This is a genomic window from Antarctobacter jejuensis (assembly GCF_052266595.1).
Lineage (GTDB): Bacteria > Pseudomonadota > Alphaproteobacteria > Rhodobacterales > Rhodobacteraceae > Antarctobacter > Antarctobacter jejuensis.
The window spans coordinates 1-57671 of the sequence record NZ_JBQQXJ010000019.1 but is presented as its reverse complement, the minus strand read 5'-3'; the positions used below and the strand labels follow the sequence as shown (position 1 = coordinate 57671).

At 63.9% G+C, this 57671-nt stretch carries 42 protein-coding genes (1 of these 42 running past the window's edge); 22 read left to right on the top strand and 20 right to left on the bottom strand.

Annotation, left to right across the window (positions count from 1 at the left end; translation table 11 throughout):
- Window positions 1-118, top strand: partial view of a quinoprotein relay system zinc metallohydrolase 1 gene (locus tag ACTXGA_RS20975; protein ID WP_443396662.1) — the 3' end only. It extends 824 nt beyond the left edge of the window; the window shows 118 of its 942 coding nt (coding positions 825-942); its start codon lies beyond the left edge, outside the window; its stop codon occupies window positions 116-118.
- A gap of 73 nt (window positions 119-191) precedes the next feature.
- Here the strand turns inward: ACTXGA_RS20975 and ACTXGA_RS20970 are convergent, their stop codons facing one another.
- On the bottom strand, window positions 192-806 hold the full coding sequence (locus ACTXGA_RS20970) for a PQQ-dependent catabolism-associated CXXCW motif protein (protein ID WP_443396660.1): 615 nt from the start codon (window positions 804-806) through the stop codon (window positions 192-194).
- A gap of 84 nt (window positions 807-890) precedes the next feature.
- On the opposite strand from ACTXGA_RS20970, the gene ACTXGA_RS20965 reads away from it, so the two are divergent.
- Complete coding sequence (locus ACTXGA_RS20965) at window positions 891-2288, top strand: phosphomannomutase (protein WP_443396658.1); 1398 nt, start codon at window positions 891-893, stop codon at window positions 2286-2288.
- A gap of 125 nt (window positions 2289-2413) precedes the next feature.
- Here the strand turns inward: ACTXGA_RS20965 and kdsA are convergent, their stop codons facing one another.
- From kdsA to ACTXGA_RS20950, 3 genes are read right to left on the bottom strand one after another with little or no spacing between them, the layout of a single operon-like run.
- Window positions 2414-3235, bottom strand: coding sequence for a 3-deoxy-8-phosphooctulonate synthase (gene kdsA, locus ACTXGA_RS20960; RefSeq protein WP_443396656.1), 822 nt, complete (start codon window positions 3233-3235; stop codon window positions 2414-2416).
- On the bottom strand, window positions 3232-4020 hold the full coding sequence (locus ACTXGA_RS20955; RefSeq protein WP_443396654.1) for a 3-deoxy-manno-octulosonate cytidylyltransferase: 789 nt from the start codon (window positions 4018-4020) through the stop codon (window positions 3232-3234). Before ACTXGA_RS20955 ends, kdsA begins: the two co-directional genes overlap by 4 nt.
- A complete protein-coding gene (locus ACTXGA_RS20950; protein ID WP_443396652.1) occupies window positions 4017-4967 on the bottom strand; it encodes a KpsF/GutQ family sugar-phosphate isomerase in 951 nt (316 codons plus the stop codon). The genes ACTXGA_RS20955 and ACTXGA_RS20950 overlap by 4 nt, the downstream gene beginning before the upstream one ends.
- A 272-nt stretch (window positions 4968-5239) precedes the next feature.
- Between ACTXGA_RS20950 and ACTXGA_RS20945 the strand changes: the two genes are divergently transcribed.
- Complete coding sequence (locus ACTXGA_RS20945; RefSeq protein ID WP_443396650.1) at window positions 5240-6328, top strand: Hint domain-containing protein; 1089 nt, start codon at window positions 5240-5242, stop codon at window positions 6326-6328.
- Window positions 6329-6549: 221 nt separating this feature from the next.
- Here the strand turns inward: ACTXGA_RS20945 and ACTXGA_RS20940 are convergent, their stop codons facing one another.
- Complete coding sequence (locus tag ACTXGA_RS20940; RefSeq protein WP_443396648.1) at window positions 6550-7047, bottom strand: SH3 domain-containing protein; 498 nt, start codon at window positions 7045-7047, stop codon at window positions 6550-6552.
- Window positions 7048-7155: 108 nt separating this feature from the next.
- Here ACTXGA_RS20940 and ACTXGA_RS20935 point away from each other — a divergent pair, with 108 nt between their 5' ends.
- Window positions 7156-8142, top strand: a complete 987-nt coding sequence (locus ACTXGA_RS20935) for a 2-hydroxyacid dehydrogenase (RefSeq protein WP_443396646.1) — start codon at window positions 7156-7158, stop codon at window positions 8140-8142.
- Here the strand turns inward: ACTXGA_RS20935 and ACTXGA_RS20930 are convergent.
- A complete protein-coding gene (locus ACTXGA_RS20930) occupies window positions 8118-8585 on the bottom strand; it encodes a hypothetical protein (protein WP_443396644.1) in 468 nt (155 codons plus the stop codon). The genes ACTXGA_RS20935 and ACTXGA_RS20930 overlap by 25 nt on opposite strands.
- A gap of 205 nt (window positions 8586-8790) precedes the next feature.
- Between ACTXGA_RS20930 and ggt the strand changes: the two genes are divergently transcribed.
- From ggt to ACTXGA_RS20915, 3 genes are all read left to right on the top strand, one after another.
- Entirely contained in the window at window positions 8791-10578 is a 1788-nt protein-coding gene (gene ggt, locus ACTXGA_RS20925) for a gamma-glutamyltransferase (protein ID WP_443396642.1), read from the top strand.
- 244 nt (window positions 10579-10822) lie between these two features.
- Entirely contained in the window at window positions 10823-11263 is a 441-nt protein-coding gene (locus ACTXGA_RS20920; protein WP_443396640.1) for a hypothetical protein, read from the top strand.
- A gap of 85 nt (window positions 11264-11348) precedes the next feature.
- The gene (locus tag ACTXGA_RS20915; RefSeq protein WP_443396638.1) at window positions 11349-11861 is read left to right on the top strand and encodes an alkylphosphonate utilization protein; all 513 of its coding nucleotides are present in this window, start codon (window positions 11349-11351) and stop codon (window positions 11859-11861) included.
- 38 nt (window positions 11862-11899) lie between these two features.
- Here ACTXGA_RS20915 and ACTXGA_RS20910 read toward each other — a convergent pair whose 3' ends face one another.
- On the bottom strand, window positions 11900-13510 hold the full coding sequence (locus ACTXGA_RS20910) for a 2-isopropylmalate synthase (protein WP_443396636.1): 1611 nt from the start codon (window positions 13508-13510) through the stop codon (window positions 11900-11902).
- A 423-nt stretch (window positions 13511-13933) separates the two neighbouring features.
- Here ACTXGA_RS20910 and ACTXGA_RS20905 point away from each other — a divergent pair, with 423 nt between their 5' ends.
- Window positions 13934-16873, top strand: a complete 2940-nt coding sequence (locus tag ACTXGA_RS20905) for a calcium-binding protein (RefSeq protein ID WP_443396634.1) — start codon at window positions 13934-13936, stop codon at window positions 16871-16873.
- A gap of 76 nt (window positions 16874-16949) precedes the next feature.
- Here ACTXGA_RS20905 and epsE read toward each other — a convergent pair whose 3' ends face one another.
- Complete coding sequence (gene epsE / locus ACTXGA_RS20900; protein ID WP_443396632.1) at window positions 16950-18152, bottom strand: exopolysaccharide biosynthesis GT4 family glycosyltransferase EpsE; 1203 nt, start codon at window positions 18150-18152, stop codon at window positions 16950-16952.
- Window positions 18153-18312: 160 nt separating this feature from the next.
- Between epsE and ACTXGA_RS20895 the strand changes: the two genes are divergently transcribed.
- The 6 genes from ACTXGA_RS20895 (at window position 18313) to ACTXGA_RS20870 (ending at window position 34634) form a co-directional block, all read left to right on the top strand.
- Window positions 18313-19170, top strand: coding sequence for a glycosyltransferase family 2 protein (locus ACTXGA_RS20895; RefSeq protein ID WP_443396630.1), 858 nt, complete (start codon window positions 18313-18315; stop codon window positions 19168-19170).
- Window positions 19167-20522: an oligosaccharide flippase family protein gene (locus ACTXGA_RS20890; RefSeq protein ID WP_443396628.1), complete on the top strand. Its 1356-nt coding sequence runs from the start codon at window positions 19167-19169 to the stop codon at window positions 20520-20522. The genes ACTXGA_RS20895 and ACTXGA_RS20890 overlap by 4 nt, the downstream gene beginning before the upstream one ends.
- A 238-nt stretch (window positions 20523-20760) precedes the next feature.
- A complete protein-coding gene (locus ACTXGA_RS20885; protein WP_443396626.1) occupies window positions 20761-27228 on the top strand; it encodes a type I polyketide synthase in 6468 nt (2155 codons plus the stop codon).
- Window positions 27229-27233: 5 nt separating this feature from the next.
- Window positions 27234-28250 carry a glycosyltransferase family 2 protein gene (locus tag ACTXGA_RS20880; RefSeq protein WP_443396625.1) on the top strand — a complete coding sequence of 339 codons (1017 nt, stop codon included), beginning with the start codon at window positions 27234-27236 and terminating at the stop codon, window positions 28248-28250.
- Window positions 28251-28255: 5 nt separating this feature from the next.
- Window positions 28256-32788 carry a MupA/Atu3671 family FMN-dependent luciferase-like monooxygenase gene (locus tag ACTXGA_RS20875; RefSeq protein ID WP_443396623.1) on the top strand — a complete coding sequence of 1511 codons (4533 nt, stop codon included), beginning with the start codon at window positions 28256-28258 and terminating at the stop codon, window positions 32786-32788.
- A gap of 517 nt (window positions 32789-33305) precedes the next feature.
- Entirely contained in the window at window positions 33306-34634 is a 1329-nt protein-coding gene (locus ACTXGA_RS20870; protein WP_443396621.1) for a GumC family protein, read from the top strand.
- A gap of 49 nt (window positions 34635-34683) precedes the next feature.
- Here the strand turns inward: ACTXGA_RS20870 and ACTXGA_RS20865 are convergent, their stop codons facing one another.
- The 6 genes from ACTXGA_RS20865 to ACTXGA_RS20840 all read right to left on the bottom strand — a co-directional run bounded on the left by ACTXGA_RS20865 (window position 34684) and on the right by ACTXGA_RS20840 (window position 42800).
- A complete protein-coding gene (locus ACTXGA_RS20865; RefSeq protein WP_443396619.1) occupies window positions 34684-36159 on the bottom strand; it encodes a CpsD/CapB family tyrosine-protein kinase in 1476 nt (491 codons plus the stop codon).
- A gap of 214 nt (window positions 36160-36373) precedes the next feature.
- Window positions 36374-38476: an NAD-dependent epimerase/dehydratase family protein gene (locus ACTXGA_RS20860; RefSeq protein ID WP_443396617.1), complete on the bottom strand. Its 2103-nt coding sequence runs from the start codon at window positions 38474-38476 to the stop codon at window positions 36374-36376.
- Window positions 38477-38483: 7 nt separating this feature from the next.
- Window positions 38484-39443, bottom strand: a complete 960-nt coding sequence (locus ACTXGA_RS20855) for a glycosyltransferase family 2 protein (RefSeq protein WP_443396615.1) — start codon at window positions 39441-39443, stop codon at window positions 38484-38486.
- Complete coding sequence (locus tag ACTXGA_RS20850; RefSeq protein ID WP_443396613.1) at window positions 39440-40666, bottom strand: glycosyltransferase family 4 protein; 1227 nt, start codon at window positions 40664-40666, stop codon at window positions 39440-39442. The genes ACTXGA_RS20855 and ACTXGA_RS20850 overlap by 4 nt, the downstream gene beginning before the upstream one ends.
- Window positions 40663-41649 (bottom strand): NAD-dependent epimerase/dehydratase family protein, encoded by a 987-nt coding sequence (locus ACTXGA_RS20845; protein WP_443396611.1) that lies wholly within the window; start codon window positions 41647-41649, stop codon window positions 40663-40665. The genes ACTXGA_RS20850 and ACTXGA_RS20845 overlap by 4 nt, the downstream gene beginning before the upstream one ends.
- Window positions 41637-42800, bottom strand: a complete 1164-nt coding sequence (locus ACTXGA_RS20840) for a Gfo/Idh/MocA family protein (protein ID WP_443396712.1) — start codon at window positions 42798-42800, stop codon at window positions 41637-41639. Before ACTXGA_RS20840 ends, ACTXGA_RS20845 begins: the two co-directional genes overlap by 13 nt.
- A gap of 194 nt (window positions 42801-42994) precedes the next feature.
- Between ACTXGA_RS20840 and ACTXGA_RS20835 the strand changes: the two genes are divergently transcribed.
- Complete coding sequence (locus ACTXGA_RS20835) at window positions 42995-43750, top strand: WecB/TagA/CpsF family glycosyltransferase (RefSeq protein ID WP_443396609.1); 756 nt, start codon at window positions 42995-42997, stop codon at window positions 43748-43750.
- Window positions 43751-43760: 10 nt separating this feature from the next.
- On the opposite strand, the gene ACTXGA_RS20830 is transcribed toward ACTXGA_RS20835, so the two are convergent.
- Genes ACTXGA_RS20830 through ACTXGA_RS20820 form a run of 3 tightly spaced genes read right to left on the bottom strand, consistent with a single transcriptional unit; the run spans window position 43761 to window position 48129 of the window.
- On the bottom strand, window positions 43761-44528 hold the full coding sequence (locus ACTXGA_RS20830; protein ID WP_443396607.1) for an SDR family oxidoreductase: 768 nt from the start codon (window positions 44526-44528) through the stop codon (window positions 43761-43763).
- A complete protein-coding gene (locus ACTXGA_RS20825) occupies window positions 44525-46078 on the bottom strand; it encodes a GMC oxidoreductase (protein ID WP_443396605.1) in 1554 nt (517 codons plus the stop codon). Before ACTXGA_RS20825 ends, ACTXGA_RS20830 begins: the two co-directional genes overlap by 4 nt.
- Window positions 46075-48129: an acyltransferase family protein gene (locus ACTXGA_RS20820; protein WP_443396604.1), complete on the bottom strand. Its 2055-nt coding sequence runs from the start codon at window positions 48127-48129 to the stop codon at window positions 46075-46077. The genes ACTXGA_RS20825 and ACTXGA_RS20820 overlap by 4 nt, the downstream gene beginning before the upstream one ends.
- Window positions 48130-48299: 170 nt before the next feature.
- On the opposite strand from ACTXGA_RS20820, the gene ACTXGA_RS20815 reads away from it, so the two are divergent.
- Entirely contained in the window at window positions 48300-48788 is a 489-nt protein-coding gene (locus ACTXGA_RS20815) for a serine O-acetyltransferase (protein ID WP_443396603.1), read from the top strand.
- Window positions 48789-48883: 95 nt separating this feature from the next.
- On the opposite strand, the gene ACTXGA_RS20810 is transcribed toward ACTXGA_RS20815, so the two are convergent.
- From ACTXGA_RS20810 to ACTXGA_RS20800, 3 genes are read right to left on the bottom strand one after another with little or no spacing between them, the layout of a single operon-like run.
- Complete coding sequence (locus ACTXGA_RS20810) at window positions 48884-49390, bottom strand: GNAT family N-acetyltransferase (protein WP_443396602.1); 507 nt, start codon at window positions 49388-49390, stop codon at window positions 48884-48886.
- Window positions 49387-50676, bottom strand: a complete 1290-nt coding sequence (locus tag ACTXGA_RS20805) for a glycosyltransferase (protein WP_443396601.1) — start codon at window positions 50674-50676, stop codon at window positions 49387-49389. The genes ACTXGA_RS20810 and ACTXGA_RS20805 overlap by 4 nt, the downstream gene beginning before the upstream one ends.
- An 11-nt stretch (window positions 50677-50687) precedes the next feature.
- Window positions 50688-52088, bottom strand: a complete 1401-nt coding sequence (locus tag ACTXGA_RS20800) for a hypothetical protein (RefSeq protein ID WP_443396600.1) — start codon at window positions 52086-52088, stop codon at window positions 50688-50690.
- A gap of 220 nt (window positions 52089-52308) precedes the next feature.
- On the opposite strand from ACTXGA_RS20800, the gene ACTXGA_RS20795 reads away from it, so the two are divergent.
- From ACTXGA_RS20795 to ACTXGA_RS20770, 6 genes are all read left to right on the top strand, one after another.
- On the top strand, window positions 52309-53478 hold the full coding sequence (locus tag ACTXGA_RS20795) for a glycosyltransferase family 4 protein (protein ID WP_443396598.1): 1170 nt from the start codon (window positions 52309-52311) through the stop codon (window positions 53476-53478).
- A complete protein-coding gene (locus tag ACTXGA_RS20790; protein WP_443396596.1) occupies window positions 53475-53684 on the top strand; it encodes a hypothetical protein in 210 nt (69 codons plus the stop codon). The genes ACTXGA_RS20795 and ACTXGA_RS20790 overlap by 4 nt, the downstream gene beginning before the upstream one ends.
- A 366-nt stretch (window positions 53685-54050) precedes the next feature.
- Window positions 54051-55457, top strand: a complete 1407-nt coding sequence (locus ACTXGA_RS20785; protein ID WP_443396595.1) for a selenium-binding protein SBP56-related protein — start codon at window positions 54051-54053, stop codon at window positions 55455-55457.
- Between the two features lie 150 nt (window positions 55458-55607).
- On the top strand, window positions 55608-56189 hold the full coding sequence (locus ACTXGA_RS20780; RefSeq protein WP_443396711.1) for a hypothetical protein: 582 nt from the start codon (window positions 55608-55610) through the stop codon (window positions 56187-56189).
- Window positions 56190-56270: 81 nt separating this feature from the next.
- Window positions 56271-57089 carry an SHOCT domain-containing protein gene (locus tag ACTXGA_RS20775; protein ID WP_443396594.1) on the top strand — a complete coding sequence of 273 codons (819 nt, stop codon included), beginning with the start codon at window positions 56271-56273 and terminating at the stop codon, window positions 57087-57089.
- 191 nt (window positions 57090-57280) lie between these two features.
- A partial coding sequence (locus tag ACTXGA_RS20770; RefSeq protein WP_443396593.1) for a thiamine pyrophosphate-binding protein occupies window positions 57281-57671 on the top strand: 391 nt, incomplete at its 3' end.

Sequence of the window (57671 nt, the reverse complement as noted above, 5' to 3'; positions counted from 1 at the left end):
GGACACCCCGCTGCCGGGCCGCTTTGCCGCCATGGGCGCCCAGCCAGAGGAATACATCCGCTCCATCGCCCATCTCTACCCAGAGATCGAACGCCAGGAACTCCCGCGCGGCAACTGACTCAACTCCATCTTCTTTGGGCTTCCAAATACCTCGGGGGAGTCGACCGAAGGGAGACGGGGGCAGCGCCCCCTCAATCCACCCGCACCGGCACCGGCTCTACCGGCGTCAGCGCCCACCCCATGTCCAGCCAGCCATCGGTGCCCAGCCGGTACCAATAGACCCGCGCATAGCCCAGCGATGCGATCCGCTGCGCCGCGTTCCAGCTCATCCAGCAATCCGCCACGCAAAAGACCACCACCGCGCGCCCGGGATCACCCCCCGTCACGCGCTCCAGGTTCTCGGCCAGATAGCGCGCCATCACCTCGGACAGCCGTCCGCGTCCCACCTCGGGCAGCCAGACCGCGCCGGGCAGGCTCAACCGCTGCTTTGACACCAGCCATGTGCCGTCCAACTCGTCGAACCGCGACTGCTGCGCGCCGAACACGTCCAAGGCCACACCCCCCGCCTGCAACAGTGCCCGCGCCTCTTCCGGCGATACCAGCAGCGCAGGGCCCGGAATATCCTCTGGCGTTGGCGCGCGCTGCCGCCCGATGCGATAGCCGGTTTCGGGGTCGAACAGATCCGGCCGCCGCTCCTGATGGCTGGCGAATGTCTCTGCCATGACCGCAGGGAAGGGCAGAAAAACCAGGGTAAGGGCAAGGATCAGGCGCAACATGCCGGTACGATAGGCAAGTGACGGCCGCACATCCATCCTCCCCTTGCCAACCCTCCCGCGACTGGGGAAAAGGACCGCGCGCCGAAACGGAACTTTCAGAAGGCAAGGACAGACATGGCCCCCAAATTCGGAACAAGCGGCCTGCGCGGCCTCGTGGTGGAACTGACCCGCGATCTGGTCCACGATTACGTCACCGCCTTCCTTGCGGCCTGCCCGCATGGCGGATCGGTCCATGTCGGGCGTGACCTGCGCCCCTCCTCGCCGGACATCGCGGGCTGGGTGATCGAGGCGATCCGCGCCAATGGCGTCACGGCTGTCGATTGCGGCGTGGTGCCGACCCCCGCGCTGGCGCTGTCCTCGCTGAACGCCGGGGCCGCCGCCGTCATGGTGACCGGCAGCCACATCCCGGCAGACCGCAACGGGCTGAAATTCTACGTGCCAACGGGCGAGATCTCCAAAGAGGATGAAATCGCGATCACCACAGCGCTTGGCCGCGGGGCCAGCGGCGCAGAGGGCGCGCTGAGTGAAACAGACGCCCGCGCCGCCTATGTGGCGCGCTACGCGGATGTCTTCGGCCCCGAGGCGCTGCAGGGCCTGCGCGTCGGTGTCTATCAGCACAGCTCGGTCGCGCGTGACATCATGGTCGAGGTTGTGCAGGCGCTGGGCGGCACCGCCGTGGCCATCGCCCGGTCCGATATCTTCATCCCCGTCGATACAGAGGCGCTGGACCCTGAAACGCAAAACCTCTTTGCCGGCTGGTTCGCGGAACATGACCTGCAGGTGCTGATCTCCACCGATGGCGACGCGGATCGCCCGATGCTGGTGGATGATGCCATGCGGGTGATCCCGGGCGACGTGCTGGGCGCGGTGACGGCGCAGGCGCTGGGCGCGCGGGTGATCTGCACGCCGGTCTCGTCGAACACGATGATCGACATGGACGGGGCCTTCGGCTTCGACACGGTCGAGCGCACGAAAATCGGCTCCCCCTTCGTCATCGCCGCGATGGAGGCGGCGCTGCAGGCCGATCCCGCCGCCCGCGTGGTGGGCTATGAGGCCAATGGCGGCTTCCTGCTGGGTTTTGCCGCCAAGGCTCCCGCCGGAACGCTCTCCCCGCTGATGACCCGCGATTGCCTGCTGCCCATGCTCGCCCCGCTCAGCGCCGCCCAGGCCGAAGGCAAACCCCTGTCACAGCTTCTGGATGCCCTGCCGCCGCGTTTCACCGCCGCCGACCGTATCCAAGGCATCGAAACCGCGACCTCCAGGGCCTTCATCGCGAAGCTGTCCGGCAGCCCCGAGGCCCGCGCCGCGTTCTTCGCCGAGATCGGCGCGGAATCCGCGCTGGACGAAACCGACGGCCTGCGTGTCACCTTCGGCAATGGCGACGTGGTGCATCTGCGTCCCTCCGGAAACGCGCCGGAGTTCCGCTGCTATGCTGAGGCGGGCTCACGTGACGCCGCCGCCGCTCTGGTCACGGCCTATCTGACAAAACTGCGCGAGACTCTGGCACCCTGACACAAGCGCCACCGTCGAGAGGCGTATTTTTAAAGAGAAGAAACCCGGTAAGTACCAACCTGCCAGCTTCTTCTCTTTGACAAATACGCCTGTCCCGGCCCATCCGCCAACGCGACGTCCCGGGGTCAGCGCCCCTTGGTCAGCCTGTCAATGCCGCGCAGGCCGGTCAGCAGGCGCGCCAGATCGTCGATCGGGACCATGTTCGGCCCGTCGCTTGGCGCATTGTCGGGATCGTCGTGGGTTTCGATGAAGACGGCGGCACAACCCACGGCGACGGCGGCCCGGGCCAGCGGTTCGACGAACTGGCGCTGCCCACCGGAAGAGGTGCCCTGCCCACCGGGCAATTGCACCGAATGGGTCGCGTCGAACACTACCGGATAGCCGGTTTCCGCCATGATCGGCAGCGACCGCATGTCAGAGACCAGCATGTTATAACCAAACGACGCGCCGCGCTCACAGAGCATGATCCGGGTGTTGCCGGTCGAGGCGATCTTGTCCGCGACATTGGCCATGTCCCAGGGCGCCAGGAACTGCCCCTTCTTGACGTTGATCGCCGCCCCGGTTTCGCCCGCCGCCAGCAACAGGTCGGTCTGGCGCGACAGAAAGGCAGGGATCTGCAGCACATCGACGGCAGAGGCCACGGTGGCGCATTGGTCCGGTCCATGCACATCGGTCAGCACCGGCACCCCGAATTCCGCGCGGATGGTGGAGAGCACGCGCAGGCCTTCCTCCATGCCGATGCCCCGCTTGCCTTTCAGCGACGAGCGGTTGGCCTTGTCGTAGCTGCCCTTGAAGATCCAGCGCACGCCCGCCGCATCCGCTGCCGCCGCGATCCGCTCCGCCAGCATCCGTGCGTGGTCGAGGCTTTCGATCTGGCAGGGGCCGGCGATCACGGTAAGGGGCTGGGCATTGGACACCGTCAGTGTCCCGATGGAAACGTCGGTCATGCGATGCCCTCCTTGGCCAGCACTGCTTCGATCCGGGCGACATCGACCGGGTTGTTGAGTTCCCAGAACACGCGGCCCCGCGCCTCGACCGGGACACAGGCCACCGGCACGCCGTTTTCAACGAAGCGCAGCTGTTCCAGCCCCTCGGCCTTTTCCAGCGCGCCTTCCGGCCAGCCCATGTAATCCTTCAGCGCCGCCGGGCGGTAGGCGTAGACGCCCACGTGGTGCCAGACCTCGGGCGGGTTCTTCAGCGAGGCGACAAAGGGCAGCACCTCTTTCGAGAAATAGATCGCGGTGCCATCGGTGCGGGTGATCGCCGTGGTGCCGCCGACGCGGCCATGCTGGCGGTCGGTGACGAAATTGGCCAGCGTCTCGGCATCGCAGCGCAGGATCGGCGTGGCCATCTGCACCTCTGCGTCCTGCATCCGCTCGATCAGCGCCTCGACGAACCAGGGCGGCGTCAGCGGCGCATCGCCCTGCAGGTTGACCACCGTGTCGGGGGTGAAATCCAGCGCGGCAACCCCTTCGGCGCAGCGTTCTGTGCCGTTGCGCGCGCCCGATGAGGTCATGATCACATCCGCGCCGAACCCGCGCGCGGCCTCGGCGATCATGTCATCGTCGGTCAGCACATAGACCGCATCCGCGCCCTTGACCGCCTTGGCCGCCTCCCAGCTGCGCTGGATCAGCGATTTGGCCGTGCCGGTTGCGCCCTTGAGCTCTACCAGCGGTTTGCCCGGATAGCGCGAAGAGGCATAGCGCGCCGGGATGAAGATGACCGTGCTCATGCCACACCCGCCCGCAGCGCGTCGTGGATGTGGACAAGGCCGGACAGCCGGCCTTCTTCGGTCACCAGAAGGACGGTGAACTTGTGCTTGTTCATGATGCCTAGGGCCTCGATCAGCAGGGTGTCGGGGGCGGTGACCATGGGATCGCGCGTGGCCACCTCTCCGGCGGTGCGCTCCATCAGTCCGGTCATGTTGCGGCGCAGGTCGCCGTCGGTGATCAGACCGGTCAGGCGGCCGTCTTCGACCAGCGCGGCCACGCCAAAGCTTTTCTGGCTCATCACCAGCAGCACCTCGGACATGAGCGTATCGGGGCCGACGATGGGCAGTTCGTCGCCCTTGTGCATCACCGCTGAGACCCGCAGCAGTTGCGCGCCCAGCGTGCCGCCGGGATGAAAGGCGGCAAAGCGGGCGCGGTCGAACCCGCGATGCTGCATCATCGCCACCGCCAGCGCATCGCCCAGCGCCATGGCCATGGTGGTCGAGGTGGTCGGCGCCATGCCGATGGCGCAGGCCTCTGGCGCATCGGGCATCAGCAGGACGAAATCCGCCGCGCGGGCCAATGTGCTGTCCGCCCCCTTGGTCATCGCCACCAGCGGAATGTCGAAGCGCGCGCAATGGGCGATCATGTCGGCCAGTTCGCGCGTCTCGCCGGAATTGGAGATCAGGATCACCGCGTCCTGCGGCGTGATCATGCCAAGATCGCCGTGGCTGGCCTCTCCGGGGTGCACCGCCTGCGCCGGGGTCCCGGTCGAGGCGAAGGTGGCGGCGATCTTGTTCGCCACATGGCCGGATTTGCCCATGCCAGAGACGATCACACGCCCCCGGATGTCCAGCAGGCGCGCCACCACGGCGTCGAAACTGTCGGGCAGTTCCTCGCCCAGCCGCTGCAACGCGGCACTCTCGATGGCAAGGACCGTGCGGGCGGCCTCGGAAGGGCTCTGCGTCATGGGGGCTGGCTCGGGTTTCATGTGGCGCAGGCTTTAGCGACTCTGCACCGGCTTGTCCATTTATGCCCGCCCTCCTCTTGTCCGGGTCGGCAATAACTGACGCAACTCCGCGTCAATCAGGTGTGTTGACGCTTGGGAAGTCGCGTCTTTGTTGCAACCATGTTTGTGCTCAAAAGTATAGGTCCCTTGGAATACGAGGAAATTTCTTTGCCACTCGAATCGCCCCTGTTAATTTTTCGTTAACAAAAACAACAACGCAGAGGCAGTCGGGCATGGGAGCGGGCTATAGAGGCACGTTTGTCATTTCCTGGTCGCAGACACAGATCGACGGGGTGCAATCCGCACCGCTGTCGTCGCTTCAGGTCGGGTCCGCGTGGTCCTGGTCGGGCGAACCGGTCCGGGTCGATGGCCCGGCATCGGTGTTGCAACTGGGCGAGACGACGGAAAACATCGACATGCGGGCGCGCGCGGCGCGCATGGTGCGCCGTCTGGTGGGCGTCGCATTGGACAATGAGACGCCCGTGGACTCCGGGGCGGCGCTTTCCCTGCCAGAGACGGCAGGTGATCCGGTCGGCACCGATTCCTGTTTTGTCGTCACCGATGGCACCCGTGGCTACAACATCACCCTGATCCCGGTCGGCCCCGGTGTCTCTCCGCTTTTGATGTTCGTGGACGAGGTGCCGCCCGCCAATGCCGATCTCTGGGTCGTGCATCAGGTGCATGCGGTCGAAAACCCGTTGCCACAGGCGGACCACGGCGGTGGCGTGATCTGTTTCACCCCCGGAACGCAGATCCAGACACCGCGCGGGTCTCTGGCGGTCGAATCCCTGCGCGAAGGGGATATGGTTCAGACCCGGGACAGCGGCGCACAGCCGGTCTGCTGGATCGGCAGCCGCAGGTTCTCGGGCGCGCGTCTCTTTGCCATGCCAAGCCTGCGTCCGATCCGTCTGCGCCCCGGCGCATTCGGGCCGGATCAGCCGAACGAGGAAATCCTTGTCTCTCCCGGGCACCGCATGGTGATCCGCGGTGACGCGGCGCAGGCCCTGTTCAACACGCCCGAGGTGCTGGTCGCCGCGCGGGATCTTGTGAACGGAACCACCGTTGTGCGGGATTCGCTGTTGAAAGAGGTGACCTACATCCACCTGCTTCTGCCCCGGCATGAGGTGCTGTTCGCCAATTGCCTGCCGACAGAAAGCTTTCATCCCGCCAATACCTCCCTGTCCACGCTGGACCCGGAAGACCGCGCGCGCCTGCTGGAAGTGCTGCCGGAGGCCGCCAGCGACCCGATGGCCTATGGCGGCTATGCCCGGCGCAATCTGTCGAAATCAGAGGCCGCGATTCTCACCCACGACGCGGCCTAGGGCGACGGGCGGCATGTCTGTCCCGCCCAGCGTTCCACAGAGTCTTGGCAGGCGATCAGTGGCGGGCTTGCAGCGGTGACGCAGGGGACGAGGCGGGCCGCGCGGGGGCGGCCAATATGGGACCGTTTCCTAACAAACGGTAAAATCGCCCCCGTAACCCCTTGATCTGGCATTCCCCCTAAGCTGTCCACGCGTGGACACCCCCCGGCGGTACAGGCCGATCAGTCCCGGATCTCGTCCGGCCGAACGCCCCACAGCGCCGTCTTCGGCGCCCAGCCGCGATAGCCCGCGGCAGTCAGCCGGCACCAGACCTCGTCGCATTTGCCCAGCCGCGCGATCACGCCCAGTTCCAGCCGCGCCACCACCGGGCTTTCCTTGTCCGGCCGCTGATAGAGGCTCAGCATGTCCTGCTCCACCAGCACGGTCCGCACGCCCGAGAGCAGCGAATAATGGACCCATCCGCCCGCGCCGTCCCGGTCTCTCACCTGCCGCCAATGCTCATATTCGGCGGTGATCTCCAGCGGCATGTCCCGCCGCTTGTAGACCCAATCGATCCGATGCGTCAGCGACGGCCCGCGCCGCACGTTTCCCTCGGACGCCTTGAGTGAGACAAATCGCGGCAGGGGCAGGTTCGTGACCGGCCCCCGGTCCTGTCCCGCAGCGCCGGATACGGTCATCAACAGCACCGCCGCCGCCACGGCGAACGCTTTCTTGATCATAGGTGTCATGTCCTGCTCAGGTTTTTCCGGCGGGGTTCTTGTGCCCCGTCCTTTCCTGACGCAGTCTACCGCCCGAGGGCCCCGATGGGGAAGTTTGGGAGAGGCCGAATGCCATCAAAACGTCTGAGTGTTGTCGTGACGCGACGCTTGCCCGAGGTCGTCGAGACCCGGCTGAACGAGCTGTTCGATGTCCGCCTGCGGGATGACGACACCCCGATGACCCGCGGTGAACTGGTCGACGCGGTGCAGGAGGCGGATGTTCTTGTCCCGACCGTGACCGACAAGATCGACGCGGGCCTGATCGGACAGGCCGGAGAGCGGTTGAAACTGATCGCCAACTACGGCGCGGGCTTTGACCATATCGACGTGCAGACCGCCCGTTCGCGCGGCATCCTCGTGTCCAACACGCCCGGTGTCACCACCGAGGACACCGCCGACATCGTCATGGCCCTGATGCTGGGCGTGACCCGCCGCATCCAGGAAGGCCTTGCCGTCATGCAGGACGGCAGCTGGACCGGCTGGGCGCCCACCGCCTTTCTGGGCGGACGATTGGGTGGCAAACGGCTGGGCATTCTTGGCATGGGCCGCATCGGTCAGGCCGTGGCCAAGCGCGCCAGCGCCTTTGGCATGCAGGTCCATTACCACAACCGCCGCCGCCTGCGGCCCGAGATCGAAGACGCGCTGGAAGCCAACTATTGGGAAAGCCTTGACCAGATGGTGGCGCGAATGGACGTGGTCAGCGTCAACTGCCCGTCGACCCCCAGCACCTATCACCTGCTGAACGCACGGCGTCTGCAACTGATGAAGCCGACGGCGGTGATCGTGAACACCTCACGCGGGGAGGTCATCGACGAAAACGCGCTGACCCGGATGCTGAAGGCGGGGCAAATGGCCGGCGCGGGACTGGACGTTTACGAGCACGGCTTTCGCGGCAACCCGGAACTGCGCGACATGCCCAACGTGGTGATGCTGCCGCACATGGGGTCGGCCACGCAGGAAGGCCGGGTGGAGATGGGTGAAAAAGTGATCATCAACGTCAAGACCTTTGCCGACGGTCACCGCCCGCCGGATCAGGTCGTGCCGGCGATGCTCTGATCCCTGCCGTGCGGGTCGCGGATGACCCGTCCACAGGGCAATCGATGGTCCAGAAATCCGGGGGACAGGCCAAGCCAGTCCACCGCCCCGGCAATATCCCGAAACCGCTCTGTGCGTATCGTGCCGTGGCGTTTGGCCTCTCGCATGAAGGCATCCAGATGGGGATGCATGCTCTGTTGATTGACCACGATGGCGGTGCACCACGGCAAGGGGCGTTCGGCGCTGTCAGCAGAAATCATCCCGGCCAGGTGGGTCATTCCTTCATAGAATACATCCAGCTTGCACAGCCCGCGCAGATCGTTCAGCCCTAGCCTGATCCGCGCGATTTCCGGGTGCTCCAGCAGTTCGGAATAGGCCCGGACGATGTCGCCAAGGGTCGTGCGGCCGATATAGTCCGCATGGACAAGTTCCAGCTCGGGCAGGACGTTCAGGGTCAAGGGCATGGGGGCCGCGGTTTTTGCTAATCGTGCCAAAGCCTACAAGCCGGACTGATCCAAGCAAGGCTGTGACCCCGCAGCCTGTCAATTCCGGCAAGGTTCAGCCGAAACGAAGATTTTTCCGCGGACGCACCTGTGCGGGAATTTGGGGTTTCTAGCTCGCCTATTCGCTGCAAGAGTGGTGAAGGATTCGCGAATAGGGAGGTTTTCCATGAGAGTGTTTTTCAGTTTCGCCATGGCATTTGCCATCGGCACGGGGGCCATTGCCCAGCAGGCGACCGACGCGATCGCCCCGGAACAGGAGCTTGCCGTCAGCAGCGGATTCGCCGCGCTTTCGCCGGAGGTGGCCGCCGCGTTGGAGGCCAAGGCGGCCGGTCGCCCGGTCATGGCGGAAAACTGGATGGTGGCGGCGGCCAACCCGCATGCCGTTCAGGCCGGGGCGGACGTCCTGCGCGCCGGGGGGACGGCGGCGGACGCGATGATTGCCGTGCAGACGGTGCTGGGTCTGGTCGAGCCGCAAAGCTCTGGCATCGGGGGCGGGGCGTTCCTTGTCTGGCATGATGGCGAAACCGGTGAGATCACGACGCTGGACGGGCGTGAGGCCGCGCCCTTTGCCGCGACGCCGCGCCTGTTTCAGGACGACAGTGGAGAGCCGCTGGGATTTTGGGATGCCGTTGTCGGCGGCCGGTCCGTCGGGGTGCCGGGCACGCCTGCTCTGATGCAGGCCGCGCATGAACGCTGGGGCAAGGCGGAATGGGCCGGGCTTTTCGATGCGGCGACTGCGCTGGCGGATGAGGGGTTCGCGGTTTCGCCGCGGTTGGCGGGTCTGGTGGCCGGTGACGCGGACAAGCTGGGCCGCCACCCGGAGACGACCGCTTATTTCTTCCCGGACGGTGCCCCGATTGCCGAAGGGTCGGTGCTGCGCAATCCGGCCTATGCCGATGTCATGCGCCGCATGGCGGCGGAGGGCGCGTCGGTCATCTATCAGGGAGAGATAGCACAGGACATCGTCGATACCGTTCAGGGGTTCGAGGCCAATCCCGGCGTCATGGCTCTGGCGGATCTTGCGGCCTATCAGGTCAAGGAACGTCCCGCCGCCTGTGCCGAGTTCCGGGGGCTTGAGGTCTGCGGGATGGGGCCGCCGTCGTCGGGCGCGCTGACCGTCGGGCAGATCCTTGGACTGATGAACGCCTTTGAACCGGGTGCGCCGGATGATGCGCAGACATGGCGCCGGATCGGCGATGCCTCGCGCCTCGCCTTTGCGGATCGCGGCCGCTATATGGCCGACAGCGATTTCGTCCCGGTGCCGACCAAAGGTTTGGTCGACCCTGACTACCTTGCCTCGCGCGCGATCCTGCTGGAAGGCGATGACGCCTTGCCCGAGGTGTCGCCGGGGATGCCAGCATGGGATCACGCACTTCTCTGGGCCGATGATGAAAGCATCGAACTGCCGTCGACCTCGCATATTTCGATCGTGGACCAGTACGGCAACGCCCTGTCGATGACGACCACCATCGAGAACGGCTTTGGCTCTCGGCTGATGACCAACGGTTTCCTGCTGAACAACGAGTTGACGGACTTTTCCTTCCGCTCACATTCGGACGGGGTGCCGATTGCCAATGCGATTGCGCCGGGCAAGCGGCCCCGGTCGTCGATGGCGCCGACCATCGTGCGCAAGGATGGCGCGCCGGTTCTGGTGATCGGTTCGCCCGGTGGATCGCGGATCATCGGCTATGTCGCGCAGGCGATCATGGCGCATGTGGACTGGGGCATGGACGTGCAACAGGCCGTGGCCATGCCGCACGGGCTGAACCGTTTTGGCACCTTCGATCTGGAAGAGGGGACCGATCTGGCCGCGATGCAAGGGCCGCTGGAGGCCTTGGGCTTTGAGGTCAGTGTGCGCGGCCTGACATCTGGCCTGCACGCCATCGCCGTCGGCGCGGATGGGCTGCAGGGCGGTGCCGATCCGCGGCGTGAGGGCATCGCGCTGGGGGATTGAGGCTTGAGGGGTGCTCCGGACATTGTCCGGAGCACTTCACGCGGACCGGAAATCAGAAGGATCAGGCGGGCAGGAGGGACGATACCATTTGTCGCGCTGTCAGAACTGATGCTTTTTCCGGGTCAGGAGCCCTGCAAAACAGGGGTGTCTGCCGCCTGTGTGCCGAGATGGTCCGGAATTGCCATAACTTGGCGGGAAATCAGATACTTGTTTGATATCCCACGCCGGGTTAATCGCCGTAGGCATGACAAAACCTGTTTTGATACGCGCGATTGGCGCGGCTTTGTTTGCAACGCTTGTTGCAGGGTGTGCGGCGAATGTTCGTGGGCCGTCGGTTCCATTTCAGGCCGGGTCCAATCTGGACAGCGCGCGGGCGGCCTTTGCTTCCTGCACGGGTCAGGCGCGGAAGGCGGGGCAGACCTCGCTGACCGGGCATTACGTCGGCAGCGTACTCTGGGGCGGATTGGTCCTTGGGCCGATTGTCGTCGCCTCGAACGCGCCAGCGCTGCGTTATGGCGGTGAGATCAACGGCATGGACCAATGCCTGCAAAAACGTGGTTTTGTGCGGCGCGATCTGACACCAGCAGAACTGCGGGCGCTGGAAGGGGCCGACAGGGCCACGCGCCGGATGATCCTGGATCACCTTGTCGGTGGCGGAACGATGGACACGTTCTACACCGGCTGAATCCCTTGTGAGTTGTCGGGTCGGCCGGGCAAGGGCCAATAGCTTGGGGTCTGAGCGACCCCTGACAGTGAAGGAGGCCTGCGTCATGACCCAATGCGCGCTCTGCAAGGCTGCAGATGCCACCCCGGTCGCGGTTACACCGAGGGATGAAACCGTGGCGCTGTGCGCAATCTGTCTGGACGGGGTCGAAAGCGGTCCAAAGGACGGCCCGCATTGGCAGTGTCTGAACGAGGCGATCTGGTCCACCACCCCGGCCGAGCAGGTTCTGGCGTACCGGCTGCTGAAACGGCTGGACGCAGCATGGGCGAATGACGTCCTCGATATGGCCTATCTGGAACCGGAGGTTCAGGAATGGGCCGAGGCGGGCCTGCCTTCGGGGGATGAGATTGTGCACCGGGATTGCAACGGCACCATCCTGCAGAACGGCGACAACGTCACGCTCATCAAGGCGCTGCCGGTCAAGGGCGCGGGATTTACCGCCAAGCAGGGCACGGCGGTCCGCAAGATCAGCCTTGAGGCGGACAACGCCGAGCATATTTCCGGCCGGGTCGAAGGCCAGCGGATCGTGATCCTGACAAAGTTCGTGAAAAAGAGCTGAGCGAAAAGGCCGCCGAGGTTACCCCGGCGGCCATAGTATCAAACGTCTTTGTAGCTGATCTCACGTGTGTCGGCGCCGGGGCCCACACGGCTGCGGCGCACGATCAGGCGGTTGAGCGCCTGAATGTAGGCACGCACCGACGCGACAACCGTATCGGTGTCTGCCGACTGGCCAGTGGCGATCATGCCGTCCTCTTCCAACCGCACGGATACCGTCGCCTGCGCATCTGTGCCTTCGGTCACGGCGTGCACCTGATAAAGTTGCAGGCGCGCCTTGTTCGGATAGAGTTCGCGCACCGCCTTGAAAGATGCATCGACCGGGCCGTCGCCTTCACAGGTGGCCGACAGGTCTTTGCCTTCGATTTCCATCTCGATCTGCGCCTCGGCGGGGCCGCCGGTGCCGCAAACGACGCGGAGGTTGACCAGTTGCAATGCCTCGGGGCCGTCTGTGGTGGCAGTCACAAGCGCAAGGATATCGTCGTCAAAGACCTCTTTCTTGCGGTCGGCAAGATCTTTGAACCGCACAAAGATATCCTTGAGCTGGTTGTCCCCCACCTCAACGCCAAGATCCTTGAGTTTCGCCCGCAGAGCCGCACGGCCCGAGTGCTTGCCAAGCGGCAAGGAAGTTCCCGCGATGCCCACATCCTCGGGGCGCATAATCTCAAAGGTTTCGGCGTTCTTCAGCATGCCGTCCTGGTGAATGCCAGATTCATGGGCAAAGGCGTTCTTGCCCACGATCGCCTTGTTGAACTGCACCGGAAAGCCCGAGACAGTCGAGACGCGGCGCGAGATATGCATGATCTTCTTGGTGTCGATGCCGGTGTAATAGGGCATGATATCGCCCCGCACCTTCAGCGCCATGACAACCTCTTCGAGCGCGGTGTTGCCCGCGCGTTCGCCAAGGCCGTTGATGGTGCATTCGATCTGACGCGCGCCACCTGCGACAGCGGCCAGCGCGTTCGCCGTCGCCATGCCGAGGTCGTTGTGGCAATGAGTGGCAAAGACCACGTCATCGGCGCCCGGCACGGTTTCGATCAACCGGCGGATCAGGTCTGCGCTTTCGACCGGGGCGGTGTAGCCGACGGTATCGGGGATGTTGATGGTGGTGGCGCCCGCCTTGACGGCGATCTCCACCACGCGGCAGAGGTAGTCCCATTCCGTCCGGGTGGCATCCATTGGCGACCACTGGACGTTGTCGCACAGGTTGCGCGCATGGCTGACCGTCTGTTCGATGCGTTCTGCCATTTCGTCCATGGTGAGGTTCGGGATCGCACGGTGCAGCGGCGAGGTGCCGATAAAGGTGTGGATGCGCGGCTGTGCGGCATGTTTGACCGCCTCATAGCAGCGGTCGATGTCGGGCAGTTGCGCGCGGGCAAGGCCGCAGATCACGGCATCCTTGGACCGCTGGGCGATCTCGGACACGGCTCGGAAGTCACCCTCGGAGGCGATGGGAAACCCGGCCTCGATGATGTCGACGCCCATATCGTCAAGCAGCTCGGCAATCTCCAGCTTTTCGTCATGGGTCATGGTGGCGCCGGGCGACTGTTCGCCGTCGCGGAGGGTGGTGTCGAAAATGACGACTTTTTCCTTGTTCGCCTCTGGCGAAGCGTTTTTGGTCGCGTCCTGCGAAACGGTATTGTCGGTGGTCATGGTCTTTCCTCAGCTATGCGGGCGGGACGCGTGCTGGCGTCGCCGGATAATGGGCGTTGGTCGACCTGCGGACAGGGAAATGCAGCCTGCGTTCTGGTCTGCGGCAATGTCATGAATGGTCGTCCAAACTCGGGTGTGCGTGCAAGTCCCGGCGCGTCACACATCTCCTCTGAGCACGCGCGCCGAGGGGGCCACGCTCAGAGGCGAGTTAGCAGTAGAGCCAGGCCACAGGCCAAGGGCGCCGAAATGGGCGCTGCAGGGGCGTTATGTGGCTGGGTCATCATGGGCGCCACTATACGGGGCAATTCTGAAATGGAAACCCATGAATTGCGGCTGACTTCTGCGCGTCCACAGAGGAGGTGCTTTGCCCCTGAGCGCGCTTGGGGCATAGTTGGCGCAGGCAGAAAAACAGGCAGGTCGATCATGGTCAGGTGGATAGGCATCCTTGCGCTTGCGTGCGCATTCCTCGCCGGTGCAGAGCGCGCACGGGCAGAGCGGACGGAAAGCCGCGTCTACATCTTTGGCAATTCCCTTGTGCACCACCTCAGCGAAGAGGCGGATTTCACCAATGTCCCGCACTGGATCAACCAGATGGCGCAGGCGGATGGGCGCAGCTTTTCCGTGGACGGCCAATGGGGGTTCCTGCGCAACTTTGCGGACAGCGGTCCGACGGCCAACTGGTCCTTTCCGGGCGTGTCCGGGGCATGGTCACCGGGGCAGGGCGGATTTCGTGACGGGCGTTTTGATGCCGTCATCGTCACGCCGGCGAATTTCATCCAGTACCAATTGCCGGACGTGCCCTATGACGGGGATAATCCAACCGGGGAAAGCCCGCTGGGCGCGTTGCAGCGCCTGCTGGACTGGGTCGAGGCCAACAGCCCGGATTCGCGGCTGTTCGTCTACGAAGGCTGGGCGGCGATGGACGGCATTGTCGGGGTCTTTCCCCCGTCGCCACGGGAAACACAGGCCTACCACGCGTTCAACGCGGGTGAGTATCACCAGTGGTTTCAGGATCTGGTCAATGTGCTCGAAGTCACGCGACCGGGCACAGAGGTTGCGCTGATCCCCGTCGCCTCGATCCTTGCCTCGATCTTTGCCGAGGGCGGCGTGTTGGGGGATCTGCCGCCAGAGGCGCTCTATACCGATAATGCACCGCACGGCACACAGGCGTTGTACCTGCTGGCGGCGATGGTGAGTTACGTCTGGATCTACGACGCCCCCCCGCCAGAGGCGTTTTCCCCGCCCGCGACCCTGCATCCTGATGTGGTGGAGAGGTATCCCGAGATTGCCGAGGCGATCTGGGCGGCCCGTCCGAATACTGCTGCAACGATCGCCGATCCTGCGCCAGACTCCACCGTCGCGGCGGCCTCTGCCCTGCCCAAACGGGAAGAAGTGGTCCTGCCGCCAAGCGGCATCGTTCCAGAGGGCGCACCGGCCTTGGGTCTTGGCCTGAACGGGTTGTCGGACTGGTCGACACAGCATCCGTTTCTGGACCTGATGAAATCCTCGCGCGGGTGGGTCGGTAATATCGGCGATACATGGGGGGCGGTCAGCACAGAGGACCTGCGCGCGGGCGGACATCTGGATGACAACGACTGGCCGCTCAGCCTGCCCGAAGGCGTGGACGCGCTGGAAACGGTGATCCTGACCGATCAGCATCCCGATGCGGCTTCGCTGCGGGGTGATTACGTGCTGACCTATGATGGCAAGGCCGAGATCCGCCTTGTCGGCCGGTCCAAACGGGTCCGGCAAGAGGATGGGCGGATCACCTTCAGCTATGAGCCGGGAGAGGGGCTGGTCGCGATTTCGATCACCGGGATCGATCCGGCCGACCCGATCCGCAACATCGTGATCCTGCGCAGGGACCACGTCGCGCTGCATGAGGCGGGGGCGCTGTTCAATCCCGACTGGCTGGCGCGGATCGAAAACGCACGATCGGTCCGCTTCATGGACTGGATGCTGACCAACGGCTCTCCGGTTGCGACATGGGACGAACGGCCAACGATGGCGCAGGCAAGCTGGACCCAATGGGGGGTTCCGGTCGAGGTCATGGTTCGGCTGGCCAATGTGATCGGCGCGGACCCCTGGTTCAACATGCCCCATCGTGCGGATGATGCCTTTGTCCGGCAGTTCGCCGAGCTGGTCCGGCGGGATCTGGACCCGCGTCTGAATGTCTACGTCGAGTATTCCAACGAGGTCTGGAACCAGATTTTCCCGCAGGCGTCATGGGCGCGGGAGCAGGCAGAGGCGATGTGGGGTCCGTCGGACATGGGCTGGATGCAGTTCTACGGCCTGCGCGCGGCGCAGATGATGGACATCTGGACCGAAGTTTATGGTGATGCCTCTGACCGTCTGGTGCGGGTGGTGGCCACGCACACCGGATGGCCGGGTCTGGAAGAACAGATCCTCAAGGCGCCGCTGGCCTACCTGCAACTCGGGCGGATGCCGCTCGAGAGTTTTGATGCTTACGCGGTGACCGGCTATTTCGGCTACGAAATGGGCGGGCAGGAAATGGCGCGACGCATGGACGGTTGGCTGGAGGCCTCCGAGGACATGGCGCGTGTGACCGGCGAGGCCGAAGGGCTGCGCCGGGTGGCGCTGCGGGAGTACATCAAGGAGGCGCGGTTCGAAGGCGCCATCGCGCCGGTGGCCAAGGCGCTTGAACTTGGTTCTCTCAGGCAGTTGGTGCAGGAGGTTTTCCCCTACCACGGCGGGATTGCACGCAAAAACGGTTTGCGGCTGGTGATGTATGAGGGCGGCACGCATCTGGTGGGCCACGGCAACCGGGTCAACGATGAGCGGCTGACCGACTTCCTTGTGGCGTTCAGCTATACCCCCGAAATGGCAAAGCTGTATGAGCAGCTTTTGACGGGCTGGGTCGATGCTGGCGGAACCCTGTTCAACGCCTTTGTGGATGTGGCGCCAGCGACGAAATGGGGCTCTTGGGGCGCATTGCGGTTCCTTGAGGATCAGAATCCCCGCTGGGACATGCTGATGGCCTACAACGCCTCTGGTCCGACGGCGTGGGAAGCCCGCGATGAGGCGGTTTTTTTGAACGGTGTCAGGGTTCTGGAGAACGAGGATGCCGGGCGTCTGGATGGTACGACGGAAGAGGATTACCTGCTTGCCGGTCCGGGCGATGAGGTGATCTTTGCCGGGGGCGGCGCGGATGTGATCCACGGCGGTCCGGGGCGTGACAGGGTTGTGCTGGCCGGGTCGGCGGCAGACTATGAGTTTGTCGAGGAAGACGGGCTGATCCTAGCGCGGTTTGCGGGTGGCACGATCCGGATGAGGGCGGTAGAAGAGGTCGCATTCGACGTGGCTCCGGAGACCGTGACATCAATGGAAGAGTTGTTGCGGTAACGCGTTCCGCAGCATCAACCTGGCAGGTTGCAAAGCCATGGCGCGGCGCGGGGCCGATCTGCGCCCGCAATCGACGTCAGCCCAGCCGTTCGATTTCTTCCACCAGAACCTCTGCCCCCAACGAGGCGCGGAAATTCTCGACGATATGCGCGCGGCCTGCTTCGGACAGCCGGCGAAGGGCGTCGGGATCATTCGCCAGTGCGCGGATGGTCCGGGTCAACTGGCCGGGGTTCTTGGGTTCAACAAGGTAGCCGGTGGAGCCATCGGTGATCAGCTCGGACACGCCACCGGCATCTGTACCGATGGTCGGCACGCCCATCGACATCGCCTCCATGTAGGCGACGCCCAGCGGTTCATGCCATGAGGCGAGCACGAACAGATGCGCCTTTTCCAGCTTGGCCTTGACCTCGCCCGCGTCGATCGCCCCCAGCAGTTTGACGTGATCCTGCAGGCGCAGCTTTTTCAGGTGCTCTTCAAGCTGGCGCCGAAAGCCGGTGCCGCCATCGTCGTCCTCTCCGGCGATCTCAAGGCGGACATCGACACCCTGATCCAGCAGTTGCCGGGTGGCGGACATCAGGTCCTGATGCCCCTTCACCACGTTCAGCCGCCCGCAGGAGAACAGACGGATCGGGCGGCCATGCTCTGGCGGGACGTAGGGGGTGTCGCGCTTCAGCGCCTCGGTGTCGACGCCCATGGGGCGGACCAGCAGGCGGTCAGGCAGATACCCGGCAAGCGTTTCCTCGATCTCGCCCAGGATCTTGCGGGTGATGACGGTGGCAAAACTGGCATGGCGCCATTTCACCCGCTGGCCGGACCCGTAATCGGAGAGCGGACCGTGCAGGGTCAGCGAATAGCGCGGACCGCCCATCAGATGCGCAAAGGCGGCAATCAGCGCGACGCGTCCGCAGGAATGGGCGTGGATATGGTCCAGCCCGCGCGCCTTGGCCTCTTTCCGCAGGCGTTCGGCGGCGGCCAGCGTCAACAGCGCGTCCTTGGCAAACCGTGGCCCTTCGCGCAGGATCATGGCGGGCAGTTTTCCGGCCAGCTTGCCCAGCGCTGCGACGGCGGGCAGCGGCCGGACCTGACCCAGATAAGTGGTCCGGGCAATGGCACTGTCCGACCAGTCGTGGGAAATCAGGCTGCGCGGCGGTTTGCGGGTGGAAAAGACGTGTACCTCATGGCCCATAGCCTCCAGCGCCTCAATCTCGCGCCAGAAGAAGATATGAGTCTGTCCCGGGAATTGAGGGACGATATACCCGATGCGCAGGGGTCGCGTCACCTGAGAGTCCTTGAAGATGGCAGCCTCGCCGCGATGGGCGGTGTCGTTTTCAAACCTAAGCGATTCCACGCTTTGGCCACAGTTTGCTAAGAGTTTCCAGAGCGTGGGGTGGCGTATTTTTCAAAGGTGTGGCCCCATTGGTACGGGTGGGTGCTAGGATATGGCATTGATACGACAGGCCCGGGACGGGACGGTCTCGGTCATTCTTCCGGCAAGCAATGAGGCGGCGCTGATCGGCGACTGCCTGAAGGCGCTATTGGCCTCTGACGCGCCAATGGGATGGGCCGTGGAGATCGTCGTCGTGGCCAACGGCTGCCGCGATGAGACGGCGGATCTGGCGCAGGGATATGCAGGGCAGGTCAAGGCGCGGGGCTGGACATTGATCGTGCTGGACCTTGCGGAGGGCGGCAAGCCCGGCGCGCTGAACGCGGGCGACATGGCGGCCACTGGTGCCTTGAGGGTCTATCTGGATGCCGATGTGACGGTGACACCGGGGTTGCTGGAGCAGATCGTATCCATGCTGGACATCAAGGAGCCGCGCTATGTCAGCGGCGCGGTCGAGATCGCCGCCGAGAGCGCATTCAGCCGTGCCTATGCCCGCTTCTGGCGGCAGGTTCCCTTCATGCGCGACGTGGTGCCGGGTTGCGGCCTCTTCGCCGTGAACGCGGCCGGGCGCGCGCGCTGGGATCAGTTCCCCGAGATCATCTCTGACGACATCTTTGTCCGCCTGCAGTTCACCCCCCAAGAGCGCAGGGGGGTGGGGTCATCCTACCGGTGGCCGATCGCCGAAGGCTGTCGCAATCTGGTCAAGGTGCGCCGACGGCAGAATGCCGGGGTCGCGCAGATTGCGGCCCGATACCCGGAGCTTGCCAAAAACGACGACAAACCCGCGTTTCCGCTACAGGATAAGCTGCGGATGGCGCTGGGCGATCCGTTTGGCTTTGTTGCCTACGCGGGTGTTGCGCTGCTGGTGAGGCTGACGCCAAAGAGGGCGCAGGACTGGAGCCGGGGAAGATGACCACGCTGGCTGTCCTGAAAGGCCGATCTCTGACCGGGCGGGTCATGCGGTCTTCCATGTTCACCCTCGGCGGCTTTGCCTTTGGGCAGGTGGTGCGGCTGGCGTCGAACCTGATCCTGACCCGTCTGCTGTTCCCGGAGGCCTTTGGCCTGATGGCGCTGGTCATGGTTTTCCTGATGGGACTGGGGCAGTTTTCCGACGTGGGCGTGACACCCGCGATCCTGCAATCCAAACGTGGCGATGACCGCGATTTCCTGAACACGGCATGGACGATACAGGTGTTCCGGGGCGTGGGTCTGTGGCTGGTGGCCTGCGCGCTGGCATGGCCGATGGCATGGATCTATGACCAGCCGATGCTGGCATGGATGCTGCCGGTGTCGGCCCTGACGCTGTTGGTGACGGGTTTCAGGCCCACACGGATGGTGACGGCGAACCGGCACCTGATGCTGGGGCGGGTCACACTGCTGGACTTGGGCACGCAGCTTGTCGGCGTTGTCGCGGCGGTTCTGCTGGCGTGGTGGTGGGGATCGGTCTGGGCGCTGGTGGTGTCCGGGGTGATTGGCGCGGTGGCCGAGGTCATCCTGAACTGGCGCTGTCTGCCCGGGGAGCCGAACCGCTTTCGATGGGACCGCGGGGCCGCGCGTGAGCTGGTCAATTTTGGCAAATGGGTATTTCTGGCGACGGTCTGCGGGTTCTTCTTCACGCAGGCCGACAAGATGCTGATCGGAAAGTTCATCGCGCTGGACCTGTTCGGGATCTACAATATCGGGTTTTTCTGGGCGGCCTTTCCGATGATGCTGGGCAGCCTGATCACGCACAAGATCCTGATCCCCATCTACCGCGAAAAGCCGCCAAAGGAGAGCCGTGAAAATTTCCTGAAGCTGCGCAAGATGCGCGTTGCCGTGACAGGCGCGCTGATCGGCTTTGTCGGGGTGTTTGCCCTGCTTGGCGTCTGGCTGGTGCAGACCCTTTACGATCCGCGCTATGACGCGGCGGGCGCGGTGGCGGTGGTTCTGGCCTGTGCGCAAATCCCGATGCTGATCGTGATGACCTACGATCAGGCGGCGCTGGCGGCGGGAGATTCCAGGCGCTATTTCTACCTCGCGCTGGCGCGGGCGGTGCTGATGGTGGGATGCATCCTGATCGGCCTGAACGTGGCGGGCCTGCTGGGCGCCTTGCTGGGACAGGCGGCGGCCTTTACGACGGCCTATCCGGTGGTGGTCTGGCTGGCGCGGCAGTCGGGGGTGTGGGACCCGTTGCATGACATGCTGTTCGGATCGCTGGGCCTTGCGCTGGCGACCTTGGCGATCTGGCTGAATTGGGTGCCGATCACGGGATTGGTGCAAGTATGAGCATTGATCCGACATGCGCATTCCCGGTGGGCCGAGGGCGTCGAGTCGCCCCCTCGGCGATCAGCGTTTCCAATGGGGAAAGGCCGCCAGCGATTTCCCTGACATTGTTTCCGTCAATTTGCGAAAAGCTGCCCTCGGGTTGGCTATCTGGCGAAATTCGGGCGGTTTCACCTAAAATTTGCCGCATTTGCGCGCCAATTGTGGCGACGGGTGGCGGCGCAGTCTTTTGGAGTCCTGTATGACGACGGACGCGGCGCATATTGGTGAGAATGACATCGCCATCGTCGGCATGGCGGCGCATTTGCCGGGGGCGGCGGATATCGCGGCCTACTGGCGCAACTTGCGGGACGGCGTTTCCTCCATCCGGCGTCTGTCCGAAGACGAACTGCGCGAGGCGGGCGAAGATCCCGGCCTAATGCGTCACCGCGACTATGTCCCTTTCGCCGCGCCGCTGGAGGATTTCGCACATTTTGACGCCGAATTCTTTGGGTTTTCCCCGAAGGAAGCGGCGATCATGGATCCCCAGCATCGGCAGTTCCTTGAAACCGCGTGGGAGGCCTTGGAAACGGCCGGTCATGTACCCGACAGCTTTGACGGGCAGGTTGGTGTCTTTGCCGGCTGCGGGATGGGGTCGTATTTCTATTTCAACATCTGCTCGAACCAGGATCTGGTGGAAAACACTGGCATGTTCCTGTTGCGCCATACCGGCAACGACAAGGATTTCATGACCACGCGGTTGAGCCATGTGTTGGACCTGCACGGGCCGTCGATCAACCTGCAGACCGCGTGCAGCACATCCCTGGTGGCGACACATTACGCGGCACAGGCGCTGCTGAATGGCGAATGCGACATGGCCATTGCGGGCGGCGTGACCATCGAACTGCCGCAGGGGCGCGGGTACCTCTACAAGGAGAACGAGATCCTGTCGCCGGACGGCGAATGCCACGCCTTTGACCATCGCGCCAAGGGCACGGTGTTCGGGTCCGGTGCCGGGGTTGTGGTGTTGCGGCGGCTGGCGGATGCGGTGGCCGATGGCGATCACATCTGGGCCGTGATCAAGGGGTCTGCCGTCAACAATGACGGCGCGCAAAAGGCCGGATACCTTGCCCCGTCGGTCGAAGGGCAGGCCACGGCCGTGGCCGAGGCGCAGGCCTTTGCCGGGGTGACGGCGGACACTGTCGATTACGTCGAATGCCACGGCACTGGCACCTACCTGGGCGATCCCATCGAGGTGGCGGCACTAACAGAGGCGTTTCGCGAAAGCAGCGGGGCAGTAGGTCATTGCCGTATCGGTTCGGTCAAGACCAATATCGGCCATCTGGATACCGCCGCCGGTGTGGCGTCTTTGATCAAGGCCTCGCTGGCGTTGCATCACCGGCAGATGCCGCCCTCGCTGGGCTATGAGGCGCCGAACCCGGCCATCGACTTTGAAACCTCGCCCTTTGTGGTGAATGACCGCCTGACTGACTGGCCGCAAAGCGATCACCGGCGCCGGGCCGGGGTCAATTCGCTGGGTGTCGGCGGGACGAACGCGCATTTGGTGCTGGAAGAGGCGCCGGACCGTGGGGCCAGTTCTGAGTCGGACTGGCCGTTTCAGATCCTGACGGTGTCGGGTCGCAGCAAGGCGGCACTGGAAGACAATAGTGCAAGGCTGGCCGCGCACCTGCGCGCGCATCCCGAACAGGACCTTGCAGATGTGGCCTTTACCCTGAAAGAGGGGCGGCGGGCGTTTGAAAAACGCCGTGTCGTCGTCGCGGAATCTCATGCCGAGGCGGCACGCCTGCTGGACGGAGTCGAGGCGCGCCGCATTTTCACGCATTCAGCGCTGGACCGGCCCGACGTTGTGTTCATGTTCCCCGGTGGTGGCGCGCAATACGCGGGCATGGCGCGCGATCTCTATGAGACAGAGCCGGTTTTTGCCGAGTGGATGGACCGGGGGCTGGATCACCTCGAACGGATCGCGGGCGGCGATGGTGCGAGGCGTATTTCGAAAGAGAAGAAACCGGGCATTCGGGATCTGTGGCTGCCGGAGCGTGGAAACGAGGCCGCAGCGGATCGGGCGCTGCTGACACCTTCGGTGCAATTGCCACTGATCATGATCACCGAATATGCGCTGGCGCAATTGTGGATGAGCTGGGGCATCCAGCCTGCCGCCCTGACCGGGCATTCGATGGGGGAGAACACCGCCGCCTGTGTGGCGGGGGTCATGAGTTTCGAGGATTGCATCGGGCTGGTACATCTGCGCGGACGGCTGTTCGACCGTGTGCCGGCGGGTGGGATGCTATCGGTCGGCCTGTCAGCCGAGGCGCTGCGGCCGCTGCTGGGAGAGGATCTGGACCTGGGTGCGGTGAATGCACCGGACCTGTCTGTGGCCACCGGTCCGCAGGAGGCACTGGAGGCGCTGCAGGCGGACCTGGAGGCGCGCGATGTGCAAAGCACGCGCATCGGCATCGATATCGCCGCGCATAGCCGGATGTTGGACCCGATCCTGACCGAGTTTGGCGATTTTTTGCGGTCCATCGACCTGCACGCGCCGCAGTTGCCGTTGACCTCGAACCGGACCGGCGCGCTGATGACGGCGGAGGAGGCAACCGACCCTGAATACTGGGTTTCGCACCTGCGCGGCACGGTGCTGTTTGCCGATTGTGTCGGTGCCCTTGCGGCAGAGAACCGGGTTTTCCTTGAGGTCGGTCCGGGCAAGGCGCTGTCCTCTCTGGCGCGGCAGCATCCAAAGATCGACGGCAACCAGGTCCTGTCCTCGCTCCGCCACCCGGACGAAGAGATCGCCGACGACAAGTTCATGTTCGAGGTGCTGGGGCGGCTTTGGGCGCTGGGCGTTGATTTCGACTGGGATCAGGTCTGGGGCGGGGTGGTGCGGCACCGGGTCGTGCTGCCGACCTATGCCTTTCAGCGCAGCCCCTATTTCATAGCGCCCGGCAAACCGGCGGAAACCGCGCCGACATGGCTGATGCGCAACGACGATCTGTCCGAGTGGGGCTGGCAGCCGGTCTGGCGGCCACGCTCTGCCCCGGTCGAGGTTGATGTGGTCGATGGTCTGGGTGATGCCGCGCCGCAGCTCTGGCTGATGCTCATGGATGAGGGCGGGCTGGCCGCGCGCTGTGCCGCCCGCCTGCGGGATGCCGGGCATACGGTGGTTGAGGTGCGGCCGGGTGATGCCTTTGCCCGCGTCGGCGAGGGCTATGTGCTGGCGCCGGAACGGGGGCGAGAGGGATATGACCTGTTGCTGCAGGATCTGGGGGCACGGGGGATCGTGCCCACCCGGATCGGGCATTTCTGGCTGCTGACCGAGGGCGAAGGCCATCGCCCCGGATCGAGCTTTTTCCACCGGGTTCAGGAGCAGGGGTTCTATGCGCTACTGTTCCTTGCCCAGGCCGTGGAGGCCGAAGGCCTGCCGCGCCCCTTGCAGATCACCGTTGTCACCAACGGGGCGACGCAGGTGCGCGACGAACCGCTGCCCTATCCGGAAAAGGCGACCATTGCGGGCCCGGCGCGGGTGATCCCGCGCGAATTGCCGGGGGTGAGTGTGGCGATGCTGGATGTGGCATTGCCGGCAGAAATCGAGGCATCCTTTTGGACGCGCGCACGGGCCGAGGCGGCGCGCGAGGTACAGATGCAGGCGCTGTCCCTGCGGGTGCTTGAAGAGCTGTGTTCGGAAACCGGCGACCGGAGCGCCGCGTTGCGCGGCGACCGGCGGTTTGAATCCGCAATGAAACCGGTGAGCCTGCCCGCTGTGCCGGACGTTCAAGCCGGTGGGGTGTATCTGATCACGGGCGGTTTCGGCGGTATTGGCCTGACGCTGGCACAGGATTTTGCGGGCCGGGGGGCAAAATTGGCCCTTCTGGCGCGGGCCGCACTGCCAGAGCGTGCGGAATGGGACGACTACCTGCGCCGTCATGCGCCGCAGGATCGGGTGGCCCGTCGCATCCGGGCGGTTCAGGCGCTCGAACAGGCCGGAGCTGAGGTCATGGTTCTGGCGGCGGATGTCTGCAACCTTGGCCAGATGAAGGAGGTGCGCGCCGCCGTCGAAGACCGCTTTGGCCGCATCACCGGGGTGATCCATGGCGCGGGGGTGATCGACGACGGGCCGTTGCTGACCAAGACGCCCGCCAGCGTCGAGGATGTGTTCACTCCCAAGATCCACGGGACAGAGGTGCTGGCAGAAGTTTTTCCCGATGGCGCGTTGGACTGGATGGCCCTGTTCTCCTCGTCCTCTACCGTTACGGCGCCTGCGGGGCAGGTGGATTACGTCGCCGCCAACGAATTCCTCAACGCCTTTGCCCGTGCGCGGACCGGCAAGACGCGGATCGTGGCGATCAACTGGGGCATCTGGAATGAGGTCGGCATGGCGGCAGAAGCCGTGGCGGCGCGCACCGGGGACCTGCCGAAACCGCCGGTCGAGCCCGTGGATCAGGAGATGTTGTCTGAGGCGAGTTTCGACAGCCACGGCAACCGGGTGTTCCACGCGCGCTATGCGGCGACCGACTGGTTCATCGACCAGCACCGGACCAAGGCGGGCGATGCCCTGCTGCCCGGCACCGGCAACCTGTCGTTGGCTGCGCAGGCATTGGCGGCACATGGCGAGGCGGGCGGGTTCGAAATCCGCGACCTGTCCTTCCTGCGGCCCCTGCGCGTGGCCGATGGTGGCGCGCGGGACGTGCGGGTGCGGTTGACGCGCAGCGATGAGGGATATGGCTTTGACGTCCTGGCCGATGCCACGCTGAACGGGCGGCACGGCTATGCTCTGACGGCACAGGGGGCACTGTCCCTGATGCCGATGGCGCGACCCGACGATCTGGACCTTGCCGCGATCCGCGCGCGTTGTGGTGCGAAGGTGTCCGGATCGGGGGGCAAGCTGACCGCTGCGCAGGAAGTGCATCTGGCCTTTGGACCCAACTGGAAGGTGTTGGATGGACGCGCCTTGGGCCGGGGTGAGGGGATCGCGGATCTGTCCCTTCCCGACGGGGCGAATGCGCCCGACATGCCGCTGCACCCGGCGCTGATGGATATTGCCACCGGTTGGGCGATGGAGTTGATCGAGGGCTATCAGCCGACGCATCTGTGGGTGCCTGTGCGTTACGGCCGTGTGCGGGTCCACGGGCCGCTGCCCACGAAGGTGGTGTCCTGGGTGCGCAACGCGGCAGACAACCGTGCGGATCGTGAAACGGCCAGCTTTGACATCACGCTCTGCGACGAAGCCGGGCGTGTGGCAGTGGAGATCAGCGGCTTTACCATCCGCAAGCTGGAGAGTGCCGATGTGCTGAAGTCGGCACCGCGTCTAACAGTTGCGGAACTGGAGGTGGATGACACCGACACAACTCAACCGCTGTCGGCCGCCGAAGAGAGGCTGGCGCACAACCTCAGTCAGGGGATTCTGCCCGGCGAAGGGGTCGACGCGTTCCATCGCGCCTTGGCTCTTGGGGCCAAACAGGTGGTCGTGTCGTCGATGGATCTGGACGCCTTGGTGCGGCAGACGGCGGTTTCGGTCGCTGAGGCATCAAGCGGCCAGTCCTTTGAGCGGCCCCAGTTGGAAAGTGACTTTGTAGCCCCCGAAGGCGAGATCGAAACCCGGCTGGCGGGCTTCTGGCAGGATCTGCTGGGCGTGCAGAACGTCGGCGCCTGCGACAGCTTTTTCGATCTTGGCGGGCACTCCCTGATTGCCGTTCGGCTGTTCGCCATGGTGAAAAAGGCTTTCAAGGTCGATTTCCCGATTTCCGTCCTGTTCGAGGCCCCGACCATCCGCGCCTGTGCCGGGCTGATCGAGGCGCAAATCGGCCCTGTCGAGGGGGAGGCTGCGCCGGAGCGCAAGGTGCCGGAACGCCGGTTTACCCATCTGGTGCCGATGCACGATGGCGACGGCGGTGCGCGGCGGCCTTTCTTCCTGATCGCCGGGATGTTCGGCAACGTGCTGAACCTGCGCCATCTGGCGCATTTGCTGGGGTCGGATCGTCCGTTCTACGGGTTGCAGGCAAGGGGTCTTTATGGCGGTGAAGCCCCGCATGAAACGATCGAGGATGCCGCGCGCGACTACATTGCCGAGATGATGCAGGTGCAGCCCAATGGCCCCTACATGATCGGCGGTTTCTCGGGCGGTGGCATTACCGCCTATGAAGTGGCCCGGCAGTTGGAACTGATGGGCGAAGAGGTCTCGCTGGTGGTGATGCTGGACACGCCGCTGCCGCAGCGCCGTCCACTGTCGCGCAAGGACCGGCTGATGATTCAATGGCATCAGGCGCGCGAAAAGGGGCTGCTCTATCCCTTTGTCTGGGTCAGGAACCGCATCGCATGGGAATTCGCCAAGCGGCGAGAGGCCGAAGGCACCGGAACGGAACATGCCTTCCACAATGCCGAGATCGAGGCAGCGTTCTACCGCGCCATCACGTCTTACAAGGTCCATCCGTGGGACGGGCGCGTGGTGCTGTATCGTCCGCCATTGCAGGGCAAGTGGACGGTTTCGGGCGGCGCACTTGTGAACTCGGAGCGGACCTATGTCACCCATGACAACGACTGGGGGCTGATGGTGCCTGGGGTCGAGGTGCATGAGGTGCCGGGCGACCATGACAGCATGGTGCTGGAGCCGAACGTCCGGGTTCTGGCGGCCCTGATGCGTGAGGCCATCGAAGGGGCCGAGGCGGTCACACCCGGCAATGACGCCCTTGTCTCCTTTCCCACACATGCGGCGGAGTGACAGGCATGGCGCGGATTTTGGTGGTATCGCTGAACTACAAGACCGCAGATATGACGCTGCGCTCTGTTCGCGCGGCTCTGCACGCCATGCAGGGGTTGGAAGCGGAACTGGCGATCGTCGACAACGACAGTGGCGATGGATCGTATGAGCGGATCAAGGCGGCGATATCGCAGGAGGACTGGGCGCAGGGACAGCCGATCCGGGTGATCCCGTCCGGTCACAACGGCGGCTTTGGCGCAGGCAATAACGTGGGAATTCAGGCGGGGATGAGCGACGGCGCGGCCCCGGATTACGTCTACCTTCTGAATTCTGACGCCTTTCCCGCGCCGGATGCGATCCGGCGGTTGCATGATCATCTTGAAACCCATCCAGAGGCGGGCTTTGCGGGCAGCTATATCCACGGCGAAGAGGGGGATGCCCATGTCACCGCCTTCCGCTTTCCGTCGATCTGGTCGGAACTGGAAGGGGCGATACGCTTTGGCCCGGTGTCCCGATTGCTGCGGCATAAATCGGTGCCCATCGGCGTGCCGGACACGACCCGGCGGGTAGACTGGCTGGCCGGGGCGTCGATTATGATGCGGCAAAGCGTGCTGGACCAGATCGGCTTCTTCGATGAGACGTTCTTTCTCTATTTCGAGGAAACGGACCTGTGTCTGCGCGCCGCCCGCGCCGGGCATGAAACCCACTATGTGCGCGACAGCGAGGTGGCGCATATCGGCTCTGTCTCGACGGGCATGCAGACCTGGGCGCGGATTCCCGGTTTCTGGCTGGACAGCCGCTGGCACTATTTCTCGAAAAACCACGGTCGGGGATACGCGGTTCTGGCGACCCTGATGCACGGTCTGGGCGGGCTGGTCTGGCGGCTGCGCGTGCTGGTGCAGGGCAAGGCCCCGGCGGATCCTGCGCATTTCCTGCGCGATCTGGTTTCACACGATCTCAAGGCACTGGTCCGGCCCTTGCCGGGAAAGCGCGCGGCGGCCCGGATGGCGGTTCGGGTCGCGGCTAAGGCACAAGCGGAGTGACGGACATGGCATTTTCCTGCGTCGTGATGGGCAATGAATCGCTGTTGGTGCAATGCGCCGAGCTGGCCCTTGCCCGGGGAAACACCCTGGCCGCCGTGGTCACGAAAAACGCCGATGTCCGCGCATGGGCCGAAGGGCGCGGCCTGCGGGTCGAGGCGCCGGGAAAGGATCTGGCCAAGCGACTGCCCGGTGGGTTCGACTACCTGCTGTCGATTGCCAACCTGTCGGTCATTCCCGCCGACGTGCTGGCCCTGCCGTCAAAGGGCGCGGTTAATTTTCATGATGGGCCGCTGCCGCGTCACGCCGGGCTGAATGCCCCGGTCTGGGCGCTGATCGAGGGTGAGTCGCGGCACGGCATTTCATGGCACATGATCGAAGGTGGCATCGACGAAGGCGATGTGCTGGTGTCGCGCGAGTTTGCCATTTCGGATCACGACAGTGCGCTGACACTGAACACCAAGGCCTATGAAGCGGCGATGACCTCCTTCCCGGACCTGTTGGATCAACTGGAATCCGGGGACTTGCAGCGCAAACCGCAAGACCTGAGCGCGCGCAGCTATCACGGGCTGAAAAAGCGCCCTGTGGGTTTTGGCCTGCTGGACTTCTTTCGTCCCGCGGTCGAGCTGGAGCGGCTGGTACGGGCGCTGGACCATGGCGGTTACTGGAATCCCCTCTGCGCAGCCAAGCTGCGCGCCAAGGGGGTAATGTGGTTGGTGGGACACGCGCGGGTGAGCGAAAGCATCGCCGCGCCGGGCACGGTGCTGGCCACGGCGGGGGACAGCCTGACGGTGGCCTGCAGGACACATGCGCTTGTCCTGTCAGGGCTGACGCGGATTTGCGGAGCGCCTGTGGCGGCTGCCGAGGTCGCGACCGTGGGGGAGGTGCTGCCCTTGGGCCCCACCGATGATTTGGCCTCGATCGAGGCCATGTCAGAGGTTGTCGCCGCCGGAGAGACAAAGGCGCGTGCCGCGTTTGCCGGGCTGGATCCCATTGTGCTGCACGGTGTCTCTGGCGGAGAAACCCGCGTTGAGACCCGTCCACTGAACATGCCCGCTGGCGAAGAGGGACTGACCCTTGTCAGGAAATGGGCCGAACAGATTGGCGGCCGTCCGGTTGACCTTGGCTGGGCAGATCGGGATTTGCAGGCGATGGCGGAGAGTGGGTTGGTCCTGCCGTGGTCAGCCTTGGGTCTACGCGCGCCTGTGGCGTCGGATCTCTTTGCGCGCGCCCCGGAACTGACCTGGCCCGAGGTTCCGCACCTTGCCGTCGCAGAAGGCGGGGCAAGCCACGTCGCCGGGAGTGTGATCACGATCATATTCGGCACTGAAGTCAGCCTGTCCTATGACGCCGGGCGTATCTCTCCTGCGATGGCAGAATTGCTGGCGGCACGGCTGGAACTGATGGCGGCGGCGCCGGAGGCCGGTCTGCCAGATGCAGAGCGCGACCTAGTGTTGAACCGATGGAACAACACCACCAAAGATCATGACCGGACCCTGACGATGCACCACGTGTTTGAGGCGCAGGTGACTAAATCGCCGGACGCCGTGGCGCTGATCTTTGAAGATACGATGCTGACCTATGCTGACCTGAACGCCCGTGCCAATCGGGCGGCGCATCTCTTGCGCGACATGGGCGTGGCGCCGGGGCAGGTTGTGGGGCTGTGCTGTCGCCGCTCGATTGACCTGATGGTGGGCGCGCTGGCGATCCTCAAGGCAGGCGGGGCCTATCTGCCGATGGACCCCAGCTATCCCGCCGACCGTTTGCAGCATTTCGTCGAGGACAGTGGCGCGCAGGTGATCGTCACACAAGCGGCTGTTGAGCCGTCGCTGCCGCGTCACGAAGCACAATTGTTGGTGCTGGACGCAGAGCCGCGCCTAGACGTGCAGCCGGGCGAAAACCTGCCCGACACCAGCGGGCCGGAGGACCTGGCCTACCTGATCTACACCAGCGGATCGACCGGCAAACCCAAGGGCGTCATGGTCGAGCATCGCAATGTATGCAATTTTTATAAAGGCATGGATGCCCATATTCCGCGTGACGGCGGGACTTGGCTGGCGGTCACATCGCTGTCTTTCGACATCTCCGTGTTGGAGCTGTTCTGGACCTCGGCGCGCGGGTTGACCGTGGTGCTGACCGGGGATGAGGACCGCGCGCTGATCTCCAAGGGACCAATGCCGCGCGGTGGCGGGATGGAGTATTCCATTTACTACTGGGGCAACGATGATGGCGCCGGCCGGGACAAATACGCCCTGCTGCTGGAGGGCGCGCAGTTTGCGGATGAAAACGGATTTGTCGCGGTCTGGACGCCGGAACGACATTTCCACGCCTTTGGCGGACCATACCCGAACCCCTCGGTGACGGGCGCTGCCGTTGCCGGTGTGACGAAAAATATCGGCGTGCGGGGCGGGTCTGTTGTCGCCCCCCTGCATCATCCCGCCCGGATCGCCGAGGAATGGGCGGTGATCGACAACCTGACCAACGGACGCGCGGGCATGGCGATTGCCAGCGGCTGGCAACCCGATGATTTTGTCCTGCGGCCAGAAAACACCCCGCCCGAGAACAAGCCCGCTATGCTGCGCGACATCGAAACCGTTCGCAAACTATGGCGCGGTGAGGCAGTTGGCTTCCCCCGCAAGGACGGATCGGTGCATGAGGTGGTGACGCAGCCGCGCCCGGTCTCAAAGGAACTACCCGTTTGGGTGACCACAGCGGGCAACCCCCAGACATGGCAAGAGGCGGGCAAGCTGGGTTGTAACGTGTTGACCCATCTGCTGGGCCAGACGGTTGATGAGGTGGGACAGAAGATCAAACTGTATCACGCGGCGCTGCGCGAGGCGGGGCATGATCCGGCGGACTTCACGGTCACTCTGATGCTGCATACCTTCCTCAGCGACAGCCATGAGCATGCCCGCGAAATCGCGCGGGAACCGATGAAGGATTACCTGCGCTCGGCGGCGGGGCTCATCAAGCAATACGCCTGGGCTTTCCCGGCCTTCAAGCGGCCAGAGGGGGTTTCCAATGCCTTTGATCTGCAGTTGGACGGGTTGGAACCCGAAGAACTGGATGCGATCCTCGATTTCGCCTTTGAGCGCTATTTCAACGACAGCGGCCTTTTCGGCACGGTTGACGACGCGCTGAAGCGGACCGAAGAGGTCAAGGCCATTGGCGTGACCGAAATTGCCTGCCTGATCGACTATGGCATTGATCGCCAGACAGTTCTGGACGGCCTGCGCCCCTTGGCAGAGGTGGTCAAGGTTGCGGGCGGAGTGCCGGAACTGGAACCGGATGATTTCAGTATCTCGGCGCAGATCGTGCGGCATGGCGTGACGCATCTGCAATGCACACCCTCGATGGCGCGGATGATCGCGATGAACGACGAGGCGCGTTTTGCGCTGAAGAGTGTACAGCATGTATACCTTGGTGGAGAGCCCCTACCCGGTGCGTTGGTCGAAGAGTTCGCGCAGATCACCGATGCCACCGTGACCAACATGTATGGCCCGACAGAGACAACGATCTGGTCCTCTTGCACGCAGGCTCAACCGGGGGAGGCGGTGGTCAACATCGGTCTGCCGCTGGCCAACCAGCAACTCTATGTGCTGGACGCGGCGCAACACCCGGTCGGTATCGGGCAGGACGGCGAATTGTGGATCGGCGGGGAGGGGGTCACGCGCGGCTATTGGAACCGGCCCGACCTGACCGCCGAACGGTTCGTGTCCAACCCGTTCCACGGAGGGCGGATGTATCGGACCGGCGACCTTGTACGCAGGCGCGAGGATGGCGCGCTGGACTACATCGGTCGCGTCGATCATCAGGTGAAACTGCGCGGCCACCGGATCGAACTGGGTGAGATCGAGGCCTGTCTGGAGGGGCAAGAGGGTATCACCCAGGCCGTTGTTACGGCGCGAGAGGACATGCCGGGCGATCTGCGTCTGGTGGGGTATTATACCGGCGCGCCGCGCGATGAGACGGCGTTGAGAACGGCGTTGGGGCAGGATTTGCCCGGTTTCATGGTGCCGGGGCGGTTCGTGCATCTGGACGCTTTTCCGCTGACCCCGAACAAGAAAGTCGACCGCAAGGCGCTGCCCGCGCCCCGGGCCGTGGCCCCGAAACCCGCCCCGCAGACCGAACCGGTGGTCCCTGCCGCGCCCGGTGGTGGCGATGCTGCGGGAATCGAGACGGTCATTGCGGCGATCTGGCAGCGCACCTTGGGGGTCAGCGCATCCGGGCGCGACAATTTCTTTGACCTTGGCGGCCACTCTCTGCTCGCGGTTCAGGTGCATCGCACAATCCGTGAGGAGTTGGGCGCGGCGAAACTGTCGATCACGGATATCTTCCGCTTCCCGGTTCTGGCGGATCTTGCCGCGCGGGTGGCCGATCTGTCAGACGGGTCTGTCGCCAGTCCAGCCAGGCAAACCGCCAAAAACGCCGTGACGGCACCCGCACCAGCAACACCCGCGCCGCAGGCTAAGGCGCGGGCACAGTCACGCAGCGAGGCAATGGCGCGCCGCCGTGAAATGCGGGCTCGCCGCCGGGCATAACAGAGCGGACCAGCGGGGGAGTGATGTGATCCGCCGGGGCGTCCGCTGACAGTCAGACGGAAATAGTCCGCCACTGGAGCGGCTAAAAAACCTCAGGACCCCTGTGCAGACCGCCGATTCTGCGCTCACACCCTGGCCGCCGAGCGGCGAGCAGGCCCTCCCCAGTTAACCAAGCATCAAGAATTTGCCACATTTCTGCCCGATTCTCGGGCGGAACAACAGTCGAACAGAGAGTTGGCGGTGGGTTGATCCTGTCGCTAGATGCCGGTTCGGATTGGGTCGGAACCCATCTCGACACATTTTGGCCTTGTTTGCCCCTTGAATCTCTGCATCTTTCTGAAAAAGCGACAGAAATGTGGCGCTGGTTTACGTAGGGGATACGCATTGTTTCCGTCAAAAATCGAGCTAGGACGTGGCGAAAATAAGGCGCGTCTGCTAGATTGTGTCAGGTAGATGGCGACATGTGGGCAAGCCCGGTCGCTTTCCGCGTTAGAGGCAACTCTGCGGGAGACGTGAAATGAACCAGTTCCAGTCTATCGAAGAGGTGCTCTTTGCCCTGCGGCGGCGGGCTGTGCTGATCCTTTCGATCACCTTTGTCGGCTGCATGTTTTCCGTGTATTTTGCACTCAAGCAGGAAAAGACCTACGAGGCGACCGCCGTGGTCCAGATCGAGGATGCGCGCGTTCCCGATCAATTGGTCGGTGCAACGGCCGCGACCGAAGATGCCTCGCGCCGGGTCCGGTTGATCGAACAGCGCCTGATGGCGCGCGACAACCTTGTGCGGATCATGGAAAAGCACGATCTGTTTTCCGACGATCCGGACATGACCCTGAACGAACGCGTCTACGCCATGCGGCTGGCCGCGCGTATTCAACCCATGACCAACCCGCAGCAAAGCTTTTCACCCGAGGCCAACGCGCCGTCGGGGCTGATGATCACGGTGACACTTGATGATCCGGAGAAGGCCGCGGAGCTGGCGAATGAACTGATGACCTCCGTAATCGACCAGTCGCGCGACCGCAGCGTCAGCCGGGCGCGTGACACGCTGGAATTCTTCCGTGTCGAAGAGCAGCGGATCGGGGCCGAGATCGAGGCGTTGGGCGGCGAGATTGCTGCCTTCAAGCGGGCCAATGGCGACCAGCTCCCGGCAGGCGTTCTGGATCTGCGGACGCAGTTGGCCAGCCTGCGGGACACCGAACTGGAGCTGGACCAGCAGATCCTGACGCTGGAAACCGCCTCCGACCGCACGCGGGAAGAGGTGAAAAGACGCCAAATCGCCCTGCTGCAAGAGCAGAAAGCGCTGATCGGCACCCGTGTCGCCCAGATCGAAGAGCTGATCACCGGTGCGCCAGAGGTGGAGCGCGAATTGAACCGGCTGGAACGCGAGATGACCAAGCTGCAGGAGCAGTATGAGGTCATCACCCGCCGCATGGCAGAGGCGGAATTGGGCCAGATGCTGGAAGACCGTCAGGCCACGGACCGCTTCGAGGTTCTGGAAACCGCGTTGCCGCCGGTCTATCCGGTGTCCGGCAGCCGCAAGAAGATTGCCGCCGTCGGCGGGATCGCAAGCCTGATGGCGGGTATCGCACTGGCTTTTGTGGCGGAAATGATGAACCCGGCCATTCGCACCGCCGCACAGATGGAGCGGATGTTGGGTGTGCAGCCGGTTGTGGCAATCCCGGTCGTGGCCAGCCGCCGCGACCGCCGCATCGGTGGTCTGCGCCTGCTGGGTAAACTGGCGCTGGTTTTTGCGCTGATTGCATCGGGCCTCCGCCTGATCTGGGATCGGGTGCCGGTCCTGGCCGAATTGTCGGGCAAGCTGTTGCCGCGCGCCATCCGGACCTGACCGCGACTGACCTGATCTTCGCCGGGGTCTGCCTGACAGGCCCCGGTCTTCAGTATCCGTAGCGGCGGAGTTCCGAGCCTTCGGCCTTGTTCAGGATCATCCCAAGCAGGGGCGTGCTGTCGCCCAGCCGTCGTTCGACTTCCTTGACCTCGCGCTCTGTCGTCATGCCGCCGCCAAGGACAAGCAGGACTCCGTCGAACTGCGGGCGAAAGGCGATCACATCGTCGCAGAACAGCGCGGGCGGCAGATCGAACAGCATGACATCAGGCGCGAACCGGGCTTCGATGGCTTCAAGCGTCGCGGTTGTCCTGGGATCCTGAAGCAGCTCCGAAGGATATTCCTCGACCCGGTCATTCAATCCGAAAGCAATGTTGCGGCCCGCGTGCACGGGATTTGCACCCATGCGGCGCAGGTGCTCTTCCGGCGGGACCAGACCGCGCAGAACATCGCCGAGCGAGCCCGGTTTCTGCAACCCAAGGACGGTGTGCAGGCTGGGCCGACGCATATCGAGATCCATCACCAGCGTGCGGCAGTTTTCCTGCCGCGACAGGGTGATCGCAAGGTTGGCAACGGTAAAGGTCTTGCCACAGCCCTGACCGGGTGAGGTGATCGCGACGCGGCGCCAGCCGTTTTCCTTCAGCGTTTGCAAAAGCCGTGTGCGCAACACGTCAAAGGCCGCATGCGCGGGGTCTTCGCGACTGGCGGAAATGATCCGGTTGCGGTCCAGATGCGCGGTGTTGACGGTGAGATCGGCGAGGCTGTTCCACGCGCCATCGACGTCGATCTTGCCCAGGTCGGCCGGGGCGGCGTCGGCGGGCGCGCTTGCCGGTTTGGTGACCGGCAGCATTTCGGTCAGCGGCAGGGGGGCGGCCTTGGCCTCGGCGCGACGGGCGTCTTCGGCCCGGTGTTCTGCCGCGTTGGCCTCGTCTTCGGCGCGCTTGCGCGCTTCGATCAGGCGCGCCTGTTCCGCAGCGCGTTCAGCCTCGCGGAGGCGTTGTTCTTCGGCCGCTTGTTCCGCGACAAGCCTTGCCTCTTCGGCGGCCGCCGCCTCGCGTGCCTTCTCTTCAGCGCGCCGGGCCTCTTCTGCCGCTGCGGCCTCGGCCCGCTGGCGCTCTTCGGCAAGTCGTGCCTCTTCGGCTGCTTTCTCGCGGTCAGCGCGTTCTTTTGCGTCGCGCTCCGCCCGCTCTGCCGCTTCGCGGGCTTCGGTCTGCCTGCGTTCGCGCGCGGCGAGCACGCGGCGCAGGGCCTCTGCCTGGGCTTTCTCCTCGAACTCCGCTTTGCGGCGGGCTTTTGCCTCAGCCTTGGCGCGCTGCTCAGCTTCGGCCGCTTGCCGCGCCTGTTCTTCAGCTTCGGCTTTCTGACGTGCCGCAGTCTCGGCGCGATGGCGCGCTTCGGTTTCCTGCCGGGATTTTTCTGCGGCTGCGTGAATCGGGGGGACAGGGGCAGGCGGTTCGGTCGACCGCCCGCGCTGACGGGTGGCCGAGGAGTGTTTTCGCCGGAATTTCGGGCCATCCATCATGTTCATGCCCCTTGCTCCACACTTTTTGCCCGCACGCCCTGAAATCTCTGCGCGTGGACCGTTTGCCTTGCCCGGCCATTCAACTGTTCGCCCAAAGGGATCAATTCCCGGAATGAGACGTCAATCTTGGCCTTTCAGGCTGTTAAAACAGCCAAATCTGTCCAGAATAAGTCAGATTTGAATGGATTGGTGACGTAGGGTCAGGAATTTTCCGATCCCGTCAGAAGCCAAATAGATTGGCATGGGTGATCGCCTTTTCAATGAAACGGGCCCGGTCGGGCTCGGGCGTCCAGCCAAGAACCTCCTTGGGATGCGCGTTCACAAAGGGGGAGAAATGCGCACGGCTTTTCCAGTCGGCCAAAGAGGGACGGATCACCCCGTGTCGCCGCAGCGCGTATTTCTTGAGCCCGTATTTCACCGCATCCGCCGCGTAGAAGGCGTGCAGGTTGCCCGGCACGACGCGGATCCTTGCCCCCAGCGTCTCGTGGATGGCGTTGAAATAGCCACGGGCAGAGAGCATCGGCTCACCCACCAGGTTAAAGCTCTGCCCTTCGACGGGGGCATCGATCATCCGTACCAACCCATCAACCACATCGTCGATCAGCACGAAGGGCAGGATGTTGCGTCCATGTCCCCAGATGCGGACTGCGCCGGCCCCGTGCCAACGCCCGATGCCCCAATGCTGCAGCGGGCCGCCGTGGCCGACCACGATACCGGGCCGCGCGATGACCAGCGGCAGGCCCCGGTCGCAGTGCAGGTCCAGCAGCTTTCGTTCGCATTCCGCCTTGGACCGCGCGTAGAGATTGCGATCGGTCATATCTTCGGCAAATCCGGTCTCTTCGGAAATCGGCGTTTCGGGGTCGGACATATCGTAGCTGGCGATGGTCCCGGTATAGATCAGCCGTTTCACCCCGGCCTGTTCAGAGGCCATGGCCACGCGCAGGGCGACGCCAACATCGTTTTTCAGGCAGTCGGCCCAGGTCGTGTCCATCGATTTGGCAAGGTTGAAGACCACATCAATGCCCTGCATCGCCTCTGTCACTGCATCCAGATCGTGCAATGAGGCGCTGATCGTTTCGACGTTGTCGGGCAGATCGGGGAAGGGGCCGGTCCTGCCCCGCGACAGGACCCGCACGTCACGCCCGTCCGCCACAAGGCGGCGGGTCAGGGCGCGACCGATAAAGCCGGTGCCGCCGATGACCATGGCGGTGGGTTTCGGTATTCGCGTCTGCACGGCGGGCGTCGCGGTTTTCAGGGTCTCGGGCGGCAGCTTGGCGATCATGTCGTCGATACAGCGCATGACAGCCAGCCCGCTTTCGCCGGAAAAGCGGGGGTCCTGCGGTTTGCCTTCGGTCAATGCACCATAGACGGCCGCAGTCATGCCGCGAAAGCTGAGGCCATAGGGATTGCGGGTGTTGAGTGACCGCAACTGTGTCCAGGCATTGCGCAGCCCTTCGCGCCGGCGCTGGCCGGTCATTTCCATCTGTTTGCGCAGCGGATTGGCCACCAGATCGGCGGCATTTTCCCGCTCCACCACCAAAACGTCCTGCGCAAAATCAAGACGCGCGCGGGCCGATGACCCGCGCAGCGTGACAGAGCGGTCGTCGATAGTTTCGACCATCGAGAGCGCAAAGGTGATCTCTACCGCTCCGGCACGGGCAAGAATGCGGAAACTCTGCGGGCGCGGGTCTTCCCCGGGCAGCATGACGGGATTGCCGGCATGGGCATGCAGGATTTCAAGGTCACCAAAGAGATCCTGCGCAAAAGCCACCAGATGCGGCCCCAGTTCCAGCAGCAGGTTCTTGGGCTCTCGCAAGAGCCACAGGTTGAACGGCCCGGACCGAAGCGGGGCAAGGGGCAAGGCCCATGTCAGCTCTGCCGACGAAATGCGCCCGTATTCCCCCGCCCGCATTGCGGATTTCATCCGTTCATAGCCGGGCAAGCCCAGAAAATTATGGCCCGCGTGAAACCGGCGGTTGGCTGCTGCCGCTGCGTCAAGGATCTCAGCCGTCTGCTCTGCAGATTCAGCCACAGGTTTTTCCACAAGCACATGCAGCCCGCCGGCAAGGCACTTTAGTGCAATATCCTTATGTATATTTGGCGGCGTGAGGATATGGGCACAGTCGCAGATATTTTCTGAGATCAGGTCGTCGACTCTTGTCAACACGCGGGCACCCAGTGGTTCGGCCAGCGCTCTGGCTGCCGATTCTGAGGTGTCGCACACGGCTGTGATCTTGACGCCCGGCGTCGCCTTGAGGGCGTCGGCATGCCAGTCTGCGATGTATCCGGCCCCGATCAGGCCGACGCGGATGGGTTGGGACATCTGGATCTCACTTGTACTCGATGATGCGCATATCGGCGCCGGACAGACGGCGGGCGTGAAATTTTGCCATGCCGATCAGGTTGGGAAACTTGGACAGGGTCAACAGCAGGGCCAGTCGGCGGGCCAGCGGTGGCGGCACCCCGTCGGCAACAAGCCCACGGATCGACCGCAGGTGGCTGACCGCGTAGAGCGCCAAAACCGCGAGGCTGAGCCAAAGAGTTGTGAACAGGCCAAAGACGAAGACCAAAGGCAGGATCAGCGCAAACAACAGCACGCGCCGGCGTTCGCACCGAAAATACTCCGGGTGCAGATGACCGACCTGTGCAAAGCCGTGTCCGGTGCGGACAGCACGGCGCCACCATTGAGAAAAACGGGTCATGGCGGCGTCGTGCCGGGTCATTTCCTGCGGAATGCGGTGCAGCTTCCAGCCCGCCTTGCGAAAGCGGCAACAGACCTCATCATCCTCGGCGGCGATGACCTGCGGGTTCATGCCGCCTACGGCTTGCCATAACTCGGCGCGCACCATCATGTCCCCGCCGCAGGCTTCGATCTCTCCCGCAGGACGGCGCCATTCCCAGTTACAGATGGCATTGTAGATCGACCCGTCGGGATGGATTTCCGACCGCCAGCCGGTGACCATGCCCACAGTCGGATGGGTTTCCAGAAAGGCGCGGGCGGCGTCGATGTAACCGGAGACCAGCGCGCAGTCGCCGTCGATGAACTGAACGAATTGCGGATCGTCCAGCGCATCGAATCCGGCGTTGCGGGCCCGTGCGGCGGTGAAGGGGACCGACATGTCCAGTTCAACCACCTTGGCCCCGGCCTTGCGCGCCTCGAACAGGCTGTCGTCGGTCGAACCGCTGTCGACATAGACGATCTGGCGCGCCTGCCCCTGCACAGAGGCCAGCGCCGCCACCAGCCGCAGCCCCTCATTCCGGCCGATCAGGATAACGTCCACCGGAGTCATCGCGCGGGTTCCGGGCGCTTGTCACTGGTTGGGAGAGTTTCGCTACTTTCGCGGAAAAGGCGCGACAAACGGGCCGGTTCGACGGACAGGTTGAAATCCGCTACCACCCGCGCGCGGCCTTGTGCACCCATTTCCCGGCGTTTGTCCCGGTCAGACAGCGCTCTATCGATTGCTTTTCTCAGCGCCCCGGCATCGCCCGGCGGCACCAGATAACCGCTGACGCCCTCGTCGACCAGTTCGGGAATGCCCGCGATCCGGGTGGTGACGACCGGAACGCCAGAGGCCATCGCCTCCATCAGCACCACGGGCACGCCTTCGGCAAAGCTGGGCAGCACGAAGACATCCGTTGCGTGCAAGGCTTCGGCGACTTCGGCCTGACTGCGGTAGCCCAAAAACTCCACCGGCATGCCCTGCGCCTGCGCCTCCAGCGCGGCGCGGTCCGGTCCGTCTCCGATGACCGTCAGATGCCAGTCGCCGGGCAGGTCTCGCAGGGCCTCCAGCAGAACAGGCATGCCCTTGACCGCCGCCAGCCGCCCGACAAAAAGCAGCCGCTTGCCGGTATGGGGCGCGGGAGAATAGCGGTCCGGGTCTATCCCGCAGTGGATGATGTGCATCTTGGGCCAGTGTTCCTGCGCCGTGAAACACATCAGTTGCGAGCGGCAAAAATCCGATATGCAGGCCACAAAGGCCGCCCGCCGCGCCTTTTCGTCAATGCGCCAGTGGTGCGGTTCAAAAAAGATGTCCGGGCCGTGGATGGTAAAGCTGTAGGGGATGCCCGACAGTTCCGAGGCCAGCATTGCCACCGTGCACGACGCCTTGGCGATGTGATTGTGCAGGTGACCGACGCGCTGATCCCGCAGGTGGTCGGCCAGAACGCCCGCCTCGAGGAAATAGATCAGGTTGTAGAGACGCCCCTTGATGCCCTTGGGCGCGGTTTGCCACGCCAGTTTCAGCGCACTGAGATAGCGGCCGGGCGTTTGCAAACAGCGCAGATGCGCTTTGATCAGCCTTGCCGGATGTCTGGCCGTGTCCAACACCCTGAAAGTGCGGGCATGTTCCTCGCGCTGTTCGGGGCCCACAAGGTGTTCCGCGCCTGTGGTGCGGATCGAGCAGGTGTCGACCTCGTGCCCCAGACCGCGCAGCGCCGCCACCTCGCGCTGAATGAAGGTGTCCGAGGCGCGGGGGTATTCGCCGGTCAGATAGGCCAGTTTCGGCAGGCTCATCGCCGACCCTCCGCCGTCCGGGACATCATGCCCTCGAAGGTATCGGTGTCCTCACCGGGAAAGGCGCTGCGCATCCTTGTATTGGGATAACGCAGCGGCATCAGGCGCGCCCGTAGAATGCTCTGCCGGAACAGACCCGGCAGGCGGCTAGAGACAGGTTTGAGCGGTCCAGTGATCGCCCACCATAGGCCAAAGGGAATGCTGACATTCAGCCGTGGCCAGCCGTGACAGCGCCGATGGGCGCGCAGGAAACGGGCGCGTGTCGGCCTGTCATCGTCAAAGACGTTCAGGACGCCGGGGCCGGGTGTCGGGGTGCGCGCGGCCTCGACAGCAATGCGTGCGGTGAGGTCCACATGCGCGAGCGGCAGTTCTCCCTGCGACCCGATGGTGACAAACAGCTTTGATGCCCAGAACCCCTGAAGCGCATGCCATGTCCTGCCCGGACCCCAAAGCGCGCCGGGCCGCAGGATCCAGCCGTCCTCGAACTCTTCGTCGTTCAGAAACATCGTCTCTTGCATGCGCTTTGATCCGGCGTAGGCGTCGCGCGCCTCTGCCGGAGAGGTGGGGAGCGGGATCAGCGGCGTGGCTTCCGTCAGCGCATCGCCGGGGGACAACCTGTCGGTATCGTAGACCGCAAGCGAAGAAATCAGAACCATCCGCGCCTGCCGCCTGTGCCAGACGTCATGAACCGTCCGGGTGGCCAGCAGGGTATCGCGGGCAACGGTTTTCGGGTCATCGCCCAAGTGGGCTGCGGCATGGATGATCGCGCCGTCCGCAGGCAGGGACGCGCTCAACCGGTCTGCCGCGTCAGAGGCCGTCAGATCCAGTTGCATTGGCGTGATGCCGGGATCGGCGGCCCATTCGACCGGTTCGGCGCTGCGATAGACGGCGATGACAGGCAGGCCGCGCCTGCGCGCCTCGGCCACGCAGGCGCGCCCGAGAAAGCCGTTGGCCCCGGTGATGGCAAGGGTCATCTGGCCCATGGCATCGGCTCCATCCGCTCACAGGTGGTGGTCATGCGCTGGGCGCCGCCGGTCTCTCCGGCATTCTGTATCGCCAAGGTGACCTCTGTCAGGTGCAGGGCGAAATCGTTGGACATCCGGCTGGGTCGCCCTTGTTGCAGGGCCTCCAGCACCTCGGCCGGACCCAGCATGAAATTCATCGCCGCAGCGCCCCAGCGTTTCACCTTGGCGTGGGTGGGTTGTTTCAGGCGGAGGGTGCGGGGAAAGGGGTGCTCCATCAGCCGTCGGCGCAGGGTCAGGCGGCGGGCGAACCTGACTTTGGCGGCGTTGTCCCAAGCTGCATCGCAGGAAATCACGCCCTTGTCGCCTGTGATGCGCATGCCGTGGTTGTGCGGTGCCACGATGGAACAAGTCAGGCGCGCGACCGGGCCATCCTCGAAAAACAGTGTGGCGACGGAAAGGTCGGGTGCGAAGGGGCCGGTGCCTTCCTTGTCGGGCAGGGTCTCGGTCGAGGCGGCAACCACCGTGCGCACCGGTCCGAACCACGACATCAGCCAGGTCAGGTAATAGCCCGCGTGTTCCAGCGTGCAACCCACGCGAAACTCATCCTCATAGGGCCAGGGTGCGCCCGACTCGGTCCTCCATTTGTGGTAGGCCGCCTGGGGAATGAACCCGTCATCCAGTTCGGCATAAACCACGCGCGGCGTCCCGGCGGTCCCGATACGCAGTGCATGCCCGATGGTCTGCGCGGCCTCCCCCAGAGCCGAGCACGGGGCGGAGGCCAGCATCAGACCCCGTTCCGCCGCGAGGGCATGCAAGGTCTTGGCCTCTTCCACCGTCATGGCCAGCGGCTTTTCGGAGTAGACATGCCGCCCGGCCTCAAGGCAGGCCCGTGTGGTTGCGAAATGTGCGCCGGGATTGGTCAGGTTCAGGATCAAGGCATCGGGCGCCTGCGCCAACAGCGCCTCGAATGAAGGGCATTCCGGCACGTTCCAATGGGCGCAAAAGCTGCTCAGGCGGGCCGCGTCCCTGTCCCATGCCCCGGCGACGGTGATCCCCGGCATGGCGGCGGCAGAACGCATGTAGAGATCGGCCACGAATCCGCAGCCCAGCAGCAGCACCTGCCCTGCCTTGCCCGTCCCGCTTTCGGTCCGTGCCTCTGAATGCGTCAAGTTCAAATTGCCACCCGTGGCCCGGCTGTGTTGTGATAGTATCAAACAGTAAAAAAAGGCCAGAGTTCGACTGAGGCCCGGAAAATGCGGCGGTGCGGCATCACTATTGGCGAAATTATTGAAACTGTTGTGGAAAAGGCACTGAACCATCGGCGGATTCGCGCTATGCCAATGCCGGGGGGCTAGGTGCCAGCATGCATTTCAGATTTGGGGACGACACGGTCCGCGTGAATGTCCCGACATGGGCGGTATTGGAAGCCCGGGTGCGTGAACGCTTTGCCCGGCGGTCGGGCTTTGCGCTGGCGACCATCAATCTGGACCATATCGTGAAGCTCAATGGGTCGGACTCCTTTCGCGCGGTTTACCTCGCGCAGGATTTCGTGGTGGCCGATGGCAACCCGATTGTCTGGCTGTCGTGGCTGGCGGGCAAGCCGGTCTCACTGATTCCCGGGTCAGAGGCGATCCTGCCGCTGGCGGAAATCGCGGCAGCACAGGGCGTCAAGGTGGCGCTGTTCGGGTCCAGCGCGCCAGTGCTGGCGGCCTCTGCCGAATATCTCGAACGTGAGGTGCGTGACCTAGAGGTGGTGTGCCAGATCGCGCCGCCGATGGGGTTCAACCCATCTGGGCCACAGGCAGAGGAGATGTTGAGGGAGATCGCAGCCTCCGGGGCGCGCCTCTGCTTTGTCGCCCTTGGTGCGCCCAAGCAGGAAACCTTTGCCGCGATGGGGCGGCGGTTGGCACCCGAGGTCGGGTTCGCCTCCATCGGGGCTGGTCTGGATTTCTTTGCCGGCACCCAGAAACGCGCTCCGATCTGGGCGCGCAAGATCGCGATGGAATGGCTGTGGCGTGTGGCGGCGGATCCGCGTCGGTTGGCCTGGCGCTATCTGAAATGTGGGTTGGTGCTGCCCGGGCTGAGCGTGCGTGCGCTGCTGTCGCGGTTTCGGAACTGACGCAGCACGGTCACAGCCGCCTTGGCTTGGGGCGGCGCAATAGCAGGGCGTCTTTCAACCTTGTCTTCAACCCGCGCGGTGGCAGCAATTCCATATCACGCTCAAAGGTCACGCCGTTTAACGCGGACTCCCGCATCAGGGCCAGTTTCACCCCCCAACGCGCGGCGGTGTGCGGCAGCAGGCCGTCGGGGATGCCCATATCTGTGGCCAGCGCGCCGGGCAGCCAGTCGCTGATGACGATGCCGGGAAACCTGTCGAACAGATCCGCCACCAGCGCGCGGGTCACCACGCGAGAGGCCCCCTTGGACACGGAATAGGCGGCGGATGCGGGCAAGGGCGCGATATCGGCAAAGCTGGCCACGTTCAGAATGCGCCCGGTGCCGCGCGGCGCCATGTCCTGCAGGGCGGCGTGGCAGCAGGCATAGACCCCGCCGGTGTTGATCGCCATCGTGTGCCAGAAATGGTCTGGCGTTTCCTGCAGGATGTCCACCTTCGGGTAGACCGCCGCGTTGTTGATGAGCAGGGCAAGGGGTCCGTGTTTTTCGGCCAGAGCGGCAAATCGCGCGGCCACGGCGTCAAAATCGGCAACATCCAGAGCAACCGGATCAAACCGGCCTTCGGGGCACAGCGCCGCTGTTTGCTGCAATGTCTCGATACGCCGCCCGGTGCCTGCCACGGTGAACCCCAATTCGCACAGTTGAACTGACAGCGCCCGGCCAAGGCCGGAGCCCGCGCCGGTGACAATGGCGAAACCGTCCTGCGGGGTGATCCGGGTCATGTGTTGTCCTTCAGGATCTGGTCCGCGACGCGCAGGGCGTTGGCGGCGATGGTCAGGCTGGGATTCACCCCCATCGAGGTGGGCATGAAAGAGGCATCCGCAACCCACAGATTGTCCAACCCGTGCGCGCGACCGTCAGGGCCGGTGACAGAGGTGGCGGGATCATGCCCGAACCGCAGCGTGCCGCAGGGATGGCCCCAGTTCAGTTCCGGCGCCATCGACAGAAACAGATGGCGATGTCCGCGCAATCCGCGCCGCAGGGCCTTGCGAAAGGCGCGGCGACGTTGGCGCAATTCGTCGGACAGGGTATAGGTCACGGACATGCGCGACGGGTTGGCCGGGTCGAACAGCACACGATTGTGGGCGTAAGGAAAATCCTCCATCAGCCCGACGAACAGATGCGCCTGCCCCAACAGGGTATGGGCCACGGCGGCCATGGGCCGCGATAACGCGCGCAGGCCGGGCTGGCCGCGCAGGTCGAACATGCGATTCAGGAAATGCACCATTTCGCCATATGATGCGCGAATGCCCATCGCCTGAACCGACCCCAGCCGCATATCCGCCCGGTGATAGAAGTCGCGAAAGGAAATCGCCTTGGTCGCGCCGCTGTCGGGCAACCCGCGTTTCGGCCAAAGGGCAAAGCGTTCGTCCACGTGCAGCATCAGGTTGCAGCCAACAAGGCCCGAGCGGTTGGCAAGGCCATCGGGCCAGTGCTCGGACGGCGAGGCCAGCAACAGGCGCGGCGAATGCAGCGCCCCGGCGGACAGGATGAAGCGTCGCGCGGTCAGACGGTGTGTGTCCTGCCCGACACGCACCTCGGCTGCGGTGACACGCTGGGCATCCGCGATCAGGCGCGTGACCTCTGCGCCAGCCAGAAGATGCGCATTCCCTGTCGCCAGCGCAGGTTCGACCCCAGCCGATCGCCCATCCATCTTGCAGACCATCGGGCACTTGCGGCCAAGGCATTTTTCGCAACCATCGACATGGGTGATCGCAGTATGCGTGCGATAGGGGTGCAGTCCGGCCTGTTGCAGGCTTTGCGTCAGCGCAGCCTCCGCCGGTTGCAGCGGCGGCGGGTCGCGCAGGGACATCGGTTTTTCGGGGGACAGGGGGTCCGGCGTGCCGTAGACCCGAAACAGATGTGCCGCCTTGTCATACCAGGGGACCATACGGTCATAGCCCACGGGCCAGCCCCCGGTCGGATGCGGCTGATCGGGCAGGTCGTCCAGATCATGCCGCTCGGGCCGCTCCAGCGTGGCGGCGTAAAAGGTGGAACTGCCGCCCGGCCCGGTGCCCAAGGGGGCAAAGAATTGCGTTTCGACCCCATCCAGAGAGACATGCAGCGGATCGGGCCAGAGGCCGCGCGCGGCACGCGCCTCGGGGACAAAGACATCCGTCAGCCCGTTGCGTTCCGAGCGAAGGCCCACCGGTCCCTTTTCGACAAACAGCACTTTTTGCCCGGCCTCGGCCAGACTGCGGCCCAGTGTGCCGCCGCCCATGCCCGCGCCGATGATGACGGCGTCCCACTCTGTCTCGAAGAGGCCGGTCATCCGCCAGAAGCCCGGGAGAGCGTGACCTCGGTCGTCAGCGGCTCAAAGACAGGGCGCAGCACCTCGCGGATGCGGATGGCGGCGCTGTTGGTCAGGTGGTTGTTGTCAAAATACTGGCCCTGCGCCTGCTGAATCGCGGAACAGGTGCCGTCCGCGCAGAAGTATGGCCAAGTATCGAGAAAGGTGATCGCCCCGGATTCGGACAGCGGCAACCACGGCGCATCCGACAGCGTGCCGCGCAAAACGATGGCGTCCTCGGCGACGCTGAATTCCGTCACAGGGTCGGCGGCAAGGGGCAGACCGGCATGCGCCGCCTCACGCGCGGCGTCACGGCTGTCATACAGCGGAATTTCCGGAGGCTGGCGTAGGACGAACACCCGGTCCATCCGTCGTGACAGTTCCGCGACGGTGTCTGCGGCGGCGCGGGTCAGCAATCGGGCCTGTCCGGCCTTGGTGGACAGAGGCCCCTCTGTCGGGTGCAGAGCGATCCGGTCATGGGCGTTGGGGCCCAGCCCCTGACCTGTGGCATAATAGCTCCATCGTCCGATCAACAGGACCGTGTCGATATCATCCAGCCGGGACAGCGCCTGCTTGATCTGCAGGGTGGCCTGCGTGCAGGCAGTGTCCTGCGCCGGGGTCGAGGCGGTTTCCACCTTGCGGATGTCAAACAGCGGCGGACAGCCGGCCCGCCAGAGGATGATGCCCGGCACGCCCGCTTCATGCGCGGCCAGATCCAGCCCTTCTTTCATCGCGCGCACATGGCTGTCGCCCCAGATCAGCACGCGCGGCGGACCTTCGGGACCGATGGGGCAGAGCTCCAGCCCGTCGAGCGGCAGGTCGGTTGCGATTGCGCAGCGGCTCCAGTCCTGCAGGAAATCACCGGTGGCGGTGATGTGGACCCGCGCCTCCGGCCCGAACCGGGCCGGAATGCCGTCCGTGACGTAGAGTACGGCCCCAATGGCAAGGGCGACAGCGGAACTGAACAGCATGCCGGTGAGGACGGCGAACCCGCGCAGCCTGCGCGCGTGCCGGATCGGCAGCTCAACGAAACGCCACGACGCCCAGCCCAAGCCAAAGGCCAGTCCCAGCCAGAGCGCGGCCTCGACCGGGCCGGAATACCCGCCCCGCAGGTAATCGCTGAGCGTGTAGACCGGCCAGTGCCACAGGTAGAGCGAATAGGAGATTAGGCCGATCAGGCGCATTTGCGGCAGGGTCAGCAGGCGGTTGACCGTGTTTGCGCCCGCGCCGGAGGCCAGCAGCAAGACCGTGCCCAGCACCGGAGGAATAGCCAGAATACCGGGAAACATCGGCCCCGCGGGAATGAACCAGATCGAGGCCCCCACCATGATCAAACCAAGAGAGGACATCGCCGGGCTGCCACGCCAGTTGTACCTTTTCTCATGCCCCCAGATCGCCAGCAGGACGCCGGACAGCAATTCCCAGGCGCGGAAGGGGAACAGGTAGAAACTGGCGGTCGGCGACACGGGTGTGATCAAGACACAGGCCACCAACGACGCGCCCCAGACCACGACCAGAGCCGCGATAACGCCCCAGCGCCAACGCGCCAGCAGGATCAATACCAGTGGCAGGAAGATATAGAACTGCTCCTCCACCGCCAGCGACCATGTATGCAGCAGGGGCTTGTCCTCGGAGGCGGTGTCGAAATAGCCCGCCTGCCTGTAGAACAGGATGTTCGACAGGTAGACCGTGGAGGCGATCACGGCCTTTCCGAATTCGCGATACTCGAAAGGCAGCAGGATCAGCCAGCCAAAGACGGCGGTGACCGCCAGCATAGTAAAGAACGCGGGCGCAAGGCGGCGGAACCGGCGGATGTAGAAGTTTTTCAGACTGATGCGGCCAGTCGCGTCATACTCTCGCCAGAGGATGCCGCCGATCAAGAACCCCGAGATGACAAAGAAGACGTCGACCCCGACAAAGCCGCCAGAGAGGGGCAGGCCGAAATGATACAGGACCACCGCCAGCACGGCGATGGCGCGCAACCCATCGATATCGCCCCGGTAGGCGATGCTGGCATGCGGCGCGGCGCTCATGTCTGCTGATGTCCTCGACCGTTGGGCGGGGGCGTCATGGGGTCCTTCCGGGTTTTCCGGTGCTTTGACTGACCGGTTGCGCGTAGTCTGCTGTCAGAGTGTTGCCATACCTTCAAGGATAACGCATTTCAGGGCGGGATTAAGGCCGTTCATGGACATTGGGCGCTGACATGACGCAACAGCAGATTTCGGCGCAGGTGCCGGATTGGTCGCGGGAGCGGATCGAGCGGTTCTGGGAACCGGGCAAGAAGATGATCCGCGCGGTCAGGCGTTATCAGGCGTGGCGGGGACGCGGTGTTCTTGGGCGTGTCGTGGCGCGGTACTGGGTGATGAACCATTGGGTCTGGTCGCTGATGTGCCAGAGCGAATTGCACCTGACGACCGAGATCGGCGGTGGCCTGCGGCTGACTCATCCGACGGGCATCATCGTGCATCCGGACGCAAAGATCGGGGTGAATTGCATGATCTTTCATCAGGTTACGCTGGCGGGACCGGTGGTGCTGGGCGGACATGTGGATGTCGGTGCCGGGGCGAAGTTGATCGGGCCCCTGACGGTTGGGGATCACGCGGTGATCGGGGCCAACGCGGTGGTGACGCGGGATGTGCCTACAGGGGCGACCGTGGCGGGGATCCCGGCGCGGGTCATCTCCGAGACTTGAGGGGGTGAGCCGGGGACGGCGCTCCTCGGGACCTGCGGTCCCGATATCGCCCCGCCCACCGTCCCGTCCAACGGGCCTGACGGCCCGTTTTCGGCCTAGAGCTGCAGGCAATAGCGGCATGTCTCGGCTGTGGGGTGTTCCGTGTCGACTGCAAAACCGGCCTTGAGCAAGACACGGGAAGAGGCGGGATTGCCATGCGCCACACCGGCACACAGCGTCATCGGCGCCTTTGGCCGCAGATGGGCGATGAGACCCTGCAGGAGTTCCGTGGCATAGCCCTTGCCCCATGCCTCTTCGGCCAAGAGATATCCAAGGTGGAGGTCGCCGGGCGCCGTGCCTTCGGTTCGAAACAGAAACAGCAGGCCGATCAGGTCGTGGCCCTGTTTGACAAGGCTGACCTTTGCCCGGTCCCGTCGGACTGAAATCCAGCGCGCCATGGCCTGCGGTTCATCGTCGGGACCAAAATCCGGCGGCAGGTGTTCCAGCACAGACGGGGTCAGCATTCGGGCCAGTCGGTTTTCCAGAGTGGCCCGCGCTGCTGGATCGTCCAGCGATGTTTCCCAGGGCGTCACGCGCAGGCGTTTGGTGGAGAAGGCCGTCAATAGCCCAACCCCTCCAGCGGCTGACCGTCCAGCAAAGCACAGTAGACATCCAGCGTCTTTTCGCCCTTCCGCGACCACGGGAAAAACCCTTCGGCATAGGCTTTGCCGAGGGCGGCGGTGTCCGCCATGGCGGCGGGGCTGTCGACGCAGGCTTCCATTGCCTGCCTGAAGCCCGCGACCATCGCGTCGAAATCCGCCATCTGCACCCGCGCTCCGCGGCCCTCTGCGGCGAGATCGCCGGGCGCGCCGTAGTCGGCGACGATCACCTGACAGCCACAGGCCATGGCCTCGATCACCACGCCGGCACCCAGTTCGCGGATCGAGGGAAAGACAAAGGCGTCCGATCTGCGCATCATGTCGGCCACCTCAGCCTGCGATTTGCGCCCGTGCATTGTCACGCAATCCTGCAGTCCATGTTCTGCGATCAGCGCTTCCATCCGGGCGCGTTCGGGGCCATCGCCCACCACATGCAAGTGGTGCTGCCGCAGTCGTTCGGAGGCGGCGAAGGCGCGCAGCGGCAGTTCCGGCAGTTTGTAGGGCACGAGGCGACCGGCATAGAGGAAATGCAGTTTGTCATCTGCACCACGCCGGCCCGCAGGTTGCGCGCCGTGGTCATGAAAGATCGCCGGGTCAAAGCCTATTTCCGGAAAGGAGACGATGCGCGCATCCTCGACCCGCGGCAGATCGGCGCGTGTGTGCGAAAAGGCGTAGAGCACGGCAGCGGCGGCGTCGAACGTGCTGCGCGCATAGGGCAAGACCTTGTAGACATTCCGCAGTTTCCGCAGGCCCTCCTTTTCGCGGGCCTGTTCGGCGGCAAAGGCGCGCGGCCAGTCGAGATTGCCATTCAAAGGGCCGATAACAAAGGGCTGCGGCACCTTGTGCGCCAGCCATGAGGGCAGGGTGGGCGACATCGGGGTGATGCGGTGTACGATGTCGAATTGCCCGTTTGTCAGTTCCTTTCGGAAGTGTTTCCAGACGCCATGTTCGAACGCCAGATACGGCAGGTAGTTGAAGATCATCGAGGTCGACCAGCCGACCTCCTCCCCGCCCCGGATCAGTTTGGCCGCTCGGTACATCGGCGAGGCGATCCATTCATTGTCGATGTAAACCACGGGGAAAGGCGGGCGGTCCTTTTCGATGTTCTCGCGGTTGCGCACATGGGTGGCAAGGCTCACATCGGCCAGCTTGCCGATTTCCAGCGCGTATTTGTAGCCGACGATCGGCAAAGACGGCCATTCCGGATTGCATTCGTCGGCAACCAGCAGAACACGGGGTTTTTCGGCCATGAAGGTCCTCTTTACATGACCGAACGCCAGCGCAGCGTGCTGCTGCGGCGCTTGATCTGCAGGCGTTCGGCTCTGAGTTTTTCGGCGTAGCCGGTCATCGCCCCGGCAATGAGCCATGTCAGCGGCGTCAGCGTGGCGTTCGGGATCAGGTCGACGATATTGATCGCCAGCATCAGACTGAGCGGCGCGACATAGGGAGAGACATCGGCCCTGTGCCGGGCGGTGATTTCGCGTCCGATCAGCAGCAGTGGCAAGAGGAGCAAGCCGAATTCGGCGATGAAACCGACCCAGCCATAGGTGCCGATCAGGATGATCCAGCGCCCGTCGGTCACGGTCAGGATATTGCCGTTCACCGGGTCCAGGATGTGGTTCCTGCCCCAACTGCCCCAACCGAAGACAGGCTTGATATAGGCGCGCTCCAGCAGGGTATCCTCATTCTGGAACCGGAACCGCAACGATCCGGCGCGGTCCGGGTCGATCGCGGCGGCCTGTGTCAGCATGTATTCCTGCGGTACCAGATGCGCGCCTTTCAGGACCGGGTAGGCCAGCGCCACAAGGCCCACGAACACCGCGACGCGGACCTGTTTTGCGGCCGGCAAAAGCACCACAAGGGGCACGAGGAAGATCATGAACAACAGCGCGCCCAGCGATTTCGCCAGCACCAGCACAACGGCCAGATATACCGCTGCTACGAGCAGTTTGAACCGGCCCGCGTCTTCGCGGAACCGCCAGAGCGCAAAGGCGGAAACGACAGAGGTCATCAGGAAGAAGGCAACCCAGATGCCGTGGTAGAGAAAGACCATGGGGCGATAGCCGCCAAAGCGGATCGTCTGGGCAAAGAAGTGTTGGTAATAGCCGTAGACCCAATTGTTGAGCTGCGGAGAAATACGGATTTCGATCAACAGCAGCGGCGTATAGATCAGACCGGCGACCATCAGCGCCTTCAGCAATTCGCGCTGCGATCCGCCAGAGGCGAGGTGCTGGCGCGCCAGCAGGAACGGCACCACCAGAAGGCATTGTTCGATGGTCAGTGCGGCGGCATCCTTCAACCCCAGTGCGGGCAGGCCGACCTGTCCGAAGAAGACCGGTTCACCATTGGTCAGAACCGTCAGGATCGGGGAAAGAATAAACGTCGCCAACAGCGCCTTGCCCAGTATGGACTGCGGCAGGAGCGGACCGGCATCGTCGTTTTGCCGCCAGAGCAGGACCGCAAAGGCGGTCAGCGCGGGAATGTTGTGTTTGTTCAGAGGCGGCATCATCGGTAGGTCAAAGACCGCCGGGGGTTCTGGTAGGAACAGGTAGAGAAAGATCAATCCCCAGATCAGCGCACGGTCCGTCCGCAGCCGAGCAAGCAGCAAGGCCATGATGATCGGACTGATCGCCAGTGCGAAATAGGCGATGGGGTTGGGCATCGTCGCTCTGCTCTGGGGGCTGGCCGCGCTCTTGCAGGCCGGTTCATTGCCGGTTCTATCAACTGGCAAGGGCAAAGTCGCGGCTGCAATGCAGCAAAACCATGGAACCCATGACCATTTTCAATCGGGCACCAACAGTCATGAGATCCCGGCCACAGCGTCATGGAATTGCCCGAAAGACACGGTAGAGTGGCGCGGCCCCTACGGACAGGAGGGTTCCTTGGGTCAGGATCGACTGCGCATCGCCTATCTGAGCGACCTGTCGCCGCTTGACCGGACGGTTTATTCCGGCGGCAACGCACGCCTGTTCGACGCCCTGCAGAAGCACGCCGGAGATGTGACGGTCCTGCCGACAGGCTGGGGCGCGGCCGCACCTGTGCGCCGATTGATCATGGCCATGCCTGAAACCGTCAGCCTGCGTCTTCGCTGGCGGATGCATTATGCCCTGCGCCGGGTGATTGCGCGTCAGGCAGAGGAGGAATTGGCGCGCGGCGATTACGACGTGTTGTTCGGCGCTTATGCGCTGCACGCCTTTAGCGGGGTTCGGACACCAAAAGGGATGGCGCGGGTGTTCACTTCGGACGCCGTCCAGACTGTGTATCGCTTGTCCGAGGTCGGACAGGCACACAAACGTGTCTTTGCCTTCGGGCGGGTTCTGGATGGTTGGTTGGAACGGCGCGAGCGTGAGGCGTTGAGGGGGGCGGATCTGCTGCTCTGGCCGTCCGAATGGCTGCGCGAGACTACTGTAGCGCGGTATGGTTTGTCTGATGACCGCGTCCGGCTGGTGCCCTGGGGGGCGAATGTCCCGCATCCTCCCATGCCAGAGCCGCGCCGACTGGACAGAAATGCGTCGGTGCACCTGTTGGTCGTTGGGCGAGATTGGTTTGCCAAGGGTGGGCCGGTGGCCTTTGACACCATGAACGCTTTGCGCGACCGCGGGGTGGATGCACGCCTTACGGTGATCGGATGTGAGCCGCCAGAGTTTCACCGAAACGAACACGTCACCGTCTTCCCGCAGTTGAACAAGGCGGTGCCCGAAGAGCTGGCGCAATTCAACAGGGCGCTGCGAGAGGCGCATTTCATGGTCATGCCTTCCTTTGAATCCTACGGTTTCGCCTTTTGCGAGGCAGCGGCCCATGGATTGCCCGCGCTCTGCCTGCGGGTCGGGGGTGTCCCGATCCGCGACGGGATCACTGGCCATGCTCTACCGCCCGGATCGGATGTCGGGGATTTTGTTTCTGTGATCCTGCAGTATCTTGAGGCACCAGAGGCATATTCCAAACTCTGCCAATCCGCCCGCCATGACTATGAGACCCGGTTGAACTGGGACGCGTGGGGCCGAACCACCGCACAGCATCTGCAGGAGGCAGTGGCGAAAAAGCGCGATTGATCACGGCCAAGCTGCGCTGGTCCTTTGCAGGGGCGGTTGCTGGCATGGACTGTGTGCAGGTGCATGAAGGCCGCGATCCGCACAAATGGCACGACAATTTCCTCTGTTACCGACAGCCCGTTGCCGACCTTGTGACAATAACGAAGATCCGTACCGTCAAACCGCAAGCGGTCTGGACAATGTCGGGCGTGGCGTCTTTGCCGTGATCGGCGCGGCCTTCCAAAGCGCGGGCGAAGGCGGGGTCAGCCTAACGGTACGGGGTGCAGGTGGGCGAAGACCTGCTGCCCTGCCCGCCGCATTTCCGGCATGTCGGATACCAGCACCATCCGCAGGCCTTCTTTCTGGACGACGTGTATTTGCGCATCTGCCAGCATCCCGGCGCACGCTGATAACGGCCTGAGGCAGTTTTTGCCGAATTGCCGCGCTGCCGCAAAAATTGTGCTGCGCAACCGCGCACACGGAATCGTTGACGACCCACATTTGGTCAGGCCAACTGTGCCTACAAAAGTAGCACTATGCCAGATTTCAAAACCACTCCGGTGGGCGTTTCCAATTTCGAGGAGGAGAAAAACATGAACGAGTCGTTCCGGCCCGATCCCACCTTCCATCCCACGCCAAAGATGGCGATGGAGGCCCCTGCGGAAACGCTTGCCTTTACCCTGATGCTCAGTCCCGATTTCTCACAGCCGGACGGATTGGCGGTGGTGGATGTGAACCCGTCTTCGGACACCTTCGGCCAGATTCTGCACACCCTCATCATGCCCAACAAGGGGGATGAGTTTCACCACTTCGGCTGGAACGCCTGTTCCTCGGCGCTGTCGCCATTGGCCGGGCACGCCTTTCTTGAGCGCCGCTACCTGATCATTCCCGGCATTCGGTCCAGCCGGATCTATATTATCGACGTCAAGGAACCGCTGAAGGCGAAGATCCACAAGATCATCGAACCCGAAGAGGTCTTTGCCAAAACCGGCTATTCGCGCCCACACACGATCCACTGCGGCCCCGAGGGCATCTATGTCTCGACGCTGGGTGGTGGCGGCGAGGATGGCACCGACGGTCCTCCGGGCATTTTTATCCTCGATTGTGAAACCTTCGAGATCCTCGGCCGCTATGAGATGGATCGTGGCAAGCAGGACAAGCATTATGATTTCTGGTGGAACCTGCCGCGTGACTACATGGTCAGCAGCGAATGGGGCCTGCCGCCGCAGTTCGAAAACGGCATCGTGGCAGAGGATCTGCTAAGCAACAAATACGGCCATTCGATCCACTTCTGGAACCTGCGAGAGCGTAAGAACGTCCAGACCATCGATCTGGGCGAAAACCACCAGATGGCGTTGGAAATTCGGCCTGCGCATGATCCGGCCAAGAAACACGGCTTCTGTGGCGTGGTGGTGGACACCACCAACCTGCAGGGCGCTATCTTTACATGGTGGCAAAAGGACGACGGCACCTTCGAGTCGAAAAAGACCATCACTATCGATCCGCAGCCTGCGGATGCGGACGACTTGCCCGACCTGCTGAAGGGGTTCGGCGCGGTGCCCGCGCTGGTGACGGACATCGACCTGTCGCTGGACGACAAATACCTCTACGTCGCCTGCTGGGGGCAGGGAGAGATGCACCAATACGATGTGTCGGACCCGATGAACCCCAAGCTGACCGGCAAGGTCGAGATCGGCGGTATCGTTCGAAAGACCCCGCATCCCAGCGGCAAACCCTTTGGATATGGCCCGCAGATGGTTGAAATCAGCCGCGACGGCAAGCGTGTCTACTGGACCAACTCTCTCTACTCGACATGGGACGACCAGTTCTATCCGGGCGAACGGGGGGCGGCCATGGTGATGGCGCATGTGGGCGAAAACGGGGGCCTGACACTGGACGAGAACTTCTGTGTCGACTTTCCGGAAGGCTATCGCAGCCACCAGATCCGGCTGGAAGGCGGCGATTGTTCGACCGACAGTTTCTGTTATCCCAACGTCTAAACCACGGCCCGACGGCGGTTCTGAGAGGCCGCCGTCGCGGGTCGCGCTTGTGGACCAAGAAGAAACGGGCAGGTGGTCTTGACCGGTGAGGTTCTGGCCCTTTGGGGGGCGGTTTTGCTGGCCGGGGTCTATCACGGGGTGAACCCCGGAATGGGCTGGCCGCTGGCGGTGTCTGCAGCGCTTATGGAACGGCGGCGCAAGGCGCTGTGGCGGGCGCTGATCCTGCTGGCAGGGGGGCATTTCCTTGCCATGGCCGCGATCCTGCTGCCGTTCGGCGCCATGACAACACTGGTGACGTGGGAGCGTGAAATCCGCATCGGTGCCGGACTGCTGGTCATGGGAATGGGGCTCTGGTTGCTGATCCAGCGGCGGCATCCCCGGTTTCTGGCGCGTGTGCCGCCCGCGCGGCTGGCGCTCTGGTCCTTTCTTGCGGCAATGGCGCATGGGGCGGGGCTGATGCTGGTGCCGATCTACCTGGGCCTTTGCCGGGTCGAGGACCTGGACCGCGGACACTTGGCCGCGACCGAATTGATGGTCGGCAACGCGGGCACCGCATTGGCGGTGGCGCTCGCCCATACGGCGGCGATGACAGTGGCCGGGGGAGTGATCGCGCTGGGCGTCTATCACTTGGTCGGGCTGAAGTTCCTGACCCGCAGCTGGTTCAATCTGGACAAACTTTGGGCGGTCAGCCTGATTCTCGTCGGCGGAATCGGGGTCTGGACGGCGCTGTGATCCGCTGTGGCTGGTGCCGCTTGGCCCTGCGTGTTAGGCCCCGCCCGAGTCGTCAAACGCGCCAAGCGCCCGGAGTTCCCTATGTCCGCCCTGTCCGATCACGGTCTAGCCGTGCAATCCCGCCTTGCCCAAGCCTATGGCCTCAGCCCCGATGCCGTTCAGGCAATGATGGATGCGGTCAGCCGTGGCGGCGGGGCGCAGGCCCAGTTCAATGTCCCCGCACTGGGTGGCATGGGCCAGTGGCAGTCCGGCGGTATGACCATGGTGGGCGATATGTTCAACACCGGTCTTCAGAACACCGTCAACAACCTCTGCTCCGAGATCGCCAACGCCTACTTTCAGGGGGCGTTCTATCAGCCGGTGCAGCCTCAGAGCGGCTGGCAGGGGCAAGCGCAGGGCAACACCTCGATGAGCATGTCGGGCAGTTTCGGGGGGTGGTGGCCCTCCGAACTGGGCAGCCCGTCCTCGCAGGGGGCACAGAACAACCTCAGCTACGCGATCTTTCCCAACGCGCGCCGTCTGGCGATCAATCTCAATGGGCAGGTGACGGTCTATGATACCGGCGATCACCTGATCGGCGGTGTGGGGCAACAGCAATCCGGCGACGCCAGCTGGACGTTCACAAGCCAATACGGAACGGTTTACCTGAACCAACTGCCCGTGACCCATGGGCAGCATCCCTGGGGCGCGCCGGAGCCGTCTTATGTTCAGCCGAAACCGGCGCCAGAGCCTGCCTACGTGGAGCCGCAGCCGGTGCAGCAGGCCCCGGTTCAGCAGGGCGGCGGCAATTCCGATCAGATATTCGCGGCCCTGGAAAAGCTCGGCAACCTGCGGGACATGGGTGTGTTGAGCGAGAATGAGTTCAACGCCAAGAAGGCCGAACTGCTGTCCCGCCTCTGACCTGTCTGCTGACCTTTGATTTGAATGGCCCGGCGATGTGGATCGCCGGGCCATTTTGGTTTCGGCGATTGCTCCATTTTGGCCTTAAGCGGCGGGTGTAACTGGCCCTATTCGCACTCGGGCCGCACCGATAGATTGCCCGCCAACAGCCGGCCCCTGACGCCGGCGTTTTGGCCTTGGGAGCGCTATCCATGCAACTGACGACCGAAGAAGCCTTTGTGAAGGTTCTGCAGCGCCACGGGATCGAGCATGCCTTTGGCATCATCGGTTCGGCGATGATGCCGATCTCGGATCTGTTTCCCCAGGCGGGCATCACCTTCTGGGACTGCGCGCATGAGGGCAGCGCGGGCATGATGTCGGATGGCTACACGCGCGCCACCGGCAAGATGTCGATGATGATCGCGCAGAACGGCCCCGGCATCACCAACTTCGTCACCGCCGTCAAAACCGCCTACTGGAACCACACGCCGCTGCTGCTGGTCACGCCGCAGGCCGCCAACAAGACCATCGGCCAGGGCGGCTTTCAGGAAGTCGAGCAGATGAAGCTGTTCGAGGACATGGTCGCCTACCAGGAAGAGGTCC

Coding starts and splice junctions, on each gene's coding strand:
- ACTXGA_RS20935 (WP_443396646.1), top strand. CDS start 7,156: ATGCCATCAAAACGTCTGAGTGTTGTCGTGACGCGACGCTTGCCCGAG.
- ACTXGA_RS20920 (WP_443396640.1), top strand. CDS start 10,823: ATGACAAAACCTGTTTTGATACGCGCGATTGGCGCGGCTTTGTTTGCA.
- ACTXGA_RS20820 (WP_443396604.1), bottom strand. CDS start 48,129: ATGAGCGCCGCGCCGCATGCCAGCATCGCCTACCGGGGCGATATCGAT.
- ACTXGA_RS20785 (WP_443396595.1), top strand. CDS start 54,051: ATGAACGAGTCGTTCCGGCCCGATCCCACCTTCCATCCCACGCCAAAG.
- ACTXGA_RS20835 (WP_443396609.1), top strand. CDS start 42,995: ATGCATTTCAGATTTGGGGACGACACGGTCCGCGTGAATGTCCCGACA.
- ACTXGA_RS20860 (WP_443396617.1), bottom strand. CDS start 38,476: ATGTCCCAACCCATCCGCGTCGGCCTGATCGGGGCCGGATACATCGCA.
- ACTXGA_RS20815 (WP_443396603.1), top strand. CDS start 48,300: ATGACGCAACAGCAGATTTCGGCGCAGGTGCCGGATTGGTCGCGGGAG.
- ACTXGA_RS20945 (WP_443396650.1), top strand. CDS start 5,240: ATGGGAGCGGGCTATAGAGGCACGTTTGTCATTTCCTGGTCGCAGACA.
- ACTXGA_RS20890 (WP_443396628.1), top strand. CDS start 19,167: ATGACCACGCTGGCTGTCCTGAAAGGCCGATCTCTGACCGGGCGGGTC.
- ACTXGA_RS20955 (WP_443396654.1), bottom strand. CDS start 4,020: ATGAGCACGGTCATCTTCATCCCGGCGCGCTATGCCTCTTCGCGCTAT.
- ACTXGA_RS20910 (WP_443396636.1), bottom strand. CDS start 13,510: ATGACCACCGACAATACCGTTTCGCAGGACGCGACCAAAAACGCTTCG.
- ACTXGA_RS20870 (WP_443396621.1), top strand. CDS start 33,306: ATGAACCAGTTCCAGTCTATCGAAGAGGTGCTCTTTGCCCTGCGGCGG.
- ACTXGA_RS20895 (WP_443396630.1), top strand. CDS start 18,313: ATGGCATTGATACGACAGGCCCGGGACGGGACGGTCTCGGTCATTCTT.
- ACTXGA_RS20875 (WP_443396623.1), top strand. CDS start 28,256: ATGGCATTTTCCTGCGTCGTGATGGGCAATGAATCGCTGTTGGTGCAA.
- ACTXGA_RS20780 (WP_443396711.1), top strand. CDS start 55,608: ATGGGCTGGCCGCTGGCGGTGTCTGCAGCGCTTATGGAACGGCGGCGC.
- ACTXGA_RS20800 (WP_443396600.1), bottom strand. CDS start 52,088: ATGCCCAACCCCATCGCCTATTTCGCACTGGCGATCAGTCCGATCATC.
- ACTXGA_RS20905 (WP_443396634.1), top strand. CDS start 13,934: ATGGTCAGGTGGATAGGCATCCTTGCGCTTGCGTGCGCATTCCTCGCC.
- ACTXGA_RS20950 (WP_443396652.1), bottom strand. CDS start 4,967: ATGACGCAGAGCCCTTCCGAGGCCGCCCGCACGGTCCTTGCCATCGAG.
- ACTXGA_RS20825 (WP_443396605.1), bottom strand. CDS start 46,078: ATGACCGGCCTCTTCGAGACAGAGTGGGACGCCGTCATCATCGGCGCG.
- ACTXGA_RS20775 (WP_443396594.1), top strand. CDS start 56,271: ATGTCCGCCCTGTCCGATCACGGTCTAGCCGTGCAATCCCGCCTTGCC.
- ACTXGA_RS20880 (WP_443396625.1), top strand. CDS start 27,234: ATGGCGCGGATTTTGGTGGTATCGCTGAACTACAAGACCGCAGATATG.
- ACTXGA_RS20850 (WP_443396613.1), bottom strand. CDS start 40,666: ATGAGCCTGCCGAAACTGGCCTATCTGACCGGCGAATACCCCCGCGCC.
- ACTXGA_RS20965 (WP_443396658.1), top strand. CDS start 891: ATGGCCCCCAAATTCGGAACAAGCGGCCTGCGCGGCCTCGTGGTGGAA.
- ACTXGA_RS20805 (WP_443396601.1), bottom strand. CDS start 50,676: ATGGCCGAAAAACCCCGTGTTCTGCTGGTTGCCGACGAATGCAATCCG.
- kdsA (WP_443396656.1), bottom strand. CDS start 3,235: ATGACCGACGTTTCCATCGGGACACTGACGGTGTCCAATGCCCAGCCC.
- ACTXGA_RS20865 (WP_443396619.1), bottom strand. CDS start 36,159: ATGAACATGATGGATGGCCCGAAATTCCGGCGAAAACACTCCTCGGCC.
- ACTXGA_RS20915 (WP_443396638.1), top strand. CDS start 11,349: ATGACCCAATGCGCGCTCTGCAAGGCTGCAGATGCCACCCCGGTCGCG.
- ACTXGA_RS20885 (WP_443396626.1), top strand. CDS start 20,761: ATGACGACGGACGCGGCGCATATTGGTGAGAATGACATCGCCATCGTC.
- ACTXGA_RS20845 (WP_443396611.1), bottom strand. CDS start 41,649: ATGGGCCAGATGACCCTTGCCATCACCGGGGCCAACGGCTTTCTCGGG.
- ACTXGA_RS20930 (WP_443396644.1), bottom strand. CDS start 8,585: ATGCCCTTGACCCTGAACGTCCTGCCCGAGCTGGAACTTGTCCATGCG.
- ggt (WP_443396642.1), top strand. CDS start 8,791: ATGAGAGTGTTTTTCAGTTTCGCCATGGCATTTGCCATCGGCACGGGG.
- ACTXGA_RS20830 (WP_443396607.1), bottom strand. CDS start 44,528: ATGACCCGGATCACCCCGCAGGACGGTTTCGCCATTGTCACCGGCGCG.
- ACTXGA_RS20855 (WP_443396615.1), bottom strand. CDS start 39,443: ATGACTCCGGTGGACGTTATCCTGATCGGCCGGAATGAGGGGCTGCGG.
- ACTXGA_RS20940 (WP_443396648.1), bottom strand. CDS start 7,047: ATGATCAAGAAAGCGTTCGCCGTGGCGGCGGCGGTGCTGTTGATGACC.